The 56,268-nt window shown below is 56.0% G+C and carries 56 protein-coding genes (1 of these 56 only partly in view); 32 read left to right on the forward strand and 24 right to left on the reverse strand.

All coding sequences use genetic code 11. The annotated features are described in order from the left end of the window. Positions 1–14: 14 nt before the first annotated feature. On the reverse strand, positions 15–866 hold the full coding sequence (locus ACE38U_RS07855) for a hypothetical protein (RefSeq protein WP_176983068.1): 852 nt from the start codon (positions 864–866) through the stop codon (positions 15–17). 471 nt (positions 867–1,337) lie between these two features. Between ACE38U_RS07855 and ACE38U_RS07860 the strand changes: the two genes are divergently transcribed. Then, positions 1,338–2,027: a class I SAM-dependent methyltransferase gene (locus ACE38U_RS07860; protein WP_375529444.1), complete on the forward strand. Its 690-nt coding sequence runs from the start codon at positions 1,338–1,340 to the stop codon at positions 2,025–2,027. A 41-nt stretch (positions 2,028–2,068) separates the two neighbouring features. On the opposite strand, the gene tynA is transcribed toward ACE38U_RS07860, so the two are convergent. Both tynA and paaZ read right to left on the reverse strand, forming a co-directional pair. Beyond that, positions 2,069–4,342, reverse strand: a complete 2,274-nt coding sequence (gene tynA / locus ACE38U_RS07865; protein WP_375529445.1) for a primary-amine oxidase — start codon at positions 4,340–4,342, stop codon at positions 2,069–2,071. Positions 4,343–4,667: 325 nt separating this feature from the next. After that, positions 4,668–6,713, reverse strand: coding sequence for a phenylacetic acid degradation bifunctional protein PaaZ (gene paaZ, locus ACE38U_RS07870; protein ID WP_375529446.1), 2,046 nt, complete (start codon positions 6,711–6,713; stop codon positions 4,668–4,670). A 284-nt stretch (positions 6,714–6,997) separates the two neighbouring features. On the opposite strand from paaZ, the gene paaA reads away from it, so the two are divergent. From paaA to paaK, 11 genes are read left to right on the forward strand one after another with little or no spacing between them, the layout of a single operon-like run. After that, entirely contained in the window at positions 6,998–7,927 is a 930-nt protein-coding gene (paaA, locus tag ACE38U_RS07875; RefSeq protein WP_375529447.1) for a 1,2-phenylacetyl-CoA epoxidase subunit PaaA, read from the forward strand. An 11-nt stretch (positions 7,928–7,938) separates the two neighbouring features. Further along, positions 7,939–8,226: a 1,2-phenylacetyl-CoA epoxidase subunit PaaB gene (paaB, locus tag ACE38U_RS07880; RefSeq protein WP_008461407.1), complete on the forward strand. Its 288-nt coding sequence runs from the start codon at positions 7,939–7,941 to the stop codon at positions 8,224–8,226. A gap of 8 nt (positions 8,227–8,234) precedes the next feature. Continuing rightward, complete coding sequence (gene paaC / locus ACE38U_RS07885) at positions 8,235–8,990, forward strand: 1,2-phenylacetyl-CoA epoxidase subunit PaaC (RefSeq protein WP_038472101.1); 756 nt, start codon at positions 8,235–8,237, stop codon at positions 8,988–8,990. A 10-nt stretch (positions 8,991–9,000) separates the two neighbouring features. Next, positions 9,001–9,495, forward strand: a complete 495-nt coding sequence (paaD, locus tag ACE38U_RS07890; RefSeq protein ID WP_375529448.1) for a 1,2-phenylacetyl-CoA epoxidase subunit PaaD — start codon at positions 9,001–9,003, stop codon at positions 9,493–9,495. 7 nt (positions 9,496–9,502) lie between these two features. Then, the gene (gene paaE / locus ACE38U_RS07895; protein WP_375529449.1) at positions 9,503–10,570 is read left to right on the forward strand and encodes a 1,2-phenylacetyl-CoA epoxidase subunit PaaE; all 1,068 of its coding nucleotides are present in this window, start codon (positions 9,503–9,505) and stop codon (positions 10,568–10,570) included. Continuing rightward, positions 10,570–11,337, forward strand: a complete 768-nt coding sequence (gene paaF / locus ACE38U_RS07900) for a 2,3-dehydroadipyl-CoA hydratase PaaF (RefSeq protein WP_375529450.1) — start codon at positions 10,570–10,572, stop codon at positions 11,335–11,337. The genes paaE and paaF overlap by 1 nt, the downstream gene beginning before the upstream one ends. Further along, positions 11,337–12,125, forward strand: coding sequence for a 2-(1,2-epoxy-1,2-dihydrophenyl)acetyl-CoA isomerase PaaG (gene paaG, locus ACE38U_RS07905; RefSeq protein ID WP_176983312.1), 789 nt, complete (start codon positions 11,337–11,339; stop codon positions 12,123–12,125). Before paaF ends, paaG begins: the two co-directional genes overlap by 1 nt. A gap of 2 nt (positions 12,126–12,127) precedes the next feature. Continuing rightward, positions 12,128–13,552 carry a 3-hydroxyacyl-CoA dehydrogenase gene (locus ACE38U_RS07910; protein WP_176983278.1) on the forward strand — a complete coding sequence of 475 codons (1,425 nt, stop codon included), beginning with the start codon at positions 12,128–12,130 and terminating at the stop codon, positions 13,550–13,552. Then, positions 13,542–13,967, forward strand: a complete 426-nt coding sequence (gene paaI, locus ACE38U_RS07915; protein WP_375529451.1) for a hydroxyphenylacetyl-CoA thioesterase PaaI — start codon at positions 13,542–13,544, stop codon at positions 13,965–13,967. Before ACE38U_RS07910 ends, paaI begins: the two co-directional genes overlap by 11 nt. Continuing rightward, positions 13,964–15,172 (forward strand): 3-oxoadipyl-CoA thiolase, encoded by a 1,209-nt coding sequence (pcaF, locus tag ACE38U_RS07920; RefSeq protein WP_375529452.1) that lies wholly within the window; start codon positions 13,964–13,966, stop codon positions 15,170–15,172. The genes paaI and pcaF overlap by 4 nt, the downstream gene beginning before the upstream one ends. 23 nt (positions 15,173–15,195) lie before the next feature. Next, complete coding sequence (paaK, locus tag ACE38U_RS07925; protein ID WP_038472117.1) at positions 15,196–16,512, forward strand: phenylacetate--CoA ligase PaaK; 1,317 nt, start codon at positions 15,196–15,198, stop codon at positions 16,510–16,512. A gap of 385 nt (positions 16,513–16,897) precedes the next feature. On the opposite strand, the gene ACE38U_RS07930 is transcribed toward paaK, so the two are convergent. The 9 genes from ACE38U_RS07930 to ACE38U_RS07970 form a co-directional block, all read right to left on the reverse strand. Then, on the reverse strand, positions 16,898–17,992 hold the full coding sequence (locus ACE38U_RS07930) for an alkylhydroperoxidase domain protein (protein ID WP_375529642.1): 1,095 nt from the start codon (positions 17,990–17,992) through the stop codon (positions 16,898–16,900). Then, positions 17,986–19,032, reverse strand: a complete 1,047-nt coding sequence (locus tag ACE38U_RS07935) for a putative FMN-dependent luciferase-like monooxygenase (protein WP_375529453.1) — start codon at positions 19,030–19,032, stop codon at positions 17,986–17,988. Before ACE38U_RS07935 ends, ACE38U_RS07930 begins: the two co-directional genes overlap by 7 nt. Beyond that, on the reverse strand, positions 19,029–20,648 hold the full coding sequence (locus ACE38U_RS07940) for a dipeptide ABC transporter ATP-binding protein (protein WP_038472123.1): 1,620 nt from the start codon (positions 20,646–20,648) through the stop codon (positions 19,029–19,031). The genes ACE38U_RS07935 and ACE38U_RS07940 overlap by 4 nt, the downstream gene beginning before the upstream one ends. Then, the gene (locus tag ACE38U_RS07945; RefSeq protein WP_375529454.1) at positions 20,645–21,505 is read right to left on the reverse strand and encodes an ABC transporter permease; all 861 of its coding nucleotides are present in this window, start codon (positions 21,503–21,505) and stop codon (positions 20,645–20,647) included. The genes ACE38U_RS07940 and ACE38U_RS07945 overlap by 4 nt, the downstream gene beginning before the upstream one ends. Beyond that, positions 21,502–22,446, reverse strand: a complete 945-nt coding sequence (locus ACE38U_RS07950) for an ABC transporter permease (RefSeq protein ID WP_038472127.1) — start codon at positions 22,444–22,446, stop codon at positions 21,502–21,504. The genes ACE38U_RS07945 and ACE38U_RS07950 overlap by 4 nt, the downstream gene beginning before the upstream one ends. Positions 22,447–22,455: 9 nt before the next feature. Next, positions 22,456–24,081, reverse strand: a complete 1,626-nt coding sequence (locus tag ACE38U_RS07955) for a TIGR04028 family ABC transporter substrate-binding protein (protein ID WP_176983284.1) — start codon at positions 24,079–24,081, stop codon at positions 22,456–22,458. Positions 24,082–24,199: 118 nt separating this feature from the next. After that, positions 24,200–24,439, reverse strand: a complete 240-nt coding sequence (locus ACE38U_RS07960) for a DUF2554 family protein (RefSeq protein ID WP_038472131.1) — start codon at positions 24,437–24,439, stop codon at positions 24,200–24,202. Between the two features lie 196 nt (positions 24,440–24,635). Then, the gene (locus ACE38U_RS07965; protein WP_176983285.1) at positions 24,636–24,959 is read right to left on the reverse strand and encodes a branched-chain amino acid transport AzlD family protein; all 324 of its coding nucleotides are present in this window, start codon (positions 24,957–24,959) and stop codon (positions 24,636–24,638) included. After that, positions 24,959–25,618, reverse strand: coding sequence for an AzlC family ABC transporter permease (locus ACE38U_RS07970; RefSeq protein ID WP_038482572.1), 660 nt, complete (start codon positions 25,616–25,618; stop codon positions 24,959–24,961). Before ACE38U_RS07970 ends, ACE38U_RS07965 begins: the two co-directional genes overlap by 1 nt. A 105-nt stretch (positions 25,619–25,723) precedes the next feature. On the opposite strand from ACE38U_RS07970, the gene ACE38U_RS07975 reads away from it, so the two are divergent. After that, the gene (locus ACE38U_RS07975) at positions 25,724–26,272 is read left to right on the forward strand and encodes a helix-turn-helix domain-containing protein (RefSeq protein WP_038472135.1); all 549 of its coding nucleotides are present in this window, start codon (positions 25,724–25,726) and stop codon (positions 26,270–26,272) included. Positions 26,273–26,312: 40 nt separating this feature from the next. On the opposite strand, the gene ACE38U_RS07980 is transcribed toward ACE38U_RS07975, so the two are convergent. Continuing rightward, the gene (locus tag ACE38U_RS07980) at positions 26,313–26,642 is read right to left on the reverse strand and encodes an SMR family transporter (protein WP_176983286.1); all 330 of its coding nucleotides are present in this window, start codon (positions 26,640–26,642) and stop codon (positions 26,313–26,315) included. A 312-nt stretch (positions 26,643–26,954) separates the two neighbouring features. Here ACE38U_RS07980 and ACE38U_RS07985 point away from each other — a divergent pair, with 312 nt between their 5' ends. Both ACE38U_RS07985 and ACE38U_RS07990 read left to right on the forward strand, forming a co-directional pair. After that, entirely contained in the window at positions 26,955–29,183 is a 2,229-nt protein-coding gene (locus ACE38U_RS07985; RefSeq protein ID WP_375529455.1) for a glycosyl transferase family protein, read from the forward strand. After that, positions 29,180–30,097 (forward strand): tetratricopeptide repeat protein, encoded by a 918-nt coding sequence (locus tag ACE38U_RS07990; RefSeq protein WP_375529456.1) that lies wholly within the window; start codon positions 29,180–29,182, stop codon positions 30,095–30,097. Before ACE38U_RS07985 ends, ACE38U_RS07990 begins: the two co-directional genes overlap by 4 nt. Before the next feature lie 44 nt (positions 30,098–30,141). Here ACE38U_RS07990 and ACE38U_RS07995 read toward each other — a convergent pair whose 3' ends face one another. The 5 genes from ACE38U_RS07995 to ACE38U_RS08015 form a co-directional block, all read right to left on the reverse strand. Beyond that, positions 30,142–30,429, reverse strand: coding sequence for a hypothetical protein (locus tag ACE38U_RS07995; protein WP_038472141.1), 288 nt, complete (start codon positions 30,427–30,429; stop codon positions 30,142–30,144). Between the two features lie 169 nt (positions 30,430–30,598). Continuing rightward, entirely contained in the window at positions 30,599–30,721 is a 123-nt protein-coding gene (locus tag ACE38U_RS08000; protein WP_071842911.1) for a DUF2474 domain-containing protein, read from the reverse strand. Beyond that, the gene (cydB, locus tag ACE38U_RS08005; RefSeq protein WP_375529457.1) at positions 30,721–31,734 is read right to left on the reverse strand and encodes a cytochrome d ubiquinol oxidase subunit II; all 1,014 of its coding nucleotides are present in this window, start codon (positions 31,732–31,734) and stop codon (positions 30,721–30,723) included. The genes ACE38U_RS08000 and cydB overlap by 1 nt, the downstream gene beginning before the upstream one ends. Continuing rightward, positions 31,734–33,128, reverse strand: coding sequence for a cytochrome ubiquinol oxidase subunit I (locus tag ACE38U_RS08010; protein ID WP_176983290.1), 1,395 nt, complete (start codon positions 33,126–33,128; stop codon positions 31,734–31,736). The genes cydB and ACE38U_RS08010 overlap by 1 nt, the downstream gene beginning before the upstream one ends. Positions 33,129–33,235: 107 nt before the next feature. Then, positions 33,236–33,838: an LbetaH domain-containing protein gene (locus tag ACE38U_RS08015; protein WP_375529458.1), complete on the reverse strand. Its 603-nt coding sequence runs from the start codon at positions 33,836–33,838 to the stop codon at positions 33,236–33,238. Positions 33,839–34,104: 266 nt separating this feature from the next. On the opposite strand from ACE38U_RS08015, the gene ACE38U_RS08020 reads away from it, so the two are divergent. Beyond that, positions 34,105–34,887, forward strand: a complete 783-nt coding sequence (locus ACE38U_RS08020; RefSeq protein WP_038472147.1) for a chitosanase — start codon at positions 34,105–34,107, stop codon at positions 34,885–34,887. Between the two features lie 40 nt (positions 34,888–34,927). Here ACE38U_RS08020 and ACE38U_RS08025 read toward each other — a convergent pair whose 3' ends face one another. Genes ACE38U_RS08025 through ACE38U_RS08035 form a run of 3 tightly spaced genes read right to left on the reverse strand, consistent with a single transcriptional unit; the run spans position 34,928 to position 37,485 of the window. Then, entirely contained in the window at positions 34,928–35,689 is a 762-nt protein-coding gene (locus ACE38U_RS08025) for an inositol monophosphatase family protein (protein WP_038472149.1), read from the reverse strand. A gap of 9 nt (positions 35,690–35,698) precedes the next feature. Next, a complete protein-coding gene (locus tag ACE38U_RS08030; protein ID WP_038472151.1) occupies positions 35,699–36,706 on the reverse strand; it encodes a LacI family DNA-binding transcriptional regulator in 1,008 nt (335 codons plus the stop codon). Between the two features lie 8 nt (positions 36,707–36,714). After that, complete coding sequence (locus tag ACE38U_RS08035) at positions 36,715–37,485, reverse strand: MBL fold metallo-hydrolase (protein WP_038472153.1); 771 nt, start codon at positions 37,483–37,485, stop codon at positions 36,715–36,717. 161 nt (positions 37,486–37,646) lie between these two features. On the opposite strand from ACE38U_RS08035, the gene ACE38U_RS08040 reads away from it, so the two are divergent. From ACE38U_RS08040 to ACE38U_RS08055, 4 genes are read left to right on the forward strand one after another with little or no spacing between them, the layout of a single operon-like run. Beyond that, positions 37,647–38,672, forward strand: coding sequence for an ABC transporter ATP-binding protein (locus ACE38U_RS08040; RefSeq protein WP_375529459.1), 1,026 nt, complete (start codon positions 37,647–37,649; stop codon positions 38,670–38,672). A 27-nt stretch (positions 38,673–38,699) separates the two neighbouring features. After that, on the forward strand, positions 38,700–39,839 hold the full coding sequence (locus tag ACE38U_RS08045) for an ABC transporter substrate-binding protein (RefSeq protein WP_038472157.1): 1,140 nt from the start codon (positions 38,700–38,702) through the stop codon (positions 39,837–39,839). Between the two features lie 56 nt (positions 39,840–39,895). Next, positions 39,896–40,729, forward strand: a complete 834-nt coding sequence (locus ACE38U_RS08050) for an ABC transporter permease (protein ID WP_375529460.1) — start codon at positions 39,896–39,898, stop codon at positions 40,727–40,729. Then, positions 40,726–41,541 carry an ABC transporter permease gene (locus ACE38U_RS08055; RefSeq protein WP_176983294.1) on the forward strand — a complete coding sequence of 272 codons (816 nt, stop codon included), beginning with the start codon at positions 40,726–40,728 and terminating at the stop codon, positions 41,539–41,541. Before ACE38U_RS08050 ends, ACE38U_RS08055 begins: the two co-directional genes overlap by 4 nt. Before the next feature lie 43 nt (positions 41,542–41,584). On the opposite strand, the gene ACE38U_RS08060 is transcribed toward ACE38U_RS08055, so the two are convergent. After that, the gene (locus ACE38U_RS08060) at positions 41,585–42,334 is read right to left on the reverse strand and encodes a GntR family transcriptional regulator (RefSeq protein WP_375529461.1); all 750 of its coding nucleotides are present in this window, start codon (positions 42,332–42,334) and stop codon (positions 41,585–41,587) included. A gap of 218 nt (positions 42,335–42,552) precedes the next feature. On the opposite strand from ACE38U_RS08060, the gene ACE38U_RS08065 reads away from it, so the two are divergent. The 10 genes from ACE38U_RS08065 to ACE38U_RS08110 all read left to right on the forward strand — a co-directional run bounded on the left by ACE38U_RS08065 (position 42,553) and on the right by ACE38U_RS08110 (position 53,322). Beyond that, positions 42,553–43,482 (forward strand): DUF7916 family protein, encoded by a 930-nt coding sequence (locus ACE38U_RS08065; protein ID WP_375529462.1) that lies wholly within the window; start codon positions 42,553–42,555, stop codon positions 43,480–43,482. A 25-nt stretch (positions 43,483–43,507) separates the two neighbouring features. Next, positions 43,508–45,418 (forward strand): hypothetical protein, encoded by a 1,911-nt coding sequence (locus tag ACE38U_RS08070; RefSeq protein WP_375529463.1) that lies wholly within the window; start codon positions 43,508–43,510, stop codon positions 45,416–45,418. Positions 45,419–45,776: 358 nt separating this feature from the next. Beyond that, positions 45,777–46,079 carry a hypothetical protein gene (locus ACE38U_RS08075; protein WP_038472164.1) on the forward strand — a complete coding sequence of 101 codons (303 nt, stop codon included), beginning with the start codon at positions 45,777–45,779 and terminating at the stop codon, positions 46,077–46,079. Positions 46,080–46,260: 181 nt separating this feature from the next. Continuing rightward, a complete protein-coding gene (locus tag ACE38U_RS08080) occupies positions 46,261–47,136 on the forward strand; it encodes a carbohydrate ABC transporter permease (protein WP_176983296.1) in 876 nt (291 codons plus the stop codon). Next, positions 47,126–48,013, forward strand: a complete 888-nt coding sequence (locus ACE38U_RS08085; protein ID WP_038472168.1) for a carbohydrate ABC transporter permease — start codon at positions 47,126–47,128, stop codon at positions 48,011–48,013. Before ACE38U_RS08080 ends, ACE38U_RS08085 begins: the two co-directional genes overlap by 11 nt. Positions 48,014–48,024: 11 nt before the next feature. Then, on the forward strand, positions 48,025–48,849 hold the full coding sequence (gene gpdQ, locus ACE38U_RS08090) for a glycerophosphodiester phosphodiesterase GpdQ (protein WP_176983297.1): 825 nt from the start codon (positions 48,025–48,027) through the stop codon (positions 48,847–48,849). 5 nt (positions 48,850–48,854) lie between these two features. After that, the gene (locus ACE38U_RS08095) at positions 48,855–49,928 is read left to right on the forward strand and encodes an ABC transporter ATP-binding protein (protein ID WP_375529464.1); all 1,074 of its coding nucleotides are present in this window, start codon (positions 48,855–48,857) and stop codon (positions 49,926–49,928) included. Between the two features lie 7 nt (positions 49,929–49,935). Further along, positions 49,936–51,243: an ABC transporter substrate-binding protein gene (locus tag ACE38U_RS08100; RefSeq protein WP_176983313.1), complete on the forward strand. Its 1,308-nt coding sequence runs from the start codon at positions 49,936–49,938 to the stop codon at positions 51,241–51,243. Between the two features lie 131 nt (positions 51,244–51,374). Continuing rightward, complete coding sequence (locus tag ACE38U_RS08105; RefSeq protein ID WP_375529465.1) at positions 51,375–52,805, forward strand: aminotransferase-like domain-containing protein; 1,431 nt, start codon at positions 51,375–51,377, stop codon at positions 52,803–52,805. Next, a complete protein-coding gene (locus ACE38U_RS08110) occupies positions 52,792–53,322 on the forward strand; it encodes a GNAT family N-acetyltransferase (RefSeq protein WP_176983299.1) in 531 nt (176 codons plus the stop codon). The genes ACE38U_RS08105 and ACE38U_RS08110 overlap by 14 nt, the downstream gene beginning before the upstream one ends. A 27-nt stretch (positions 53,323–53,349) precedes the next feature. On the opposite strand, the gene ACE38U_RS08115 is transcribed toward ACE38U_RS08110, so the two are convergent. Continuing rightward, entirely contained in the window at positions 53,350–54,222 is an 873-nt protein-coding gene (locus tag ACE38U_RS08115; RefSeq protein ID WP_375529466.1) for an MBL fold metallo-hydrolase, read from the reverse strand. 144 nt (positions 54,223–54,366) lie between these two features. Between ACE38U_RS08115 and ACE38U_RS08120 the strand changes: the two genes are divergently transcribed. Further along, complete coding sequence (locus tag ACE38U_RS08120) at positions 54,367–55,158, forward strand: polysaccharide lyase family 7 protein (RefSeq protein WP_375529467.1); 792 nt, start codon at positions 54,367–54,369, stop codon at positions 55,156–55,158. A 45-nt stretch (positions 55,159–55,203) separates the two neighbouring features. On the opposite strand, the gene ACE38U_RS08125 is transcribed toward ACE38U_RS08120, so the two are convergent. After that, positions 55,204–55,353, reverse strand: coding sequence for a TOBE domain-containing protein (locus ACE38U_RS08125; protein ID WP_375529468.1), 150 nt, complete (start codon positions 55,351–55,353; stop codon positions 55,204–55,206). A 283-nt stretch (positions 55,354–55,636) separates the two neighbouring features. On the opposite strand from ACE38U_RS08125, the gene patD reads away from it, so the two are divergent. After that, positions 55,637–56,268, forward strand: the 5' portion of a protein-coding gene (gene patD, locus ACE38U_RS08130) for an aminobutyraldehyde dehydrogenase (RefSeq protein WP_375529469.1). Its footprint extends 793 nt past the window's final position; the window shows 632 of its 1,425 coding nt (coding positions 1–632); it begins with the start codon at positions 55,637–55,639; its stop codon lies off the right edge, out of view.

The raw sequence follows: 56,268 nt of genomic DNA on the forward strand, positions 1-56,268 counted from the left end.
GAAAGCCGGCATTTTTATACGTTGGTTGGGTCGATATTAAGCCCGTACAGAATAAACGAGAAATAAAAGCCAAAGTAGGACTCAGCCATTTCCATAAAGCCGTTGTGTATTTCTAATACGCCTGCGCTATCTTCGCTAAATAATCCCGCCATGATACCGCAATTAACGATGCGTCTCAGGTGCATTCTCGACACTGACAGATCTTTCGCCGTTTTGTTGTAATTGGGACGTAGCCACCATTTGCCATCTTCACTCTGTGCAGCCATCAGGTATATTCTGAGGATAATAATATGTCCGGCGTCTTTATCGACAAACATCGCGCTATTAGGCACCAGTCTACTCAATATGACCTCATCAAATAACAGGTTGGCGCTGCGGCGAAAAAAATTTTCAAAGGTGTTGTTATCGTCAAGAGCGTGAATAGAAAGCACGCTCTCCGGCAGCAGCATTTTCAGTGAAGGAATAGAAATCTGCATATAGCTGCGGGTTTCATTGAGGCCTTTCACGCTGGGGTTATACAGCAGCACCCGGCGGTCATCCTCGCTTTTTTCCAGCGACATTCTGCCGGTAATGCGCAGCAGCGTGACCAGAGAATTCACCGTGTTGAGGCTGGTTAGCTCCATTTTTACGCAGAACTCTTTGATATCCGCCAGCACGGCCTTGCGATCGCCGTAGTGAAAGCACAGCAACGCCAGCACCACATGAAAGCGGGAGCTTTGCAGAATTGTTTTATAAAAGAGCGGCTGTTTTTTATAGGTTACCAGCAGGGAGTCATAATGATGTCGAATGGCCTCGCGAAAGCAGGGATGCTTTTTTAATTGCTGACTGTAGCGGGCGATGGTGTCCTGGAGTTGGTGTTGCGTCATATTATTTTCTCGGTATTCAGCTACGGGGTTATTTCCCGTAAAATGAGTGTCTGAGGCCAGTGATAAAAGGCAGGTGACACGTTATTTTATTTATTTGAATGCAGAGTAAGTCCGCTGCCAATTATATCATTGTTCACATATAATGAAATGGGATCCTCGGAACTTTATCGATCTTTACTTTTTTCGTAACGAAAGATGCTTGTTGTTACCTGATGTCATGTTTTGTTTCATTTACGGGAAGTAAGACTTCCTTTATTGGAAGATTTATTTCCTGTATATCGTTTCGAACAAAAATGTCATCAGGAAAATAATTTAAGATTACTTATAAATATAATTCGACTCAACAAGATGTGAAGAGTACGAAAAGGAAACAATTGTTAAAGTTTCATTTCATGTGTTATCGTAAGTTACATGAGTTTATTGGGTGTTTATTGCCCAGTTTTCCACCGAAAATCCATCAGAGGCGATGTGATGCACGATACAAATGACATTTTCAACGCGGCGTTTTCCCGCCAGTACGACGCCAGTAGCGAACGCCTGAAAGACATTGCAAACAATCTGCATTCGTTGATAGCGCTGTTGTTAAGGGGCCTTGCGGAGAACGCGCAGGTGCTCTGCGTCGGCGTAGGCACCGGGACGGAAATCGTCAGGCTGGCACATCAGCATCCTGGATGGCGGTTTACCGGCGTGGATCCTTCTCCCGATATGCTTGCCGTTTGTGCAGAAAAGCTTGAGCGAGAAGGGCTGAGCGACCGCTGCACGCTGATTGAAGGCCACGTTATCGACGTTGCAGAACGGGAAAAATACGACGCCGCTTTGTGTTTGCTGGTGGCGCACTTTATTCAGCACCCGCAGCGCGGTGGTATTTACCAGCACATTGCCGACAGGCTAAAACCGACAGGGCTGCTGATTGCCGCTGAAATAGCGGGAGACATGGCGGATCCCGATTTTGACGGGCAATTAAAAAATTGGGTTGCGCTGCAGCAGGCTTATACCCAACGCGAGCGCGACATTTCTGAGGTGAAAGCTGAGCTTAGCCAGCGTTTGCTTTTGCTACCGCCTCGTCAAACCGAAGCGTTACTTCTTGACGCGGGATTTACCAGCGCACAGCCGTTCTTCCAGTCGCTGCTCATTCACGGCTGGCAGGCTATTAAGCCCTGAATTAAAAAGGCGGCGCGCTGAAATAGCGCGCCGCAAACCGATTATTTACTGGTAATGTCCTCTGACTTTACCAGCGTTGGCGTTTCGTTAAAGAAGTTCCACGGCTTCAGCAGGGCATGTACCCACTCGGTCGGCATAATGGGCCACTCTTCTGCGCGGGCAATATGCGTGGTGCCGGTGGTTAACCAGACGACGTTGTCCGTGTTTTCCAGCGACTGATTATCTTTGCTGTATGCTCCCAGACCGGTGTCGTGCGCGGAGCGGTTCGGGTATTTCCCTTCGGAATAGCGTTCATCCGGGTTATAGCGAGTCACCCACAGCTGCTTATCCATAAAGCTCAGGCGGTGGTAAATCCACTCGTCCGGGGCAAACTTAGCGCCGGTTGCGACGGGGTGAGTCCCTCCTGCGTAAGGGATCAGCTGGTAGGAAACCGGGTTGCCCATGCGGTTTTCTTTGTTCGGATTGCTGAGTAAACGGACGGTGCCCGGATCAAATTTCTGCGCCGCGTCCTGCTCGTTTTTAATCGCATATTCATTGGTTTGCATCGTACTTGTGCGCGGCCCGCCGCTGGTGTTCGGCTTCACTACCGGGTCGATAGCGGTCAGGCTGTTGTTTTCGCCGTCGACGTCCAGATCCAGGCGGAAGTTATAAATATGCTGATGGGTTGTGCCAACAATATTGTGGTCGATAAGCGTGCCGTAGCGGGTATCTTCTTTCGCGGTGGCGTCGTGCATGGTTTTGGCCTTCACGCCTTTTACCGCTTCGATGCCGGTCGCGCCTGCGTCAATACCGATGGTGCCGTTCTGGTGGAAGACCCAGTCAAAAATGTAGTCGTAGTTGCCGACGGTGCTTATCCAGCGGATCACCAGCTCGCGGCGTTCGCTGCTGACGTTCGGCTGGCCCATCTCCTGGTGCTTATACTCCGGCCCGGCGTAGCGTTCGAAAACTGCAATGGCGCGCGGAATAGTGGTTGGCTTGCCGGTGTAATCGGCCAGAGTTTCGTCCAGCAGGACGGCATTGCCCGGCGCGTCTTTACCGCGCACGATAGGGGAAGTCAGCGTGCCCATGCCGTAATCACCGGCATCCAGATAGGCCTTAAAATACCAGCCGATATCCGGGTCGCCATACGGCACGATCATCCCGCCGAGCGACCCCTCATACATGATCTTTCGTTTGGTGCCGTTGTCGTTCCAGGTCACGGTGGAGATGATTGGGCCCACGCGTGAGTCCAGCCGCAGGTGCAAATCCCAGTTTTGCCAACGGATCGTGTCGCCGGTAATGGTGTAATTTTTCCCTTCTGGCTCAATGATATTCAGCGGTTTCAGGTTGGCAGCCTGCCGGTCACGGCCATCATAAGGGCGCGGGGTCATCGGCACGGGAATGACCGGACCTTCCTCAATCTTGATGATTTTTTTCTGCTCGAGATCGACCACCGCCACCAGGTTTTCAATCGGGTGCGCCCAATAGTTACCGTCGCCGACGTCAAGATAACTCACCACTTTTAGCAGGCGCTGATCCTGCTTCAGGCCGTCTTTGCCGTCGAAATAGCCGACGGTAAGCGGGGTAGTGACCACTTTTGACGGATCGCTGATGCCGCGTTTTTTCACCGCTTCGGCGAACTCTTTGCTGTTGTTGATTATCGACTGTACGCTGGCAAAATCGTCCAGCAGCACCATGCCCTGAGCGCCTTCAATCGGTTTCCAGCTTTTCACCTTTCCGGCGGCCAAATCTACCGTGGCTTCAATAATATGCCGGCCGTCAAGCATGATGACGTCCGCCTCACGCGGCTGGCTGACGCTGGTGCCGTCCATCACAAACTTCCAGACTTGCTCCTTCGGCGGCTCGCGCAGAGAAATCTCGGTAAAGCGAATATTCGGCTTGTAGCCCGCCGCGGCTTTGATTATCTCCACCGTTTGATTAATTTCGTCGGCGCTCAGGGAGTTCAGCGGGTGCGGTTTTTTCTCGACCGCAAAGGTTTGATCCAGCCCGGACTGGAACACTTCATTGATAAACCCTTCGGAGATAAACGCCGTTTTGTCTTTAAAGGTAACCGGGACTTCAAGCTTGAGCGTTTTGCCATTCACGATGGCGGAGGTGGCGTTGGGCTTCACCTTCACGTAGGCACCGTCTTTGACGATGGTAAACATCTGCGCGTAATCGTCCCACTGGACGTCGGCGCCAAAATCCGCGAGCGTTTTTTGCATTGGCACCATATGTGCCTCGCCGCCGTGGGCAAAAGCAGGGGCGTTAATCCCCGCCGAGGTCAGGAGCGCAATAGCCAGCGCCAGCGTTTTTTTTCCAGTTTTCATTGTCATCGCTTTCTCACCTTAAAAGTGCGTTGTGTTGTTATGTGCGTGCTGGATAAAGTCTGTCGGATTCAACATAACAACTTCCGCCGGGGCTTCCCTTGTATTCCCTGCCAAGCGTTTTGCTGTGGTTGCCAGAATGTGGGATTGGGGAGATTTATTCCTCTGGGTAAATGAGCGTCGGGTTAAATTCAGCCCTCACCCCGGCCCTCTCCCAGAGGGAGAGGGGGAAAACAACCTATGGGGGGATTTGTTTGTTCCCTCTCCCTTTTAGGGAGAGGGTTAGGGTGAGGGTAAACCAGAGGCGATGACTTGCCTGTCTGGCATTTAAGACTCAAGCGGTAAAATCACCGTTCAGGCGGGCAACGAGGGTGAGGATCGAGTAGCGGGCAACGGTCTGCTGATGCTGGTTGGTGATATCCACCGCCCATTCCACCACGCCAACCGGCTTATCTTCCGCCGTTTTCTGCGGTTTGGCGGTTTTACGTTTGCAGGTCAGGCGCACCTGAATCGTATCGTCGATTTTTACCGGTTCGATAAAGCGCAGGTTTTCCATGCCATAGTTGGCAATCACCGGCCCGACGCCGGGGTCAACAAACAGTCCGGCGGCGGCGGACACCACAAAGTAGCCGTGCGCCACGCGTTCGCCAAAGAAAGATTCTGCTGCGCCAATTTTATCGGTATGGGCATAGAAACGGTCGCCGCTCAGGTTGGCAAAGTTAGCGATGTCGGCTTCCGTCACGGTACGGCGGGCGGTGAGAATGCTTTCCCCGATACGCAGCTCCTCAAAATGTTTGCGGAACGGATGCACGGCATCTTCGTGAACTTTAGCGCCGTAGTTCCATTGTCCGCTAACGGCGGCAAGCATCGTCGGGCTGCCCTGAATGGCGGTGCGCTGCATATAGTGTTTCACCGCACGCAGGCCGCCCAGCTCTTCGCCGCCGCCCGCACGGCCTGGGCCGCCGTGAACCAGCATTGGGAGCGGCGATCCGTGCCCGGTGGACTCCACCGAGGACTCCTCGTTCAGCACCTGAATACGTCCATGAGCGCGAGCCGCACCGAGAATAAATTCACGTGCAGTTTGCTCATCGGCGGTGACCAGCGTCCCGGCAAGGCTGCCCTGGCCGGCGCGAGCCAGCGCCATAGCGTGTTCAGCATCCCGGTACGGCATCACGGTGGCAACCGGGCCGAAGGCCTCAAGCTCGTGCACCGCAGGCGTTTCATCCGGCTGCTGGCAAAGCAAAAGAGTCGGCGGGAAGAACGCGCCCGGCTGAGCGAGATCTGCTTTACCGCCAAGCACGGCTTCGCATCCGGCGGCAATCAATTGGTCAACTTTACGCTGCACGTCATCCCGCTGTTCAAGGCTGACCAGCGCCCCCATGCGCACGCCTTCCACCGCCGGGTCGCCTGGTTGAATTTTCCCCAGTTTTGCCTTCAGCGCCTCGATCACCGAACCTAGTCGGTTTTGCGGCACAATAATCCGGCGAATCGCGGTACATTTTTGCCCGGCCTTGGCGGTCATTTCACGCACGACTTCGCGCACAAACAGCGCAAATTCAGGCTGCTCAGGCGTCACATCTTCTGCCAGCACGCAGCAGTTCAGTGAATCCGCTTCCATGGTAAATGGAATAGAACGGGCAACGATATTTGAGTGACAACGTAACTTTTGTCCGGTGATGGCCGAGCCGGTAAACGTCACCACATCCTGCTCATCTAAATGCTCGAACAGGTCACCCACGCCGCCGCAAATCAGGCCGATCGCCCCATCCGGCACCAGGCCGGATTCAACTATCGCTTTGACCATCGCCTGGGTTAACTGCGCGCTGGCCGTGCCGGGTTTAACGATCGCGGGCATACCGGCCAGCCAGGTCGGGGCCAGCTTCTCGAGCATCCCCCAGCAGGGGAAGTTAAACGCGTTGATGTGCAGCGCCACGCCGGACTTCGAGGTGAGCACGTGGCGGGCGGCGAATCCGCCCTGTCTGGAGAGCGGAATCAACTCGTCTTCCGGCCACAGCGTGTCATCCGGCAGCTCGCGGTTGCCCATTCCGGCGTAGGCAAACAGCGTACCGATCCCGCCTTCAATGTCTACCCAGCTATCGGCGCGGGTCGCCCCGGTTTGGTACGAAACCTCGTAGAACGCCTCTTTTTGCGCCAGCAGATGCTTAGCCACGGCTTTTAACATTGCGGCGCGCTGGATAAACGTCATCGCCTGCAGTGCCTTGCCGCCTTGTTCAATAGCGAAGCGTTTTGCCGCCGCCATGTCCGCGCCTTCGCTGGTTACCTGCCACAGCGGTTCGCCGCTAACGGCATGAAAAATGGTTCTTTCTTTACCCTGGCCGCTAAACCACGTCCCGGACAGATAGCTGGTTAACTTTTGCATCTCACTCTCCATTACATGCTGCATTTAATGCTTACAGTGTTTGTTTTGTGAATCATAAAAATCAAGCTGTAATTTAATAAATTATTAACAACGTGATGGGGTGTTATTTTTGTTATTGATTTATATCAATGATAAATATGGTTTTAGCGAAATTTTACGTGATAAGCCTCACAAACATGCGGTGTAATCTTTGCGATCTTCGTTAACTTATCTGTAACTTTTAATCATGATGTGATTCGCAATATCGCAATGTGTTGGCTTAAATTGAATCATAAGGTGATGCCGTGACAGAACAAGAACGCTTTGACGAGCGCATCCAGCAGGAAACCGCCATAGAGCCGCAGGACTGGATGCCGGAGGCTTACCGCAAAACGCTGATCCGCCAGATAGGCCAGCATGCGCACTCGGAAATTGTCGGCATGCTGCCGGAAGGCAACTGGATAACGCGTGCGCCCAGCCTGCGCCGCAAGGCCATTCTGCTGGCCAAAGTGCAGGATGAAGCCGGGCACGGCCTGTATCTCTACAGCGCCGCCGAAACCCTGGGCTGCGCCCGGGAAGATATCTACCAGAAGATGCTCGACGGCAAGATGAAGTACTCCTCCATCTTTAACTACCCGACGCTCAACTGGGCCGACATTGGGGTTATTGGCTGGCTGGTTGACGGAGCCGCTATCGTCAACCAGGTCGCGCTGTGCCGGACTTCTTACGGCCCTTACGCCCGTGCGATGGTGAAAATCTGTAAAGAAGAAAGCTTCCACCAGCGTCAGGGGTTTGAAGCCTGCAACGTGCTGGCGAAGGGCAGCCCGGAACAGCGCCAGATGCTGCAGGACGCCATTAACCGCTTCTGGTGGCCGGCGCTGATGATGTTCGGGCCCAACGACGACAACTCGCCGAACAGCGCCCAAAGCCTCGCCTGGAAAATCAAACGCTTCGGTAACGACGAGCTGCGCCATCGCTTTGTCGACAACACGGTGCCGCAGGTAGAGCTGCTGGGCATGACCGTGCCGGATCCCGATCTGCATCTGGATGAGGCTACCGGCCACTACCGCTTTGGCGACATTGACTGGCAGGAATTTAACGAAGTAGTGGCCGGGCGCGGCTTATGCAACGAAGAGCGCCTTGCCGCCAAGCGTAAAGCCTGGGAAGAGGGGGCATGGGTGCGCGAAGCCGCCCTTGCGTATGCCGAAAAACAACAGGCCCGCACCGCCGCCTGAAGGAGTAAGAGATGAGCAAAATTTACTGGCCGCTGTACGAAGTGTTTATCCGTAATAAAAAGGGGCTGTCCCACCGCCATGTCGGCAGCCTGCACGCGGCCGACGACCAGATGGCGCTAGAAAACGCCCGCGACGCCTACACCCGTCGCAGCGAAGGCTGCTCCATCTGGGTGGTGAAAGCGAGCGAAATCGTGGCCTCGCAGCCGGAAGAACGCCCGGAATTTTTCGACCCGGCAGACAGCAAAGTCTACCGCCACCCGACGTTTTACACGCTGCCTGACGGCATCGAGCACATGTGAGGCCGCCAATGACACTCGATCCTGTAGCGACCTACAGCCTGCGCCTCGGCGACACCTGCCTTGTCCTCGCCCAGCGCCTGAGCGCCTGGTGCGGTCATGCGCCGGAGCTGGAAATTGACCTCGCGCTGGCCAACATTGGCCTCGACCTGCTCGGCCAGGCACGCAACTTCCTGACCTATGCCGCCGGGCGGGAAGGTGAGCACCTCGATGAAGACAGGCTGGCCTTTGGGCGTGATGAACGTGAATACCGCAACCTGCTGCTGGCGGAACAGCCCAACGGTGATTTTGCCGAAACGCTGGTGCGACAGTATCTGCTGGATGCGTGGCACGTCTCGCTTTTCAGCCGCCTGGTAGAAAGCAAAGATCCGCAGCTGGCGGCCATCGCAGCTAAAGCGATTAAAGAAGTGCGCTATCACCTGCGTTTCAGCCGCGGCTGGCTGGTTCGCTTGGGCAACGGCACCGAGCTTTCGCAGGCAAAAGCGCAAAGCGCTGTGAACAAACTGTGGCGCTTCAGCGGCGAAATGTTCGTCGCCGATGAGCTGGAAACGACGCTGGCAGAGCAGGGAATCGCGGTCGATCCGCGTGGCCTCAAAGCTGAATGGTTGCAAGAAGTGACCGCCGGACTGAGCGATGCCTCGCTGCAGGCCCCGGCAGAACAGCCATACCGCACCGGCGGTAAGCAAGGCTTACACACCGAACACCTCGGCCCGCTGCTGGCTGAAATGCAGTACCTGCAGCGCGCTTACCCGAACCAGCAGTGGTAAGGAGAAGAGAATGCAAACCGCCACGCTTCAGCCCGCCGCCGTCCGCGACGTCTGGCGTCTGCTGAGTCAAATCAGTGACCCGGAAATCCCGGTGCTGACCATCACCGACCTTGGCATGGTACGCAGCGTAGAACACGGCGAGGACGGCTGGCATATCGGCTTCACGCCGACGTATTCAGGTTGCCCGGCGACCGAGTTCTTGCTCGCCGCCATCCGGGAAGCGATGGAGGGTGCAGCCCTAAGCCCGGTGCATATCAAGCTGGTTTTGCATCCCGCCTGGACGACGGACTGGATGTCGTCGGAGGCCAAAACCAGGCTGCGCGAATACGGCATCAGCCCACCGCAGGGGCATGCCTGCCACGCGACTGTCGCCGCCCAGGTGACCTGCCCGCGCTGCGGGAGCGAACACACTTCGCTCATCAGTGAATTCGGCTCCACGGCCTGCAAAGCGCTTTATCGCTGCGACAGCTGCCGGGAACCCTTTGATTACTTTAAATGTATTTGAGGATGCTATGCCTTTATTTCATTCCCTGAAAGTGGCACGTATCGAACCAGAAACCGCAGAGGCGGTGGCGATCACGTTTGCGGTGCCGGACGCGCTGCGTGGGCAATATCGCTTTCGCCCCGGCCAGCATTTGACGCTGAAAGCCCGCCTGGGCGATGAAGAGCTGCGCCGCTGCTATTCCATCTGTCGCTCGGACAATCCGGGTGAGATCTGCGTCGCGGTCAAAGCCATTGAAGGCGGCCGTTTCTCGCAGTACGCGGTCAGTGATTTAGCCGCCGGCATGTCGCTGGAAGTGATGGTGCCGCAGGGGACGTTTGGCTATCAGCCGGAAGCGGAAACTCGCGGGAACTATCTGGCGCTGGCGGTGGGCTCAGGCATTACGCCAATGCTGGCGATTATCGGCGCCACGCTTGCCACGGAGCCGCAAAGCAGCGTGACGCTGGTCTACGGCAACCGCAGCAGCGCCAGCATGATGTTCCGCCAGGCGCTGGCCGACCTGAAAGACCGTTACCCGCAGCGTCTGCAGCTGATTTACCTGTTCAGCCAGGAAAAATCGGACAGCGAATTGCTCAGTGGCCGCCTGGACGGCGCGAAGCTAAAACAGCTCGGCGACCATCTGCTGGACGTCAAAGGCTTTGACCGCACCTTTATCTGTGGCCCGCAAAGCATGATGCAGGCTGCCGAAGCCACGCTGAAAGAGATGGGCGTGGCGCAGCAGGATATTTATCTCGAGCACTTCAACACGCCTGGCGTGACGCCGGGCGCTCGTTCACGTGCTCAGGCTGCGGGTAAAACCGTGATCCTGCGCCAGGACGGCGTGGATCGCCAGATTACCCTGACCGCCGGGGACGAAAGCATTCTCGACGCGGCGCTGCGCCAGGGCGCGGATCTGCCGTATGCCTGCAAAGGCGGCGTCTGCGCCACCTGCCGCTGCAAGGTACTGCGCGGCGAAGTGAAAATGGGCGTCAACTACAGCCTCGAGCCGGATCAGCTGGCCGCAGGCTACGTGCTGAGCTGCCAGGCGCTGCCGAAGGGCGACGACGTGGTGCTCGATTTTGACGCGCAGGGGCTGTGATGAGCGAACTTCTAAGCCAACAGAGCGGCCGGGTGCTGACCCTGACGCTGAACCGCCCGCAGGCTCGCAATGCGCTCAACAACGCCCTGCTGACGCAGATCGCCGAAGCGCTGGAAGCCGCGCAGCAGGACGAATCCATCGGTGCCGTCGTTATCACCGGCAATGAGCGCTTTTTTGCCGCCGGAGCGGACTTAAAAGAGATGGCGAGCCGGGATATGCCCGCCACGCTGAACGATCCCCGGCCCCAGCTTTGGGCGCGCATTGAACGCTTTCCCAAACCGCTGATGACCGCCGTTAACGGCTATGCGTTCGGCGCAGGCTGCGAGCTGGCGCTGCTGAGCGACATTATCGTTGCCGGGGATAACGCACGCTTCGGCCTGCCGGAAATCACGCTGGGGATTATGCCCGGCGCGGGCGGCACCCAGCGGCTTATCCGCAGCGTAGGCAAGGCGCTGGCTTACCGCATGGTGCTGAGCGGTGAAGCTATCGACGCACCGCAGGCTTTACGTGCCGGGCTGGTTGCCGAAGTACATCCTGCCGCGCTGACGCTTGAATACGCGCAGAAACTTGCCGCAAGCATCGCTCGTCATGCACCCCTTGCGCTGCAGGCCGCGAAAAACGCGCTTCAACAGGCGCAGAACACGGGCCTGAGCCAGGGCCTGCTGCAGGAACGCCAGCTGTTTACGCTGCTCGCCGCCACCGAAGATCGTCAGGAAGGCATCGCCGCTTTTCTGGAAAAACGACCTGCTGAATTCAAAGGACGTTAATCATGAGTTTTATTGTTAGCGATGTGCAAAACGGGGTGATGACCCTGACCCTGAACCGCCCGGAGCGGCTGAACAGCTTTAACGACGAGATGCATCGCCAGCTGGCGGAAATCCTGACCCAGGCCGAAAGGGATGAAACCATCCGCTGCCTGCTGATCACCGGGGCGGGGCGTGGCTTCTGCGCCGGGCAGGATCTCAACGACCGTAACGTTGACCCAGGCGGCGACGCGCCGGATCTCGGTTATTCGGTTGAAACCTTTTACAACCCGCTGCTGCGCCGCCTGGCGAAGTTGCCGAAGCCGGTGATTGCAGCGGTCAACGGCGTCGCGGCTGGTGCCGGAGCCACGCTGGCGCTGGGCTGCGACATGGTTATCGCCGCGCGTTCGGCAAAATTCATTATGTCTTTCAGCAAGCTGGGGCTGGTGCCCGACTGCGGCGGCACCTGGTTCTTACCCCGCCTGACCGGGCGGGCACGCGCTATGGGGCTGGCATTACTTGGCGACACGCTGAGCGCGGAACAGGCGCACGAGTGGGGCATGATCTGGCAGGTGGTGGATGACGAACAGCTAGGCGATACCGCCCGCCAGCTGGCTCAACACTTTGCTACCCAGCCGACCTTTGGCCTGGGCCTTATCAAAAAAGCGCTTTACGCCTCGGAAACCAACACTCTGGATGCCCAGCTAGACCTGGAGCGCGATTATCAGCGCCTGGCCGGCCGCAGCGAAGACTATCGCGAAGGGGTTTCTGCTTTTCTGGCGAAGCGCCCGGCGACCTTTAAGGGGAAATGAGCATGCTGACACCTGATGCTGTTATAGCGGTGATAGGCAGCGGCACCATGGGCGCAGGTATTGCGCAGGTGGCCGCCAGCGCGGGCCATGCCGTCTGGCTGTATGACATTCAGCCCGGTGCGGCAAAGCGCGCAATTGACGGCATTGACACCGCGCTAAGCGCCCGCGTTGCCAAAGGTAAGCTGGATGATGCCAGCCGTCAGTCAACGCTTGCCCGGCTGCATCCGGCAGAAACGCTGGCAGATTTGGCTCAGGCTGAGCTGGTGATTGAGGCGGCGGCCGAACAAATTGACATCAAGCAGGCGATCTTCCGCGATTTAGCGGCGGTGTGCGGCGCTGATACCGTCTTTGCCAGCAATACCTCCTCCATTTCCATCACCGCTATTGCCAGCGGAATCAGCCACCCGGCACGCGTGGTCGGGCTGCATTTCTTTAATCCTGCGCCGGTGATGAAGCTGGTGGAGGTGGTCAGCGGCCTGGAAACCTCACCGGAAATTGCCGAGCGGCTTTGTGAACTGGCGCTGCGCTGGGGAAAACAGCCGGTACGTTGCCATTCCACGCCCGGCTTTATCGTTAACCGCGTGGCGCGGCCGTTTTATGCCGAAGCCTGGCGTGCGCTGGAGGAGCAGGTGGCTCCGGCTGCGGCCATCGATGCGGCTTTACGCGACGGTGCGGGCTTCCCGATGGGGCCGCTGGCGTTAACCGATCTGATTGGCCAGGACGTCAACTTCGCCGTGACCTGCTCGGTGTTTAACGCTTTCTGGCAGGAGCGCCGCTTCCTGCCTTCCTTAACCCAGCAGGAGCTGGTGCTGGGCAAACGCCTGGGCAAGAAAACCGGGCAGGGCGTTTACCGCTGGCCGCTTGAGGCGAAGCCGGAGTACCAGCCCCAGATGTCCGAAGAATTTGCCGCAAAACAGGTTACGCAGTCCGGCAAAACGCTTGAGCTTGACGGCATTGTGGTCGCCATTACCAGCGGTATGACCGCCACTGCCATGTCAGCCGAACTGAAACGTCCGGTGGTGCTGCGGGACAGGCTGGCCGAGTCCGCTCTGGAAGTGCTGGCGCCTTCGGCTTCAGTGACGCCGCAGCAGTTGGCAAAGGTGACCCATTACTTCCAGCGGCAGGGCAAGCAGGTGCTGGTGATTAACGACTACCCAGGCATGCTGGCCTGGCGCACGGTGGCGATGCTGGCCAACGAGGCGCTGGACGCGCTGCAGAAAGGCGTGGCCGGAGAAGCGGATATCGATACCGCCATGCAGCTCGGCGTTAACTATCCGCAGGGGCCACTGGCCTGGGGAGCGCGGCTGGGCTGGCAAAATGTCTTAACGCTGCTGGAAAACCTCCAGCGCCACTACGGCGAAGAGCGCTACCGCCCGACGTCTTTACTGCGCCAGCGCGCGCTGCTGGAGAACCAACATGAGCACTAATGCCTGGGATAACGCTCGCCTGATGTACGCGCGCGACAACTGCGCCAAACAAATGGGGATTGAAGTTATTGAGATGGGCGACGGTTTTGCGCTGCTCACTATGACCATCACCGAAGCGATGCTCAACGGGCACCAGACCTGCCACGGCGGGCAGCTGTTTACCCTGGCCGATACCGCCTTTGCCTACGCCTGCAACAGCCAGGGGCTGGCGGCCGTAGCATCCGGTTGCAGCATTGAATTTCTGCGCCCCGGCAAGGCGGGCGAGCGGCTAAAAGCGGTGGCGCATGTTCGTCAGCAGGGACGTCAGACCGGCGTCTACGACATCGAAATTATTAATCAGGATGAGAAGACGCTGGCGCTGTTCCGCGGCCGCGCCCATCGCATCGGTACGACGCTTTCAGGAGAAAAATTATGAGTCAGGCTTTTATTTGCGATGGCGTGCGTACTCCGATTGGCCGCTACGGCGGGGCGCTTTCGGGCGTGCGGGCGGATGACCTGGCCGCGTTGCCGTTAAAAGCGCTGCGGGCACGTTACCCAAATCTGGACTGGAGCGCCGTGGACGACGTGATCTTCGGCTGCGCGAACCAGGCCGGGGAAGATAACCGCGACGTGGCGCGCATGGCAACGCTGCTGGCGGGTATACCTGTCGACGTTCCGGGCACAACCATTAACCGCCTGTGCGGTTCCGGGCTGGATGCCGTGGGCTTTGCCGCTCGCGCCATTAAAGCCGGTGATGCGCAGCTGATGCTGGCGGGCGGCGTGGAATCCATGTCCCGTGCGCCGTTTGTGATGGGCAAAGCCAGCTCGCCGTTCCAGCGTCAGGCGGAGATGTTTGACACCACCATCGGCTGGCGTTTTGTGAACCCGCTCATGGCCGCGCAATTTGGTACTGACAGCATGCCGGAAACGGCAGAGAATGTAGCGGAATTGTTAAAAATAAGCCGCGAAGACCAGGACCGATTTGCCTTTCGCAGCCAGCAGCGTACCGCCCGCGCGCAGCAAAAGGGCATTCTGGCCGAAGAGATCGTGCCGGTCACGCTCAGCGGGCGCAAAGGGGCTGTGACCGAAATGCGTGATGACGAGCATCCGCGCGCAGAAACCACGCTTGAGCAGCTGGCGGCGCTAAAAACGCCGTTCCGCGCCAACGGCGTAGTGACGGCGGGCAATGCTTCCGGCGTGAACGACGGGGCGGCGGCGCTGATTATCGCAAGCGAAGCCGCCGCGCTGCGGCACGGGCTGACGCCCAGGACGCGTATTGTCGCCATGGCGACGGCGGGCGTAGAGCCGCGTTTGATGGGGCTGGGGCCGGTTCCGGCGGTGCGAAAAGTGCTGGAAATTGCCGGGCTAAGCATCCACGACATGGACTTAATTGAACTAAACGAAGCCTTCGCCGCGCAGGCGCTCGGCGTGCTTCGCCAACTGGGGCTCCCGGATGATGCCCCGCATGTGAATCCTAACGGCGGCGCGATTGCGTTAGGACACCCGCTGGGGATGAGCGGAGCCAGACTGACGTTAACGGCCAGCCTGGAGCTGCACCGGCGCGGCGGGCGGTATGCCCTTTGCACCATGTGTATCGGTGTGGGTCAGGGCATTGCCCTGATCCTTGAGCGTGTGAGCTAGTCAAACCTGCGAGTACCCTAATAATGATAACCTCTGAAACCAAGCTGGAACCGATTGAAACCGCGTCGCTGGATGAGCTGCAGGCCCTGCAAACGCAGCGCCTGAAATGGACGCTTAACCACGCTTATAACAACGTCCCGATGTATAAGCGCAAATTTGACGCCGTGGGCGTGCACCCTGACGATTTTAAAGAGCTGAAAGACATTCGCCTGTTCCCTTGCACCACCAAGCAGGATCTGCGCGATAACTATCCTTTTGATACTTTCGCCGTGCCGATGGAGCAGGTCGTTCGTATTCACGCTTCTTCCGGGACGACGGGCAAACCTACGGTTGTGGGTTACACCCAAAACGACATTGATAACTGGGCTAACCTGGTGGCGCGTTCGCTGCGAGCCGCAGGCGGTACGCCAAAAGATAAAATTCACGTTTCCTACGGCTACGGCCTGTTTACCGGCGGGCTGGGCGCGCACTACGGCGCAGAGCGCCTTGGGGCGACCGTTATCCCGATGTCCGGGGGCCAGACTGAAAAACAGGCGCAGCTGATCCGCGATTTTCAGCCGGACATGATCATGGTCACGCCGTCCTGGTGCCTGAACCTGATTGAAGAGCTGGAACGCCAGATGGGCGGTGACGCCAGCGGCTGCTCGCTGCGCGTGGGCGTTTTTGGCGCGGAGCCGTGGACCAAAGCCATGCGGGCAGAAATTGAACGCCGCTTGGGCATCACCGCGCTGGATATTTACGGCCTGTCAGAAGTGATGGGGCCGGGCGTGGCGATGGAGTGCCTGGAGTCGCGTGATGGCCCGACGATCTGGGAAGACCATTTCTACCCGGAAATCGTAGATCCGCAGGGCGGCGTGCCGCTGGAAGACGGCGAGCACGGCGAGCTGCTGTTCACCACGTTAACCAAGGAAGCGCTGCCGGTTATCCGCTACCGCACCCGCGACTTAACTCGCCTGCTGCCCGGCAGCTCACGTACCATGCGCCGTATGGACCAGATTACCGGCCGTTCCGACGACATGCTGATCATTCGCGGCGTGAACGTATTCCCGTCCCAGCTGGAAGAAGAGATCCTGAAATTCCAGCACCTGGCGCCGCATTACCAGCTGGAGGTGCATCGTCGTGGGCATCTTGACACTCTGGCGATCAAGGTAGAGCTGAAGGAGAGCAGCCTGTATCTCAGTCACGAACAGCGCTGTGGGGTTTGCCACGAGCTGCGGCATCGCATTAAGTCTATGGTAGGGATTTCAACGGATATCACCATCGTGAACTGCGGCAGCCTGCCTCGTTCTGAAGGCAAAGCAATCCGGGTTTGCGACCTGCGTCAGGCGGCTAATCATTAACTATACGTGACTTTGTCACTAATGACGGGCCGATGGATAACCTTCCACGGCCCGTATTTCTTCCCGGCCGCAGTAATTGCAAATCTTTTTGTCTTCTTACATGAGATCGGAAAGCCTTTGTACCGGTGCAAAGGCTTTCACCGTTGGGCAGGAACTGGTGACGCACACAGATTGATTTAACTTATTGTTTTTAATAATGTATTTATCGACTAAAGTTATTCCGTTCACCTATAGTTCGATTTTCCCTGCACGTTCAGAGCACGGTGAACGTGTCCGGGGGACAAATCTTCCCCTCACCCCAGCCCTCTCCCCAAAGGGGCGAGGGAGAAAAAAAGCTATGGGAAACATTGTTTATCACCTCTCCCCAAAGGGGCGAGGGAGAAAGTTAGTTAAACGGCTCGCCCAGCGTCAGCATCAGACGGTTTGCCCAGGCGAAAAAGGCCGTGGACTGCACCAAATCCAGCAGCTCAAGCTCGCTTAATCCCAGTTCTCTCAGGGCTTGTATCTGTTGAGCATTGGCGCTCGCTGGGGTGGAGGATAACGCCGCAGAAAAGTTAATTTCGGCCTGCCAGCGAGGGGACTGTCCATCGCTCAGCGTCCCGCCCGGTTCGATGGCGAGCAAACGTTCGATGGCTTCGTTATGTTTTGAAAGCTGGCTGGCCTTGCGGGCGTGAACCGACGCGCAGTAAATGCAGCCGTTTACCTTGCTGGCCACCGTGGCGGCAAGCTCGCGTTCGGCACGGGGCAAACCGCCCGGCGTGTAGAAAATCCCTTTGTCGGTAAGGGTACGCTGCTCCAGCACCGGCAGGTTGCGTCCCAGCAGACGGAAATAATCCGAGTCCTGGTGCCCGAAGCGCTTGAGCGTTTCCTGCTGCTCCGGGCCGTATTCCGCATAAGGCAGGGCGGCTATCCACGGTTCCCAGTTAAGCTCGGCCTGGGTAAACGCCACCGGGGCGGATTTGCCGCTGGCGGTGAGCGGCTGTCGGTGCCACTCTCCGGCAGCCGGAATGCGCACCTGTTCGCCGTCTACCGGCTGGCCGCCAATCAGGCGCAGCCCGCGTAACAGGCGGCTCTGAAAGGCCACGAAGCCAATAATTTGTGACAGTGTCACCACTTCTTCTTCGCTAAAACCCGCCTGAGTCAGGGCGTTGACGTCCTGCGAGCCAGCCTGTACCGGCTGAAAACTTAGCCGCTCAGCATGATCGAGCAGCGTGCTAAAGCGTTCGCTGGCGGGTTTGCCTGCCAGACGCCGGGTGTAATGGTCCGCGAGCCGGGCATCGTCGTGCCATTCCGCCACTCGCCTGGCGAGATGAAGCCTTTCCACTAATGTCAGGCCACTTGCGCTGGTCTCGCCGAAAAGCGCCTCATAACTGCCCTGCGCGTGGCTTGTTGCGGCTTCGCGAATTTCCCGAGCCTCAGCAAGCGAGGTGCCGGGGATAATGTCTGCCAGCTGATTAAGCAGATCCGTATGACTCATAATGACTCCTTAGACAGTGAAGATGTAGCGGTTGGGCGGGCGCTGCTGCGAACCCAGCCGAGCGCCGGGGCAACCTGCTGCGCGAGCAGTTCGATGGAACGCAAAATGTAGGCGTGCGGCGGATCGATGGAATGCACCTGGAACGAAAGATCGGTCACGCGCTGGAGCGTGCTGTCGCGGAGCAGTGAGGCAATAACCTGCTGCGGCGTGCCCAGGTGAACGTCAAACGCGGCAATATGGCTATCCAGCGTGTCGCCCAAAACCGGGTGTCCCTGCGCCCGGTGCTGTTCTGCCTGCTGGCGCAGTCCTCTTGCCGCGAGCTGCCTCGCCAGTTCGGCGTCGTCAGTGACAAAACCGGTTCTTGAGCCCAGGATGCGCGGCTCAACACCTTCGGGCAAGGCGTCCAGATAGGCATCAATGATTGGGTTTTGAATCTCATCCAGCGGGGTATCCAGCGCGTCGACCGGACGAGGTTGGGTGCGGGAAAGCATCAGCCCGTCACCCGCTTTTCCCGCTCGCGCACCGCCATCGACGGAAAACGTCGCCTGCCAGATACGGCTTTTTAGCTGCGGTGAGGCCGGGTAAAGGTGGTTATCCGTGCCCACAAGCGGCTCATCGTTCAGGGCCGAGCGCAGTATTGCGAGATTGTCGGCGTAAATTTTTCCCCTTTCCGCGCTCTGTAGTCCAAACGCCGGGAAAGAACCCGGCGTGCCGCCTGAACCGACGCCAAGCTCAAAGCGCCCGCCGCTGAGCAGATCCAGCACGACCGCGTCTTCCGCCACGCGTAGCGCAGACTCCATTGGCAGGGTAATAATGCCCGTGCCAAGCCGTATGCGCCGGGTGTGAGCCGCCACGTGGCTCAGAAAAACCAGCGGGGCAGGCAGGCCACCCTCGGCTTCGTGAAAGTGGTGCTGTGCTACCCAGGCGGCGTCGAAACCGTGCCATTCGGCGTGAATAATTTGCTCCGTTGCCAGGCGATAGCGTTCGGCGGCCGGGGCGTGGTCAAGCAGGCGAGTAAAAAAGCCCAGTCGTTTAATGGTCATGCAACGTCCTTATGGCCGGAGCCAATATCGGGAATAGCGTTAAGCAGCTGCCAGGTATAATCGCTGGCCGGGGCGTTAAATACGTCGGCAATCGGGCCGTTATCCACCAGCTCACCGGCGCGCAGAACAGAAACGCTGTGCGCCAGCTGGCGGACGGTGGCGAGGTCGTGAGAAATAAACAGGTAAGTCAGGCCGAGCTGCCGCTGTAAGTCGTCGAGCAGGCGTAAAATTTGCGCCTGCACCGTCACATCCAGCGCAGAGGTGGCCTCATCCAGCACCAGAATTTGTGGCTCCAGAATCAGCGCGCGAGCAATGGCCACGCGCTGGCGCTGCCCGCCAGAAAGCTCGCGAGGTTTACGGGTTAATGCCTCAAGCGGGAGCGCAACGCGTTCGGTGATGGCTTCAACTTTGGCGCGCCGCTCGGCCTTCGACAGCTTGCCGAAGTTAAGCAGCGGCTCTTCAATGATGCGAAATAGCGTCTGGCTCGGATCCAGCGAGGCAAAAGGGTTCTGATAAACCAGCTGAATTTTTTGCCGGAGCTGACGGCGGGCCTCCGGGCTGAGATCGGTGGTGTCGATGCCGTCAATCAGCACTTTCCCTGCGTCCGGCTTCTGGAAGCCAAGCAGAATACGCGCCAGCGTCGATTTACCGGAACCGGACTCGCCGACCAGCGCGTGAGTGGTGCCTTTGGCCACGGTAAATGAAACGTCGTCCAGCGCCCGCAGCGTCTGGGCGCTGTCTTTGCCAAGCGAAAAATGCTGACTCAGATTACGGATCTCAATTGCGGCGGTTTGCGGGGCGCGTAGCGGCCAGGGGCGTAGCGTGCGCGACAGGCCAGGCGCATCGGCAAACAGCTGGCGGGTATAAGGATTTTTAGGGTACTTCACCACTTCAGCGGTCGGGCCGGACTCCTGGATTCGCCCGTCACGGAACACCAGAATACGGTCGGAACGCTGGGCGGCCAGCGCCAGGTCGTGCGTCACGAACAGCACCGCCGTGCCGGATTCACGGCGCAGAGTATCCAGCAAATCAAGAATGCGCTTCTGCACCGTAACGTCCAGCGCGCTGGTCGGCTCATCGGCAATAATCAGCGCGGGTTTAAGCGCGATAGCCATGGCGATCAGCACCCGCTGTTTCATGCCGCCGGAAAGCTGATGTGGGTATTGGTTGGCCCGCTGCGCAGGGTGGCTGAGCCCCACTTTTTCGAGCAGCGCAACCACCTGGCTTTCCCGCTCGGCTTTAGGCTGGCGGGTATGAAGCTTCAGCACCTCGGCCACCTGCTGGCCGATGGTTTTTACCGGGTTTAACGAACTGCCCGGATCCTGCGGGATCAGGCTGATGCTGGCCCCGCGCAGGGCGTCGAGCTGACGCTCTGACCAGCGGCTGACTGGCTCTCCGTTGAGCTGGATTTCGCCAGATTCGATAATGCCGTTTTCACCCAGCAGCCCAATAATCGACTGGGCAAGGGTCGTTTTCCCTGAGCCAGATTCGCCGACTATCGCCAGCACTTCTCCGGCGTGCAGGCTAAAAGAAGCGTTGTGCACCACGCGCCTGCTGCCACCACGTTGACGCCAGGCGATGCTCAGATTAGTAATTTTTAACAGCGGCGTATTCATGACGACCTCCGGGCAAAATGGTGGCTAATGCGGTTGACGGCCAACACCACGGCTACGACTACAACGCCTGGGAACGTGGAGAGCCACCAGGCCGTCGCCAGATAGTTCCGGCCTTCGGCAATCAGTAAACCCCATTCCGGCGTCGGCGGCGGGGTGCCGTAACCCAGAAAACTCAGCGTAGAGAGCGCCAGAATAGCGGAGCCAAACTGCAGCGCGGCAAAGGCGAACACCGAGGTCAGCGCATTCGGCAAAATATGGCGCCAAAGCACCTGCAGGAATGTGCCGCCGCTGCCGACGGCAGCCTCGACGTAATCGCTGTGACGAATACGAACCACTTCCGCACGGGCCAGGCGGGTAAAGTTGGCAATCGACGTAATCCCAACGGCGATGGCCGCATTCACCGTGCCGAAACCAAGCAGAATAATAACGCTGAGCGAAAGCAGCAGGCCGGGGATCGCCAGCAGCACGTCGACGCCGCGCATTAGCGCGTGTTCAGTCTTGCCTCCGGTTGCCCCGGCCAGGACGCCAAGTGCGGTCCCGACCACCAGGCCAAGCGCCACGGCCACCAGCGCGCCGGAAAGCGAGTGAGAAGCCCCCCAGACGATTCGCGCGTAGAGATCGCGCCCAAGCTGGTCGGTGCCCAGCCAGTGCCCGGCCTGGGGGGCAAGGCGCTGCGCACCCGGCACGCCTTCGGTAGGGCTCCACTGAGTAAACAGCGACGGGAACAGCGCCCAAAGTGCGACAATAATCAGCGTTAACCAGGCCAGCCAAAGGCCGGGCTGAATGCTGGCGCGGAAGCCGGAGAACCGGCGCTCCGTCCGGCGCGGCAGCGGGGTATTGATATCAACGGTCGTCATGCGGTTACTCCCCGAATAGACTTCAGGCGCGGATCGAGCAGGGGATAAATCACATCCACCAGCAGGTTAATGACCACGAAGCTCAGGGCGGAAATCATCACCACCGCCTGCAGCACGGCGACGTCCTGATTATTCACCGCCCGCTGCGTCAGCTGTCCCAGGCCGTTAAGGCCAAAAACGGTTTCGGTGATAAGCGCCCCGGCAATCAGTTCACCCAGCAGCAAACCGGCCACGGTCAGCACCGGCAGCAGAGCGTTACGGGCAACGTGTCGCCACAGGACACCCGCGCGGCTGCCGCCTTTTGCGCGGGCAACGGCCACATAAGGCTGAGTCAGCACCTGGTCGATATTCCTCATCAGCAACTGGGCAAGCGGGGCGCTGATTGGCACCGCGAGCGTGGCGACCGGCAAAATGAGCCCCTGCCAGAAGCCGGGATTGATTACCGGAATCAGCCGCCAGTGGAAGGAAAACAGCTGGATTAACGCAATGCCGAGCCAGAAGGTCGGCACGGCGATAAACAGGGCCGGAAGGTTGGCAAACAACGTTCGAAGCCAGCGAAGCGGTGCGAGCGTGGAGGCCGCTGAAATACCGACGGCGAGAATAATCGCGGCGGCAAAACCCAGCCCGGCTAAGCGCAGCGTCGAAGGCAGATTGGCGGTAATCAGTTGGCTGACCGAAACGCCAGCCTCGATGGAATAGCCAAAATCACCGCGCAGCATATGGCCAAGCGTTGTCAGATACTGCTGCCACAGCGGGGTGCTTTCGCCGTAGATAACGCGCATCTCCTGAATCTGTTCCGCGCTAAGCCCAAGGTCAGGGTTCTGGAATTTGATCAGGATGGCGTCTCCTGGCAATAGCTGCAGAAGAATGAACGACACGCTATAGGCCGCCCACAGTACCAGCAACGCCTGGGCAGTGCGCCCGGCCAGATAACGTGTCATGGCTACCCCTTAGTGTTTTTCAAGCCAGGCGGCGTAGAACGAAGGGCGGCCCACGGCTTCAAAGGCAACGCCCTTCAGCCACGGCGCACCGGCAAAGACCTGTGGCTCTTCAAAAATCGGGATCACGTAGGCCTGGTCAATCAGATAACGCTGGGCGTCACCTGCCAGCGCGAGACGCTTTTGCGGATCGACTTCGGACGAAATCCCGACGAGCAGGGCGTTCAGCTTGTCATCGCTAAACTGCGAGGTAGCGCTGAGCCCGCCTTTTTGCAGCAGGGCATCGCGGTTGGCCGGATGGAACTGACTTTTAATCACGTCCGGATCGGCACGGCCCACTTCGATAACGTTAACCCCGGTTTTCTGCGGATTGTTGGTATCCAGCACCCGGCTACCGGCATCCCCGGCGCGCACGCTAAGACCAACGCCGATTTGCTTCCACTGCTGGGCAACCAGCTGTAAAACCTCTTTATTCTGCGGCTGCGGTAGGGATTCATAGATGGTCAGCGCCAGCGGTTTACCGTCTTTCTCGCGAATACCGTTGCTGCCTTTTTTCCAGCCGGCGTCATCAAGCAGCTTATTCGCCAGCGTCGGGTCATATTTCAGCTTATCGCGCAGGTCAACGTACCCGGCGGCGGTGCTGGCAATCACCGAGGTGGCCACCGGATAGTTAGCTGAGAACAGGGTGTCAACAACCTGCTGAGCGTTGGTGCCGTGCAGCAGCGCCTGGCGGACTTTGACGTCGGCTACCAGCGGGTTATCCGGGCGCAGCGCAATGCCGTCGTTCACGCCCCGGGTGGGTGCCGCGTAGACAGGGAACTTCTGGTCGGTGGCCTGCTTCTCATCGTAGGCCTGTACCTGACGAATAAAGTCGGCCTGGCCCGCCAGCAGCGCGCCAATGCGCACGCTGTCTTCAGGCGTGACCAGGATCTTGATGCCGTCGAGGTTGGCTGGCCCCTGCTGCGGACTGTTTTTCGGCCCCCACTGGTAGTCTTTGCGGGCAACTAAATCCACTTCGCGGCCCAGGGTTTCGTTTTGCACCACGAACGGCCCGGAGCCGATGATATTGCGGGCATCGCCCAGTTCATCAAAGTTACGTGCCAGCGTTTTCAGCGAAACCAGGCCTGAGCCGATGGTCGCGGTGCCCTGTAAAAAGCCCGGAGACGGCTTTTTAAAGAAGAACTTCACCGTCAGAGGGTCGATAACTTCGCTGTGGTCATAGTTGTTGATGACTTCGGAAACCGGCAGGCGCAGGGCTTTATTGCCGAGGCCGTAGGTATCAAAGTTTTTGGCTACCGCGTTGGCGTCCAGCGGGGTACCGTCGGAGAACGTTACGCCCGGCCGCAGTTTGAAGGTGTATTCGGTTTTATCCGCGTTGCTGGTCCACGATTCGGCAATCCACGGCTCAACTTCCAGCGTTTTAGGGTTCTGCCAGGTCAATTTGTCGGTGACCTGGTTCAGGATCCCGCCGTTGGGGTAGAAGCCTCCGGCCGGAGGGTAAAGGTTGGTGTGAGCCTGTTGTTCCAGGTAGACCAATTCGCCGCCTTTGATCGGGGCGGCGCTGGTGCTGAAAGCAGCAAAGGCTGCTGCTAATGCCAGCCCGCGAGCGATAGCGGTCTGGCGAGGCGATGATGGCATGGTGTTATCCTTTATTGTCTGATTGTTAGTAGCGCACGCAGCGCCTTGAAACTCATAACAACTCAGGCAATAAAGGATGAGAACGAAGAAAATCTACTAACGATTGTTGAAAATCGACTTAACGCAAATAGGTGGCTGGCCGTCTGTGGGTGACCGCATGATGGTGTTCCCGGAAATCATCAGCGGAATCTTCTGCCGCCTGGCGCAGTTCATCGCTGTCTGCCTGGTGGCTAAGCTGAATATCGATATCTTTCACCACGAAGTATTCGTGCCCGTGACGCTCGGCCAGGGTCTGTCCGGAGAAAAGTGCGGTCACAATTAATAACAGGATAATGCTCAGCTGATTTTTTAGTGCCATCTTGTCGCGCCTCGTGTGTGTTTTTCCTTGTACGGAACGTGGCTACTCTAGCGATAATCCCGTCGCGGAACTATTCGACTTATCAAAAGTGAGTTAAAGGTTTGTCAGCAAGGTAAAAGCGGGAAAGGAAGTTGTTTTGTTGCGCTGCGGTTAACCTGAGGTGTGCAGGGAGGCCGCCGTAAAGGCGGCAGCCCGATCAGTGAATACCCGCCAGACGCAGGAGCGCCGTCACCAGCGCGGCGGCAATAATCACGAAGATCAGCGGTACCTTGCGCCAGGCGAGGAACACCGCCACGGCCACGCCTGCAAACCTGGCGTACCCTGCGAAATGAGAGCCTTCAAAAAACGTGGTCGCCAGGGCGACGGAAAACAGCAGGGTGGTCGCCCCGTCGTTAAGCAGCTTTTGTGCACGGTCGGACAGCGCCATCTTGTTGCCAAGCTTCGCGCCGGTAAAACGCATCAGCCACGTTCCCGCAGACAGCACGGCCAGCCCGGCAAGCACGGTAAGGGTATTGGTCATTATTTTTTCCTCGCCAGCAGGCCTAACATGGAAAGCAGCACCGGCAGCCCAACGGGAGCAAAAGGCGTGGCGGCCAGTGAAATAGCTGCCCCGGTTGAGGCGCGAACCAGCGTGGTACGGCTTTTAAAGGCCGGAATAACCAGCGCCAGCAGAATAGCCGGGAAAACCGCGTCCAGCCCGATAACTTCCGGCGAAGGAAGCAGGCTGCCTACCGCCGCGCCGAGCAGGGTTCCCGCAGGCCAGAAAAGTGCGACACCCGCGCCGCAGAGCCAGTAGGCGGCTTTGCGTTTTTCAGGCGTGGCCTGAGACAGGCCGAAAACGACGCTCTCGTCGTTCATGATATGGCAGCCCAGGAGGCTTAGCAGGCGTGTGCCCACCAGTTCCCGTACGGCGACGCCAAACGGAATATGCCTGGCGTTAACCAGCAGGCCAGCCATCGCGGCCGCAAAAGGATTACCGCCGCTGGCGATAATGCCGATAAACATAAATTCGGATGCCCCCGCCAGCACGACAAAAGAGGCCAGCACCGGCAGCCAGAGCGGGAAGCCGTAGGCCATCGCGAGTGAGCCGTAAGAAACGCCCACGACGCCGACGGCGAGGCAGACGAGGAAAATGGCTTTTTTGGTGTCTCCGGGCAGGGTGCGGAGGTGGGCGCGCATCATGTAATGGTTTCCATATCGAACGAAATCGTCATTATAATGACCGCAATCTGCTACCATATCAAGCGAACGAATCGTTCATTTTATCGAACAGTGGGGAGTTTAATGACTCAGCCAATAGACACTATAGCCAGAAGCCTGGCACGGGAGCGCGGGCGCGCAGGGCTGTCGCTGGCGGAAGTGGCCCGCAGGGCCGGTATTGCAAAATCCACGCTCTCGCAGCTGGAAGCGGGAAACGGTAATCCTAGCCTGGAGACGCTATGGGCGCTGTGCGTGGCGCTGAATATTCCCTTTGCCACGCTGCTGGAGCCACAAAGCGCCAGAACGCAGATTATTCGCCGGGGAGAAGGCAGCCGCATTTCCGCCGAGCAGGCCAACTATGTGGCTATTTTACTGGCAAGCTGCCCGCCGGGCGTGCGTCGGGATATCTATCTGGTTGAAGCGCAGCCGGGCACACCGAGGCTTTCGGAGCCGCATCCGCCGGGCTCGGTGGAGCATATGATTGTGACGCAGGGGCGGGCGCTGGTCGGCCTGACCGAGTCGGCAGAAGAGCTGGCGGTTGGCGACTATATTTGTTACCCGGCGGACCAGCCGCATATTTTTCGCGCGCTGGAGCCGGACACGATGGCCATCATGGTGGCGGAGCAGAATTAACGTCGGACGCGGGCTGCCTCTTTAGGACAGCCCGTTTTCATTAATGGGCCACGGATTTGGAGAAGAGGTTAATCACCAGCACGCCAAGAATAATCAGCGCCATGCCCGCCAGCGCAGGCCAGTCGAGCTTTTGCCCGAGGAAAAGCCAGCCAATCATGCCGATTAACACGATCCCCGCGCCGGACCAGATGGCGTAAATGATCCCGGTTGGGATAGTGCGCATGGTTATCGACAGCGCATAAAAAGCGACCGCATAGAACAGGACGGTGACGACGCTGGGCCACAGTCGGCTGAAACCATCGGAAAGTTTTAAAGCGGTGGTAGCAATCACTTCGGCAACGATTGCGAGAATAAGCCAGCTGTAGGTCATGTTCGGTTGTATCCAGTGGTGAACGGCGGTTGCGGAGCGCTATTTTGACCTGGCGCCGATTTTTTCGAAAGACAGGAAAACGAAAAGGTTTATAGATACTCCCGCTGTGTTTATGGGCTGTTTAATTTGTTAAATGTCGAGTGTTATGCTGGTTAAAAGGTTAAGTGCCAGTTTATTTATGGTTTAAATCATAAATAAATAAAATATTACGCTTTATAGGAATATTCTGTTCGCCTATGATACCGGTAACATCGACGGTAGCGGCGGAAAGTGAGCGGCGCCATGAATGATAATTAACCCCTGGGGTGAGGCATGGATTGGTGGGTAGATTACTTCTCAGGCTATCTGTATGGCGTAAAAGTAATCGCGATTGGGTTGGCTATTTTGATGTTTATCAGTGGAATAGACGATCTGTTTATTGATGCTGTGTACTGGTTTCGTCGCGTCTGGCGCGCCTGTACCGTGTACCGCCGTCACCCACATTTAGGTTACAAGGCGCTTTATCAGCCTGCGGAAAAGCCGCTTGCAATAATGGTGCCGGCCTGGAATGAAAACGGCGTAATAGGCAAAATGGTGAGTCTTGCGGCCGCCTCGATCGATTACGAAAACTATCATATTTTTATTGGCACCTATCCAAACGACCCGAATACCCAGCGCGACGTGGATGAGGTGTGTGCGCGTTATCCCAACGTGCATAAGGTGGTTTGCGCGCGCCCAGGCCCAACCAGCAAAGCTGACTGTCTGAATAACATCCTCGATGCTATTTTGCAGTTTGAACGCAGCGCCCGTTTTTCCTTCTCAGGCTTTATTCTGCACGATGCCGAAGACGTTATTTCACCGCTGGAGCTTCGGCTTTTCAACTATCTGGTTGGCCGTAAAGATCTGATTCAACTTCCTGTCTACCCGCTTGAGCGCGGCTGGACACACTTTACCAGCTTGAGCTATCTGGACGAGTTCTCCGAGCTGCACGGTAAAGATGTGCCGGTTCGTGAGGCGCTGGCGGGCCAGGTCCCCAGCGCAGGCGTGGGAACCTGTTTCAGCCGCAGGGCCGTGCTCGCGCTGCTGGCAGACGGGGACGGCATAGCCTTTGACGTGCAAAGCCTGACCGAGGAATACGACATCGGTTTTCGCCTGCGTCAAAAGGGCATGACCGAGATTTTCTGTCGCTTTCCGGTAGTGGACGGTGCAGAACTGTCCGGCAAACCGTTCGGCCAGCGTCGACGTACCTCTACCGTGCTTTCCGTGCGCAAATATTTTCCGGATACCTTTGGCGCGGCGGTACGGCAGAAGTCACGCTGGATAATCGGCATTGTTTTTCAGGGTTTCAAAACGCAACGCTGGAGTACGAGTCGGACGCTGAACTATTTCCTGTGGCGCGACAGAAAGGGCGGCATTGCCAACTTTCTTGCTTTTGGCGCCATGCTGGTAGCGATGCAACTCGGGTCGCTGTGGGTTTATCAGCATACCGTGGATGACGCCTGGCAGTTTATGTCGATATTCTGCTGCGACGAGTGGTTCACCGTGCTGCTGTGGGCCAACGTCTGCCTGTTAGCTAATCGCGTTGTGCAGAGGATTATTTTTGTCAGCGGGTATTACGGGCTGTGGCAGGGACTGATGTGCGTGCCGCGCCTGTTCTGGGGTTGTCTTATCAATTTTGCGGCTAACTGCCGGGCCATTCGGTTGGTGATTCAGCACGGCGATCCGCGCCGCGTGGCGTGGGATAAAACAACCCATGACTTCCCTCGCGTGGTCACCCGGAATGCAGCCCTGCGTCCGCTGGGCGAGATTCTGGTGGCGCGGGGAATGATTAGCCAGACGCAGCTTGATGAAGCCATCCAGCAGCGCATCCCAGGGCTAAAGCTCGGCGGCAGCCTGGTGAAGAGTGGCGTCATCAATACCCTGCAGCTTGCCGAGGCGCTGGCCGAACAGGCGGGAGTGCCGATGGTGCGCATGGACAGCCGTTGCCTCGATAAGCGACTTATTGCCGGGCTGCCTTCTGGGGTAGCCCGACACTACGCCGTGCTGCCGCTGCGCGAAGAGCCTGACAGGCTGGTGCTTGCTAGTGAGAGCCCTCTGGATCCCGTTTCACTGGCGGCGCTGGCGCGTAAGGCTGGACGGCCGGTGCGCTACGTTATCGTCCCGCGAGGTGAGGTTGTGGTTGGGCTCCGGCACTGGTACGGCGACCCGCAAAACAACGAGCAGTTTGCTTTGCTTTCCCGCGCGGCGGCGGCAGGAATGTTGACCCCGCAGCGGGCCGAAGCGCTGTGGCATGAATATGTTTCCGGGCAAATTCTGTTTGCTGAAGTGCTGATAACCGAAAGTTATCTGGATGACGCGGTGCTGAAAGCGGTGCTGCTGCGCCATGAGCGCAGTGAGATGCAGTTTGGAGAATTCCTGGTGCAGGAAGGCGTGGTCAGCCAGCGGGTGGTCGATCATGCACTGAAACAGCAAAAAAAGCTGCAGCCTTCGCTGAACAGGCTGATGCACAACGCCGGGCTGAGCAGTCTGCAGATCTCCAGCCTTATTGGAGAATTAACGTGAAGCTTCGCCTAAAAACGCTGTGCTTAGCCTTTAGCCTGCTTATCGTTGGCTATGCACAGGCCGTAACCGAAGGGTCAAGACAAGATCTCGGGTTAAGCGATTACCGCTACTTTAAGGTTTATCCGCACATCACGCGGGCGCAAAAAGCGCTTTCCTCCAATAATGAACAGCGGGCTATTCACAGTTTTCAGCATGCCCACGAGCTGGCTCCGGAGAGCATCCGCCTGACGCTCTGGCTTGCCGGGGCCTATCGACATTTTCGACACGACGACAAAGCGATTGCGCTGCTGAGCCAGCAGCTTCGTCAAACGCCGGGCAATGTGCCGATTCGTCAGGCGCTCGACGCTATCCCACGGCCGGCTAAAAAAATAACCAGCCGAAAGGAGCTTGTTGCGCTTCATGAGGAATGCGGCGCTTCCCCGTCGGTCGTCTGCCGGGCTGAAGTAGGAGAGTATGCCGTCAGGCTGGGGGAGCTGGATATCGCGCTGATGCAGCTGAATGACGAAGCGTTTCGCGTATCGGCCGAAGGGCAGATGTTGATCAATGATTTGACCCAGAGCGCTATCGCTTTGCAGAAGTGGCACATGGCCGATCGCGGCTTTGCCCTCCACGATCGGCTGGTAACGTTGGGCGAGGAGCAGTACCAGCAGTGGTTCGCTATTTTGCTACACCTTGAGCGCGACCGTCGCATTCTTGATCTGCAGCAGCAGGGCGTGATGAATACGCCAGGTATGCAGCTGGCCTACGCCCAGTCTCTGGCTGAAAGAAAAAAATATCCCGCACTGAAGGCTTATCTGGCCAGCCATCATCCTCAGTTCACCGCCGACAGTGAAAAGCATAACTGGCGATATTTAATGGTCACCTGGGGTGGTATGAAAGCGGCAGAGCATTATTCTGGAGGGTGGCAGAAGTAACCAGCATAATAAAAATGGCCCTTTATTAAGGGCCGTCTGGTTATTTATTTCTTGAAGACTTCAATATTGACATTTTTATGATTAGATTCGTCACCCGTGGCGGCGACAATCACATAAAAGCAGTCGGCAGGCTTCACGTTGGACTCTTCGCATTTTTGATTTACCTCTTTAGATAAATCCTTATGCCCGACGGTCGGCGTGCCGTCCTGAGTCAGGGAAAGATCGCCAATTTTGGTATAACCAGGTGATTGTTCATGAGTAATTTGTTTTGCCGCAAAAACAGGTGACGAAACTAACAGCGTTAAAGCCAGGGCAGGTAGCAGATATTTCATCTTGGTCATCCTCTGAATGTTTCATTGAAATAGTTAACTGTTTTTCCTCATTAACGCATTAAAGAATTAGCACAGTTTTAAGGAAAATCAACTTCGTCACCTTTTACGGATCAATCAAAACTGGAGAGGGTAAGCCTGTTTTATCCTCTCCGCTTATTGGCTCAGTAAATTAAGATTTAAATCCTGCGGCGGTCATCAGCAGGCGGAACCCCATGCCTACGGCCGCCAGGGCTAATACGCTGGCGCTCCATAAAATAACCAACCACATCACTCTTTTAGCCGCCTGTTTCATCAATGGTAGCCCTCGCCATGCTGCACCTTCCCGCGAAACACGTAGTAGCTCCAGAAGGTGTAAACCAGGATTATCGGAATAATAAACAGCGCCCCAACCAGCATAAAGCCCTGGCTTTGCGGCGGCGCGGCGGCCTGCCACAGCGTGATGCCGGGCGGGATAATGTTTGGCCAGATGCTGATGCCCAGCCCGCTAAAGCCCAGGAAAATCAGCCCCAGCGTCAGCACAAACGGCGTGGCGTGAAGGCTGTTCGCCGTGCGGACGCTGCGCCAAAGCCACAGGCTGCACAGCACTACCAGCAGCGGTACGGGCAACAGGAACAGCAGGTTTGGCAGGCTGAACCAGCGTTCGGCAATGTTCGGATGGCGCAGCGGCGTCCAGACGCTAATCACCGCTATCACCACCAAAAGTGCCAGCAGCAACGCTGGGGTGAGAGTCCGCATCCTTTTCTGCAGCGGAGCTTCGCTTTTCATCACCAGCCAGGTAGCGCCCAGCAGGGCGTAGGCAATCACCAGCCCCAGGCCGCAGAACAGGTTGAACGGCGTGAGCCAGTCGAGTTGGCTGCCGGAAAACTGGCGACCGGTCACTGAGAAACCAGAAATGACCGCGCCAACGGCAATGCCCTGGCAGAACGTGGCCAGAATCGAGCCGCCCAGAAAAGCTTTATCCCAGAAGGGACGATGCGCGGGCGTGGCTTTGAAGCGGAATTCAAATGCCACGCCGCGAAAAATCAGCCCGATCAGCATCAGCGTCAGGGGGATCGTGAGCGCGTCGACGATCACCGCGTAAGCCAGCGGGAAAGCGCCAAACAGCCCGGCACCGCCCAGTACCAGCCAGGTTTCGTTCCCGTCCCAGACCGGGGCTACGCTGTTGACCATCACGTCGCGGTCCTCCCCGCTGCGGATAAACGGAAACAGGATGCCAATGCCCAGATCAAAACCGTCCATCACGATATACATCAGGGTGGCGAAGACGATAATCACAAACCAAATAACGGATAAATCGATGCCCATTAGCGCGGCTCCTCAAGCGATTCGGTGACCGCAGAAAGCGGGCGGGACGGGGTTCCTTCGGCGGGATGGTCGTCAAACGGCTGCGGGCCTTTTTTGATAAGCCTGACCATGTAGCCGTAGCCGACGCCGAACACCGACATATACACCACGAAAAAGGCGGCAAGGCTGATGCTCATTTGCAGCGTGCCGTGCGCAGAAACGGCGTCTTTGGTGCGCAGCAGGCCGTAGACCACCCACGGCTGGCGGCCCACCTCCGTCGTTATCCATCCGGCGAGAATGGCAATCAGCCCCGACGGCCCCATCCACAGCGCAAAATGCAGGAACGGGCGGCTGTCGAACAGTCGATCACGGTAGCGCAGCCACAGGCTGGCGACGCCGAGCAGGATCATTAGCATCCCTAATCCAGCCATCACGCGGAACGACCAAAAAACAATCGGCGAATTAGGGCGGTCCTCTTTCGGAAACTCTTTTAGCGCAGGGACCTGTTTATCCAGGCTGTGGGTGAGGATAAGGCTGCCCAACGCCGGGATTTCCAGGCCAAAGCGGGTGCGTTCCTGCTCCATGTCCGGCAGGCCAAACAGCAGCAGCGGCGTCGGCTCACCGGGGCGATTTTCCCAGTGCCCTTCAATGGCGGCAATTTTGGCCGGCTGATGCTTCAGCGTGTTCAGGCCGTGCATGTCGCCGATCATCGCCTGGATTGGGGCGACGATAACCGCCATCCACAGCGCCATTGAAAACATGGTGCGAATGGCCGGCGTACCGTTGCCACGAAGCAGATGCCAGGCGGCAGATGCCCCGACGAAGAAGGCGCTGCTGAGAAACGCCGCGACCGACATATGCAGCAGGCGATAGGGGAAGGAAGGATTAAACACCACCGCCAGCCAGTCCACCGGCACCACCTGGCCGTTGTGGATCTCAAAGCCCTGCGGGGTTTGCATCCAGCTGTTGGAGGCGAGGATCCAGAAGGTGGAAATAATAGTGCCCAGCGCCACCATGCAGGTGGCAAAAAAGTGCAGGCCTGGGCCAACACGGCTCCAGCCGAACAGCATCACGCCAAGGAAACCGGCCTCAAGGAAGAAGGCCGTCAGCACTTCGTAGGTCAGCAGCGGGCCGGTGATGCTGCCGGCAAACTGGGAAAACCCACTCCAGTTGGTGCCGAACTGGTAGGCCATGACCAGCCCGGAGACCACGCCCATGCCAAAGTTGACGGCAAAAATCTTCGACCAGAAGTGATATAGCGAGCGGTAAACCGGGTTTTTGGACTTTAACCAGAGCCCCTCAAGTACCGCGAGGTAGCTGGCAAGCCCGATAGTGATGGCGGGAAAAATAATGTGGAAGGAGACAGTGAAAGCAAACTGAATCCTCGCCAGGTGAAAAGCGTCTAAACCGAACATGCAGAACTCCGCATAGCAAATTATTCGGCTCGATTGTAGGCCGCGCCACGTCTGGGGTGTAGAAACAGACTGGCAGGAAAAAGGGATAACAGTTGGCCTGAGGGGCTTTATGCGTCTGGCATAGCGCAGCTAAGAGTGGGGCTATTTCTATTTTGTAGGACTATGGGCAGCACTTTACAAACGTAGGTTGAGTTGTCCGGGATGTCAGTCAGTACCAGGGACATCGCGCCAATGTTGACATGATGACCAATTTTAACCCCACCAAGAATGCAAACGCCTGCACCTATAACAGCATGGTGGCCAATGTTTGCCACGGCTTTAGATAGGCCATCTTTTACACCAATGGTCACATTTTGGTGAATTACCGCATGGTCGCCAATGACCGCCCGTCCAGAAATGACTACGCCAGTTAGATGCATGAAGGTCGGTTTAATACCAATACTGGCAGTCAGCCCAATGTCCGAGGCGTATTTCATCTGCAGTGCCCAGCCTATTTTTTTCGCCGTTTTCCTTTGGCGTTTGCTGCCAACCAGCGTCATCTGGTTGGCTAAGCGCCACCACAGGAGAAAGTGCCTGTCGCGGCATTTGTGGGCGATGTGCAGGCGAAAAGGGTTAATTCTACCGTTGGAGGAGATTTCCGCCCGCCAGAATGCTTTCAGTTGACCGCTCTTTTTTGAAAGAAGAAAAAAAATGATATGTAAGAGTTTCACTAAATAATTACGGCATGTTGTAAGAACATAATATGGCTATGGTAATTGATTTTATGCGTGGAATTCATGTGTTTTATGAGTAACAGGTGAGTTCTGTCACTAAATGCGCCAGCGAAGAAATCAACGCTATCGCTGAGATAACGATGATCTAACACTATGAATTGACGAAAAACATAAGCCAGCACTTTGAAAAGATAACCGTTTTCCCGAGAACCAACCTTAAACGCACGGGTCTATATCGTGAGCGTTCTTTTCCGGAGAAAACGATGTTGTCACCCAGGTTTAGCGTATTTTTACTGGTCGGCCTTAGCCTGGCGTCTCAGGCATCCGCCGAGGATCTGCTTTCTCCCGCAAAAAGAGAGATTGCTATGCAGCTCGTTTCCAGCGCGGAAAACTCCTCGCTCGACTGGCGAAAACAGTATGCCTATATAGAGGATATCGACGACGATCGCGGTTATACCGCCGGACTTATCGGGTTTACCTCCGCTAACGGAGATATGCTGGACGTTGTGGCACGCTATACGTCGATGCGGGCGGGAAACCCGCTCTCTGATTATCTGCCCGCACTGAAAGCACTCGCGGCAGAAGGCGATAGCGCCCATACCGGGCTTGACCCTGATTTTGTGGATGCCTGGAAACAGGCTGCACAAGATCCCGCGTTTAGAGCGTCGCAGGATCAGATCCTCACTGAACAGTATTTGAAGCCTGCGGTTGAGCAAGCGAAAAAAGATGGGCTGAGCACGCTGGGGCAATTTATTTACTACGATGCGCTGGTCATGCATGGGCCGGGTAGCCAGCGAGTGACGTTTGGCGGCATTCGTGCGGCGGCCAATGCAGTCGCCAAAACGCCCGCACAGGGCGGCAGTGAGAAAGCCTGGCTGAATGCGTTTTTAGATGCGCGAGTGAAGATCATGCGGGAAGAAAAGGCTCACGAAGAGACGTCGCGGGTTGAGCTTGAGCAGCGCCGTTTTCTCAAGGAAGGTCACTACAGCCTGTCGCCACCTCTGCGCTGGCGAACCAATGATGAAGATTTTGTCATCGAGCGCTAACGGTAGAAAACCCGCAGCTTCAGGCTACGGGTCTTACGGTTTAAGCTTCCAGCAGCACCATTAACCTTTCCTGCACGCTGGTGCAGCCTGCCAGTACCAGATTACCTTTCAACAGGCCGCCGTCGGCGAGAAATGCGTTGCTGGTGCCGCCGGCTTCGGTTATCAGCAGCAGCCCGGCCAGCGCATCCCAGCTGTTCATATGTTCTTCGTAGTAGGCGTGAACCTGGCCCGCGGCAACGTGCGCCAGCATCAATGCGCCCGCGCCGAAACGGCGGTACTCCATGCCGTCATTGAGCACATCTTCGATGGTGCGGGCATAAAGAGGAACCGGCGCACGGCTTGAGCGGCCCAGGCCAATGACCACGCTTTCCGGAGACGGATCGTGAAGCTTTAACGGCCTGTTATTAAGAAAGGCTCCCGCACCGTGCCGGGCAAAAAAGAACTCATCGCGGTCGGGCGCATAAATAATCCCCAGCTCAATCACGCTTTGCCTGACGTAAGCGAGGGAAATGCACCAATAGTCCATGCCAAGAATAAAGTTAGTGGTGCCGTCAACCGGGTCAAGCACCCAGACGCCGCGCTCACCCTCAACAAGGCCGCTTTCTTCACCGAGGAAACCGTCCTGCGGGCAATGGACCTTCAGCCAGCTTTTAATCTCTTGTTCAACCAGAACGTCCGCCTGTGAGACGAAATCCTGACGACCTTTTTTCTCAACTTTCAAACCTGCATCGCGCAGCGCCTGGGCGCGGGCGCCGGCTTCGCGGATTAACGTGCATAACGCCTGCTGCTGTTGTTCTGTCATGTTTTGCTCTTAGGTAAGGGAAAGCGACGTGTGCCGATGGATCAAATCAACCTTCACCCAACTAGTGCGTGAAGGTTGCGAAGGGGTGCGAGCGCGCTCCAGCAGATGCATCAGCGCCAGGCGTGAGATCTCTGCCACGTCCTGATTAAGGGTGGTGAGGCGGTAGCTGTACTGCGCCGTCTGCGGCGTATTGTCGAAGCCAATAAGCTGGAAATCCTGCGGGGCGTTTTTGCCGCGCTGGCGCATGCCGTCGAGAAAGCCACAGGCCAGCTGGGCATTGGCGCAGAAAATGCCCTGTGGGATCTGTTCGAGTTCAGCCGCTGCCTGCCAGCCACCTTCGTAACCTTCTTCAGAGGAAAGCAGCGTCACGAGGCTTTTATCGACGTCTACACCGCGTTCGCTCAGGGCGAGAAGGAAAGCCTCGCCGCGCATTCTACCGGCCCAGGTCGACTGGTTATTGTTGAGCCAGCCAAAGCGCCGGCAGCCGCTGTTGACCAGCTGTTCGGCGGCGAGCACCGCGCCCGCGGCGTTATCGGAGCAAACATAATCCACGCCGGGAATATCCGGCTGGCGGTTGATGCCGACCACCGGGATCTGCTGCTGGACGCATTCGTTCACCAGCGATTCGGGCGGTTTGCCTGAGGTGACAATCACGCCGGAGACGCGAAACTGGGTGAAATGGCGCAGCGTTTTCGCCAGCTCCTGCTCCGAGCGGATTTCGGTCACCAGCGCCTGGAAACCGTTACGCTGAATTTCGCCGAGCAGGCCGTCGAGCAGGCTGCTGCGAAACGGATCGTGGATGCGCGAGACGATAACGCCAATCAGATGGCTGCGTCGGCGGTTAAGCCCCTGAGCAAGAAAATTGACCTGATAGCCAAGCTCTTCGGCTACCTGTAGCACCCGCTCGCGGGTAGCCGGAGAGATGCTGCCGTTATTACTTAGCGCTCGGGAAACCACAGCGCGAGACACGCCCGCACGCCGGGCAACGTCTTCGGCGGTGACGCTCTGTTTATGCATCGGCGAACTCAAGGCAAAAAATCCTCAGTGTAAAAACGCTGCTGATGGAAGTCATACTGCAGGCCGTCATGGCTGACGAACAGTCCGGCATAGGGACGGCAGGCCAGCTTCAGCGCGGGTAAAATCGCATCGTTGCAGTGATACAACCCCAGAGACGGCAGCGCCAGTGATTTAAACAGCTTCAGGCAGCCGGGAAAATCACCGTGGGAGGCATCATCGGCAAGTTCAGACAGCGAGGCGCACTCCTGAAAAGCCAGATCGGCTCCGGCCATCAGCGCGATTGAGCTTTCGGTGGGCCTGCCGTCGCCGCTGTAGAACAGGCCGTGTTCACGGATATCAATGCGCACGGCAAGATTGGCCATTTCATGGCGGGTTGGGGCGGTGCGAATGTGCCAGTTCTGCCAGCGGAAATCTGCTTCGCTGTCTCGCCATTCTATCGGGAAACAGAGCGTTGCATCAGGCCAGTTGGCGAGCAGCGCCAGCTGCATCAGCACCTGTCGCTGTTCCGGCTGGCTGTAAATCACCAGCGGCTTTTGCCGGGCAAAACTTTTCCAGTGATTAAGCAGGGCGGTTAAGCCGGTGCAGTGGTCCGGGTGCACATGGGTAAAAAACAGCACGTCGATATCATTGATGTTGCCGCCGCGCTGCCATAGTGCGCGAGGCACGGTTGGGCCACAGTCGATAAGCCACTGCCGGTTCTCGTCGTCAATCACCCGCAGTGCGGAAGTATTTTGCCAGCGGGAGAAGGCGCTGCCGCAGCCAAGCACGTCGATTTTCATTATCCCTCGCTAAAAATTTTTCGCGGTTAATTAAAGTGTCACAAAGACAGGCCACAGTAGGCGCACATCATCTCTGACTAGCGTTTCATTTTTTTTACAGCGAAATGAACACGTGTTCATTCAGGGCAAAAAAGACGTAAACAGACATTTCGGATACCGTTATGAGCTACCTGCAAATGGCGCACCTTAAAATTAATTATGGCGATAAGGTGGTGCTAAAAGATATTAATCTGGACGTGAACAAAGGCGAGATGATTGCTTTACTTGGCCCGTCCGGCTGTGGAAAGACGACATTATTAAACGCTTTGTGTGGGTTTATTCCCGTCAAAGAGGGCCGCATTGTAGTTGCCGGAAATGAAATAACCCAAAGCCCACCGGAACAGCGCAATATCACCATGGTTTTTCAAAGCTATGCGCTGTGGCCGCATTTAACGGTAGAGCAAAATATTGGCTACGGCTTAAAGCTGCGTAAGTGGCGACGAGACGCTATTCAGGCCAGGGTGCTCGAGCTATTGCAGATGGTGAATCTTAACGGCCTTGCCACAGCGAAAATCACCGAGCTTTCCGGCGGGCAGCGGCAGCGTGTGGCGCTGGCACGGGCGTTAGCGATTGAGCCGGACGTGCTGGTGCTGGATGAGCCGCTGTCTAACCTTGATGCAAAGGTGCGGTTAAATGTCCGCCATGAAATCAAGCAGCTACAGAAAAAGCTCGGCTTTACCTCGGTGATTGTGACCCACGACCAGCAGGAAGCATTGGTCATGGCTGACCGCATCGTGGTGCTGAATAACGGGCAAATAGAACAAACGGGGACCCCGGAAGAAATTTATCAGCAGCCCGCCACGCCTTTTGTCGCCGACTTTATGGGCGCCGATAACCATATTACGGCAGAAGAAATGACAGTCCTGGGGTTATCTTCGTTAAAAAATGATAACCAACAGGTTATTTATTTCAGAAGTTCAGACGCTGCACTCTCATCTTTAAATAAAGACGCGCCAGAAAGTGGATTAACGCTGGAAGGCGTAGTTGAGCAACATGCCTTTATTGGCCACAACTACCGTTACGCAATTCGCTGCCGGGAGCGCCTTTTCCATGCTGATTGTACCGATAATTTACCGCTGAATTCTGCGGTCAGGCTGCACGTGCCCGAGTCCGCTCTACATATTTTTAATTCGTCCCATACGGCTTGAACCATTCTATTTCTCTGAGGGGTAATTATGTTTGCTAAAACCAGACTTGCCGCCGTCACGGCGCTGTTTTTAAGTTATGGCGCACAGGCGGAAACTGTTTTAAACGTGGCCACCGCGGGTGACCAAAATATGGTGGATTACGTTAAAACCTGGCTGGGGCCGAAGTTTGAGGCCGCGCATCCGGGCGTAAAAGTGCGCGTGGTCGGCACCGGGCCGGGGGACGCAGGCTCGAATAAAATCATCGAAAAACTGAGCGCACAGCAGCAGAGCGGGGCGAAAACCTGGGATATCGACGTGGCCGTGGTGCACCAGAAGGCGGGCGGTGAACTGGTGGAAAAAGGGCTACTGGAGAAATACCGTCAGCAGATCAAAACGGGCAGCATGGTCACGGCGGACAACGCCAAAAACGCGCTGGGCGTGAACGTCGACGGCTATGTAATGCCGATGTTCCTGAGCCAGACGGCCATCGCCTGGAACAGCGAAACCATGAAAGCGCCGCCGGCCTCTTACGACGAGCTGGTGGCGTGGGCGGCGAAGCACCCGCAGGCGTTCGGCTACAACGGCATTAAAAACGGCATGTCCGGCGTCAGCTTTGTCGTCGGCTGGATTTACGCCTACGGCACCGATGCCCGGCGTTTATCCGCCTTGCCGTATGACAAGAGCGTAGAGAAAAACTGGTCGCAGGCGTTTGAGAAGCTGAAAGCGTTTAATAAAAACGTGACCTTTACGCCGGGTAACGCCGGGACGCTGGACATGCTGACGCGCGGTGAGATCGCTATGGGGCCGGTCTGGGTGGATATGTTCTACACCTGGAAAGATCAGGGCAAGCTGCCGCCGTCCATCAAGCTGGCATTGCTTTCGCCGGGAATGCCGGGGCAGCCGATGTACTACGTTACGCCAGCTAAAGCAGCGCAGCCCGAACTGGCGCGTGAGTTTATCGCGCTGGCAACCAGCCCGGAAGTGCAGGCCGACGGGATCGTGAAGCAGTTTAACTGGTATCCGGGCATCGACGCGCAGTACGTCAAGCCGAAGCTGGACGATGCCACCTGGAGCAAGCTATTCGCCGAGATCTCCCCGAAAGCGCTCGCCGATTACGGCAAGAGCTTCCCGATAGCCCCTTACTTTGACGACATCAAAGAAGGGTACGAAAGCCAGGTTTCTAACTAATCTTTATCCGGTGCCCGGCTCCGGCTGGGCACCGCGCTTAAGTGCTAAGGTTTGTTATGCGCGTTTCGCTAAACTATCTGCTGCTGGTGAGTCCCGCCGCGCTGATGATTGTGGTGCTGTTTCTCTATCCGCTTGGGTTTTCACTGGTTGCCGCTTTTACCTCGGACGCCGGAGCGCTGACCCTGCAGCACTTTGCCAAAGTGCTGTCGCTTTACTCGAACGATATTCTGTTTACGGTTTTCATCGTGCTGGTGTCGGTTGCGCTGCTGGCTGTGCTGTCGATTACGATTTCGGCGGTGATTACGCTGTCTTCATGCCGCCTGATTATCCGGCTGCTGGGCGTGCTATACCGGCTGCCGCTGTTTATTCCGTTTATCGTTGCCGCGCAGATGATGCGCACGTTTCTCGCCAAAAACGGCCTGATGAATAACATGCTGGTTGCCAGCGATCTGGTGCAGCCGCTGGACACGATTTCCTGGCTCGGCTGGAAGGGGATCATCATTACCTTTGTCTGGAAGCAGCTGGCGTTTGCGACCTTGCTTATTTGCGGGGCGATGGCGGCGCTGGAGCCTTCGCAGGTGCTGGCGGCCAGAAATTTAGGGGCTTCGCGCATGCGCATTCTGTTCGACATTATTTTGCCCCAGGTGCTGCCGGCCATTGGCGTCGCGCTGGTGCTTTCTACGGTGGTGATGATGTCCGTTCTGTCCGTGCCGCTGATGATTGGCACCGGGACGCCAACGATGTTGACCGTGGACATGGCGTTCCGCGTCAACTCCTACAGTGACTACGCGGTGGCTAACGCGCTGGGCGTGATTTCGTTAGTGATTTGCGGCGCGCTGTCCTGGTTTTATCTGCGCCACAGCCTGCGCCAGAAAGGAGGTGAGGCATGAGACTACTGAAAGGGCGGCTCGGTCTGCCGCTGCAGGCGCTGCTGCTGGCCTTTATGCTGTTTGCGATGTTCGGCCCGCTGCTGAACCTGCTGATTTGGACGGTGGCGGAAAGCTGGTTTTACCCGCATACCCTGCCGAGCCAGTGGGGATTAAAGTACTGGTATCAGGTTTTTAGCCCGTACAGCGATGTGTCCGGCTCGCTGTTGACCAGCGTGTTTATTGCCGTGCTGTCGGTGCTGGTTTGCCTGCTGATTTCTATTCCCGCAGGCTATGCGCTGTCCCGCCGGGCAATGCCGCTGCGGGTGATGTTCATGCTGCTGTTTTTGATTCCGCAGGCATTTCCAAACCTGACGGTATATATGAACATCGCCCGGCTTTTCTATCAGTGGGGGCTGAACGGCACCGTGGCGGGCGTGGTGCTCGTGCACAGCGTGCATGGCCTGATGTATTCGATATGGATCTGCGTGGCCGCGTTTTCGGCTATCGATCCGCTGCAGGCTCGGGCCTCCCGCAATCTCGGTGCCGGGCCGCTGTTTACCTTCTGGCATATCGTGCTGCCGCAGGCGTCTGCGGGGATCATGGCCGCCGGGATCTTCGTGTTCCTCGAGTCGCTGGATGAATTTACCGGCACCTTCTTCGTCGGCGCCCCGGACATCACCACGTTGCCGCTGCTGCTGTATAACGCCAGCATGTCAGGAAACTACCAGGTGTCGTCCATTACCGCATTGATTTTACTGGTGCCTTCGCTGCTGTTTATGCTGGTCATCCATAAGTTTATGCGGCCGGAAATGCTGTCGAAGATGGGCAAGTGAACTTCCGCTCATATTGGCATTTACCCAGTATGGGCGGGAGCATTTATGGATTTTTACGATGTAACTCAATCGTAAAATCGCAGTAATCGCTAAGGCACCAGGTTTGGGTATATTCAACGGGCCGATCGTTATGAGTAAAACCTGTTCTCGTAACCAGTAAAACGGGCTCATGCTCATTTGTATTCAGGTAGTGAGCCAGTTTACTGTCCGTCACAGCTGCGCTGAATTGCTGGGTTGCCCGTAATATCGGCGCTCCCTTACTTTCCAGATGCCAGTACAAAGACTCACTAAGCTCACTGATGTTGTTCAAAAATTGAGCTGGTAAAGTTGCAATCTGAAGGGAAACAGTAATACCGTTGATCTTCCTGATTCTGGTCAGCTCCACGACTTCGCCACTATCCTGTTTCATTTGCAAGATTCTATGTTCATCCGGTGTGCATGGTCGCCGCAGGTATCCCACCAGTTCACTTTGCGCCAGGCCTCCGCTGGCCGTAGCCATCTCACTAAAGCTCTCTAGCAGCGGTAATGACTGGCGTATATGTGGCGCAATAAATGTACCCACTCCTTGATTGCGCACAAGAACACCTTCTTTAAGCAGCTGTAGTAAGGCTTTACGAACCGTTCCACGCGCAATGTCCATCATTTCTGCCAGTTCTCGTTCCGGTGGCAGAACATCACCTGCATGTAAACGCGCCTCAGTAATTGCAGATTTTATAGAATTAACTAGCTGCAAATAGAGCGGCAGCCTACTGGATTTATCAAGGTGAAATTCCGGTACTGGAGATGTCTTCATCAGACTTAGTGGATTTCCTGTCTGGTTTATGATGAGTGAACCAATTGTGATCCAGCAGGCTGCAATTGTCATCCTTAAAAATGACGGAACAATACTTTTAAATAAACTCAGATCACAAAATAACCAAATGGAGCTGCGGGGTACAGGTAATTTTAATGTAAGGTCCTTTATAGGTTCACCATTGGTATAATTAAAGGTTCTATAAGGGAAATATCGTTATGATCAAAAAACGTTTACTGGATTGCAGTGCTTCCGATTTTTCATCAATGGATAAGAATGAATTCTTGTATGCCATTCGCGCCAGCGAAGGCCGGGTTATGGTCAGTGAAACCATCGCCGTTACTCAGCCATTACTGAACAATGTTACAAATGCAGAACTTGCGGCATCACAGGGGGCAGACATCTTACTGCTTAACATGTTCGACAGTGAAAATCCCATGATTCAGGGAATGCCGACAGACATCGCACCTATGGATATGCTTCATGAGTTGCAGCGTCTGACAGGCCGTGTCATTGGTGTGAATCTTGAAGCCGTTGACCCTGAGTTTTCAGTCGCTCATGACGATATCTGGACAATGAAACCTGGACGCGCAGCAACCGCGGAAAATGCCCGTAAGTTGGTCGATATGGGGGCAAAAATTCTTGTATTGACAGGAAATCCTAATAATGGCGTCAGTAATCGCGCTCTGGGAGTGGCTGTCAGAGACATTCGTGATGCAATTAAAGACGAAGCTGTGATTATCACCGGTAAAATGCACGGTGCGGGAGTTGTGCAAGAAAGCGGTAGTAGCATTGTCAGCGAAGAGGATGTTATCTGGTTCGCCTCACAGGGAGCCGATATAGTTTTAATTCCTGCGCCGGGAACGGTATCAGGAATGAGTCAGCAGCGCGTAGCATCGCTGGTTGATACTGCTCATGCTAATGGAGTACTGGCAATGACCGCGATAGGCACCTCTCAAGAAGGTTCTGACGTCCAAACAATCCGCCAGATAGCACTGATGAGTAAAATGACCGGTGCCGATTTACATCATGTAGGTGATACGGGTTACATGGGAATAGCATTACCGGAGAATATTCTTGCCTACAGTATAGTGATTCGAGGGGTAAGGCATACCTATGCCAGAATTGCACGGTCAATTAATAGGTGATGTTCCTTAAGCAAGGACGATAAAAATGATTAATGAGTGTTGTTCGAACAGAATATCTTCATTGCCGCAACAAAGCACAGTCGATAACAACAGGGTGGAAATTAAAAATGATCTACTCAATAATATTGAAAGAGTGAGCAATGACGGTAGTAAAATATTAATTGCAGGCTACTCACCTACTGGTGGAGGGCATACGGCAAGAACATTGAATATAATTGAACATGCATTGAAGGAGAGGACTTTATCAGCAGGTAGTCAGGTATATTTACATGTTCCCCCTCACTGGGAAGGAGCACAAAGACCCTCTCTGTTAGAAAACTTAGCCAATAAACTCGTAGATACGGGGATTCAAGTCAGGATTGCTGAATCGGATAAACCTGTTTATGGGTATCTTGATGCAAAAACAGGCTCCTCTAACGATCCTGAAATTCTGAAGAGGATTGCATTGCATCCCTTGCGTGATAAAAAAAGAACAGCAAAAAATGATTTTCTTAATCGATATTTTCCGCAGGGGATGTTGCAACAACAAAAAGAAATTAAAGATTATATTCCGGGTGATGGAGTTGATGATTTACCTAGAATATCTGCGTCGTCTCTAATTGAGAAAATCATCAGCACTAATGAGCATAATAAAGATAATATACTAGTGTTATCGGATATGGATCCTGGGTTGCAAAAAGCTGCATATAAACATGGCATTCCTAATGAGCACAGAGTCGATCAACAAAATCATGCTATTTTGCTGAAAGAGGCAGATGAAGACTCAAATTTAGTACTGGCTAATGCTGTTCTGGCAAAGGTTCTGGATGCCCGTGGAGCCAGCATATCACACATAGCACTTGGCGGAAAAAACACCCTAATTGAAGCATGGAAAACTGCAATGGAACTGGGCATTGATTCAGCGTCCACTCTAAATGATAGGAGGTCAATAATTAATGACGTTGTCTTCCCGTTTGCTAAGTCAGCTGACAACTCTCCTCATGATGTGGCCAATGGCTGTGTGTTAAAAGGTCATAATGTAAATTCACCTGAGGATATAGAGAAGGTGATTTACATCTATGCCCATAAAAAAACAAATATTATAGCAAAGCATATACTGAATCAGTTGGAGATAAAAAATCCGGATTACATTAATAAGTTATTTATTTTTTGTGGGAAAAATTCTATTCCCGGCTATAATGCAATGCATTTAGCTTATCTGGTCGATGCTGACGGGATCACGACTGCCGGAGCAGGCACCAGTGGAGAATTTGTATACCTGCACAGAGAAGCAGATGCTAAATCTAATCTTTTAATTTTACCTATTGAAAATCATAATGAACAGGAGGCTATTGCAGATATTCTTTATCTTGAATTTTCTGATTACGTATTACGCATGAATCCAGGTGAGCGACTTGAGAGTGGCAGAAAGATTGATGAGCTGATCAAACGAAATAGCGTAACTCATAATGGTACCGATACTAATTCAGAACAATTAATGAAAGCTATTAGCGCTTCCGGAAGTTATGTTGAACAGGCTCATGATATTTTGTTTTCCAAGTTAAATATGGATGAGAAAATGATAAGGTTCCGAAGTATCGAGAGGGGAATGTACACTGATCAGGATATGAAAGCTACCAGACATTTTCTTAAGTTATATTTTCAACTTGTTTCTCATATATCTATGGAAGAAGTGTATTTTCCTGTAGAGATATATTTCAAAAATTCTTCATCTCCTGCAATAGTGTTTAATAATGCTAATGAGATTAATGAACTTTTTCGTGATAATGCCGAAATGATGAATCTCCTTCGCATGTCATCTGAGGAGAAGGTTGAACAGTTACCATTATTTAGAGAAGTTAAATGGCTTATGACTAAAAATATATTTCCTCCATCTTATGAAGATATAAATGCTTTAAATGAAAAAATTGGTCACTATATGACCACTGGTTTTTAGGCTGATTTATGTTTGAGAGGTAACAGAATGGTTATAGCCAGATCGAATGCCCATTTCAATGTTTTTTAATAAAAGCAAGCTTGAAATCGAGTAAAGGATCTTCCATAGATCCTTTTGTTTTGGCATTTCCCTGAAACAGCTCACTTTTAAAACATCACATTTTGTAGCTTCACTTCTGACGAGAAGTCGCTTTTTTTGTTCGAAAAATAGACTTGACGTGAGATGTTTTTCGTTTTCGAGGCAGACCACTAGTGAACCTAAGCGTTAACAACAATACAGATAATTCCGGACTGATATTGCTATAGATTATCAGCCTGATGACGCTGATATGTACGTATTCCTTTGTTTCGAGGTCACTATGAAAAAGCGATTTATACTCGCGGCAATTCCTGTCTTACTCACCACCTTTAGCAGCCTGGCTTCTTCGGAGGCAGCCTGGCAGCAGTTGGACAAAGACGTGCAAAAAAGCTGCCTTGCCATCAGCGCGCTGCAGGAGAAAAAGATTGCAGGGAAGCGCACCGATTTTGGCGACGACGTTGGCTATTCGGCGGTGGTAATTTCAGGCAACTACAAGTTTAAGAACAGCAACCCGGTGCCGGGCAAAGAGCTGTGCCTTTATAACCGCAAGAGCAAAAAAGCCAGCCTGGCGCAAATGCAGTAGCGTTTTCCTTGCCTGAAGAATATATCCCTGTAAAGACAATCTCTTTGAGCGACAGGCAGTTATCTCCCCACCGGAGCGCTGCCTGTTTTCTATACCGCCAAACTGCCATTTCCCGGTAACGTTTCTGCCATAAATCCCTCCCATACTGTCTGACTTCTGACCCCCGACAGGTTTTCGGACAATGGCAAAACGACCCTGGCTTCCCTGGCTGATTCTCACGCCGTCTTTACTCTTTTTACTGCTATTCACCTGGTTTCCGCTGGTGCGCTCCGTGTACGACAGCCTGTTTGATACGCGTATGGCGGGCGACGCTGGCGCTTACGTGGGCATAGGTAATTATGTGCGCCTGTTCGCCGACGCGGTGTTCTGGAAATCGCTGGTGAATAACCTGTTTTATATCGTGCTGACCGTCATTCCGGGCGTTGTCCTGGCGCTGCTGTTGGCGGTCGCGCTGTGGGAAAACCACCGCATTAACCGCTGGCTGCGCACGGCCTTCTTTTTCCCGATGATTATCCCGATGGTCAGCGCGGCGGCGCTGTGGCTGTTTATCTTTATGCCGGGCATGGGCATGCTGGATTACTACCTGGCGAAGCTGTTTGGGCCGATGAACAACAACTGGCTCGGGCGCAGCAACAGTGCGCTGTACGCGCTGGCGCTGATTGGCGTGTGGAAGTTTGCCGGTTATTACATGCTGTTTTTCCTCGCAGGGTTACAAAGCCTGCCCGCCTCGGCGCGTGAAGCGGCGATCATGGAAGGCGCGACCTCATCGCAGGTGTTCTTTAAGGTCACGCTGCCGCTGCTGCGCCCGACGTTGAGCTTTGTCATTACCACCGCGCTTATCTATTCGATCACGCAAATCGACCACGTGGCGGTAATGACGCGCGGCGGGCCGGATAACGCCACGACCGTGCTGCTGTATTACATCCAGAGTCTCGCCTGGGACACGCATGATTTGGGCAAAGCCTCCGCCGCCACTTTCCTGACGCTGGCCGGCCTGTTTGTCTTCTCGTTCGTTAACCTCAAGCTGCTGGAAAGGGGCGCCCACCATGAGCGTTGAGTTTTCTGGGCCCGTTGTCAACGCGCGTAGCGTGCCGCAGCCGCTGTGGTTGCGCCTGCGTAAATCAAAGGGCATCACCCTCACAGTGCTGATGTGCTGCCTGGCGTTGCTGTGGGTGAGTCCGTTTCTCTGGATGCTGTCCTCGGCCTTTAGCGCCAGCACCTTTAGCGAAGGCATGGCTTCCGTGCTGCCGCGTTTCCCGCTGACGCTGGATAACTTTCGTGATGCCTGGCAGAGCGCCGACTGGCTGAGCCTGTACGCCAACACGCTGATTTTTAGCTTCGGCACTTTCTTCGTGCAGCTCGTCACCATTACCACCGCCGGATACGTTTTCGCCTGCCATGAATTCCGCGGCAAACAGACGCTGTTTCTGCTGTTCCTGGTGCAGCTGATGATCATGCCGGTGGTGATGATGGTGCCGAACATGATGACGCTCAAAGCGCTGGGGCTGCTCAACACGCTGACCGGGGTGATGATGCCTTATTTCACCTCTGCGTTTGGCGTGTTCCTGATGCGTCAGGCGTTTCTCGCCATCCCGAAAGAGCTGGAGGAGGCCGCGCTGATGGAGGGTTGCCGCTGGTGGCAGGTGCTGTACCGCGTGCTGTTGCCGATGTGCTGGCCGTCGGTGCTGGCGTTCGCCACCGTGAGCATTACCTACCACTGGAACGAATATCTGTGGCCGCTGATGATGCTCAACGACCCGGACAAACAGGTGCTGACTGTTGGCCTGGTTTCGTTTGCTATGGGCGCCGAGTCCGGCGGCCAGTGGGGCACCATCAGCGCGGGCACCATTATGGTCTGCCTGCCGCTGATGCTCGCCTTTATCGCCTTCCAGAAGCAGTTTCTGCGAAGTTTTGGTTTTTCAGGCATCAAGTAAGGAGTTGAGTGATGTTATTGGCCCATATTTCCGACACCCATTTCCGCAGTCAGAACCAGAAGCTGTACGGCTTTATCGATATTAACGGCGGCAATGCCGACGTGGCCTCGCAGCTGAATGCGCTACGCGAACGCCCGGACGCGGTGATCGTCAGCGGGGATATCGTCAACTGCGGCCGCCCGGATGAGTACCAGGTCGCTCGCCAGGTGCTCGGCACCATCAAGTCGCCGCTTTATCTGATCCCCGGCAACCACGACGACAAAGCGCATTTCCTGGAGTACCTGCGCCCGCTTTGCCCGCAGCTGGGGCACGATCCGCAAAACATTCATTATGCGGTGGACGATTTCGCTACCCGGCTGCTGTTTATCGACTCAAGCCTGGCGGGGCACTCCAAAGGGTGGCTGACGGACAACACCGTAGCCTGGCTTGAGGCGCAGCTTACGGCGGGCGGCGACAGGCCAACGGCTGTGTTTATGCACCATCCTCCGCTGCCGCTGGGGAATGCGCAAATGGACAAAATCGCCTGCGAAAACGGCCATCTGCTGCTGGAATTGGTGGCGCGTTTCCCGTCGCTGGTGCGTATTTTCTGCGGCCATAACCACTGCCTGACAATCACGCAATATCGGCAGGCGACCATCGCCACCATTCCTGGCACGGTGCACCAGGTGCCATACCACTTTGAAGACAGCCGCCCGTATTACGATCTGTCGCCGCCGTCCTGCCTGATGCACCGCCAGGTGGGCGAGCAGTGGGTGAGCTACCAGCATTCGCTGGCGCACTATGCAGGCCCGTGGCTGTATGACGCGGCGATCAGCTGCCCGACGGATGAGCGCTAACGGCCATGTTAAGACTGAATCACGTAAGCAAGCAGTTCGAAGGCAAAGCGGCGCTGAATGCGCTGTCGCTCAGCATCGAAGAAGGTGAATTTGTGGTGCTGGTGGGGCCCTCCGGCTGCGGTAAGAGTACGCTGTTGCGGATGCTGGCTGGGCTGGAAGAGGCCAGCAGCGGTGAGATTTGGTTCCACGGTGAGAACATCACGGCAATGTCGCCGCGCGAGCGCAACTTCGCGATGATTTTCCAGAACTATGCGCTGTTTCCGCACCTGACCGTGCGCGACAACATCACGTTTGGCATGAAGATCCGCAAAGAAGACAAGGCCAGCTGGCAGCCTCGTCTCGAGCAGGTGGCCGCGATGCTACAGCTCGGCGAACTGCTTGACCGCAAACCGGCCAAACTCTCCGGCGGGCAGCGTCAACGCGTGGCGATGGCGAGAGCGATTGTGCGAAATCCACGCCTGTTCCTGATGGATGAGCCGCTCTCAAACCTGGATGCTCGCCTGCGTACCGAGGTGCGCGACAGCATCATGGCGCTGCATCATCAGCTTAAAACCAGCACCATTTACGTCACCCATGACCAGACGGAAGCCATGTCGATGGCGGACCGTATTGTGGTGATGAACGGGGGCGTGGTGCAGCAGGTGGGCAAGCCGGAGCATCTCTATGCCCGGCCCGCCAACCTGTTTGTTGCCGGTTTTATCGGCTCGCCCGCAATGAATTTGGTTTCTCTGCCCTGTGAAGACGGCCGCATCCTGCCCGAGACGCTGAACCTGCCTTTGCCGTCCCCGGCGAGCGCGGAAAAGAGCGTCTGGCTCGGCATTCGTCCTGAGCATCTTACCGACAGGCCAGAGGAAGGGCACCTGACGCTGAGCGCGACGGTGCTGCAACGAGAACTGATGGGCGCAGATTACCTGCTCCATGTCAGCACACCCCTGGGGACGTTACGCTACACCCGCCGCCATCGCGGGGCGGTACCAGAAAAAGGCGATACGCTCACCCTCGGTTTTTCCTCATCGGATATTCACCTTTTCCACACAGACCTTCACCACAACTTAGACCAGGAGATTGACCATGTTTAACCCCCTGATGCATAAATGGCGGGCGCTTGCCGTTTGCTGTTCGCTGGCCGTGAGCGGCGCGGCATTGGCAAAAGAGAAAATTGATTTTATGTTCCCGGCGCCGGTCGACGGCAAGCTGACGATGGAGATGACGCGCGTCATCAAAGCGTTTAACGACTCGCAGCAGGACGTTGAGGTGCGCGGGATTTTTACCGGCAGCTACGACACCACCAAAATTAAAGCTGAATCCGCACAGAAGGCCGGGCAGCCGCCGGCGTTGGTGATCATGTCGGCCAACTTCACCACCGACCTGGCGCTGAAGGACGAGATCCTGCCGATGGACGAGCTGTTTAAATACGGCCCCCGCAAGGCGGGTGATTTCCTGATGAACGACTTCTGGCCGGCGATGCATAAAAATGCCCAGGTTATGGGCGTCACCTACGCGATCCCGTTTCATAACTCCACGCCAATTCTTTATTACAACAAAACGATGTTTGACCAGGCGGGCATCAAGCAGCCTCCGCAGACCTGGGCCGAAATGCTGGCCGATGCGAAGAAGCTGACCGACGCCAGCAAAGGGCAGTGGGGCATTATGCTGCCGTCCACCAACGACGACTACGGCGGCTGGATCTTCTCCTCGCTGGTTCGCGCCAACGGCGGCAACTACTTCAACGAAAACTATCCGGGTGAAGTGTATTACGATTCACCGACCACCATCGGCGCGCTGCGCTTCTGGCAGAATATGGTTTACCGCGACAAAGTGATGCCGTCTGGCGTGCTGAACTCCAAACAAATCAGCGCCGCCTTCTTTAGCGGCAAGCTGGGCATGGCGATGCTGAGCACCGGCGCGCTGGGCTTTATGCGCGAAAACAGCAAAGACTTTGATATGGAAGTGGCGATGATGCCCGCCCAGGAACAGCGCGCGGTGCCTATCGGCGGCGCGAGCCTGGTGAGCTTCAAAGGTATTTCCGATGCGCAGAAAAAAGCGGCTTACCAGTTCCTGACTTATCTGGTTAGCCCGCAGGTTAACGGCGCGTGGAGCCGCTTCACCGGCTACTTCTCGCCGCTGAAAGCCTCTTATGACACGCCGGAAATGAAAGAGTACCTGCAGAAAGATCCTCGGGCACAAATCGCGCTGGATCAGCTGCAATATGCCCATCCGTGGTACTCGACCTATGAAACGGTTGCCGTGCGCCAGGCGATGGAAAACCAGCTGGCGGCGGTGGTGAATGACCAGAAAGTGACGCCGGAAGCCGCAGCGAAATCTGCGCAGCAAACGGCAGATAGCCTGATGAAGCCTTACGTTGAGAAAACAGCGCTGGCCGACGTGAAGTAAAATCCTTTAGTTCTCATCCCCACGGGCGGTTATTCCGCCCGTTACCCTCATGTTAAAAAATCACTTTCTGACTATAACAGTTGTTCAAAACAGCGTATTTTTAGCGCTGTGATATAGACAGGGAGCAGCGCATGAAAAAGTACCAGCAGCTGGCACAGCAGATCCTCGATCAGATTGCCCTTGGCGTCTGGCAGCCGGGCGACCGTTTGCCGTCGCTGCGCGAGCAGGTTGGCCACAGCGGGATGAGCTTTATGACCGTCGGCCACGCCTACCAGATGCTTGAAAGCCAGGGAGCCATTGTTGCCAGGCCTCAGTCTGGCTACTACGTTGCGCCCCGGCACGTGGCACGCACCACGCCGCCGGCGGTGCAGGTGACTCGCGCCGAAACCGTCGATATCAACACCTATATTTTTGATGTCCTGCAGGCGAGCACGGATGCCTCGGTGGTGCCGTTTGGCTCCGCGTTTCCGGATCCGCGTCTTTTCCCGCTCCAGCAGCTCAACCGCTCGATGTCCGCGGTCAGCAAAACTGCCACCGCCATCAGCGTGATTGAAAGCCTGCCGCCCGGTAACGAAGCCCTACGTCACGCCATCGCCCAGCGCTATGCCCAGCAGGGAATGCAGGTTTCCCCGGATGAGATTGTGATAACCGCAGGGGCGCTTGAGGCGCTCAATCTCAGCCTGCAGGCCGTCACCGAGCCGGGCGACTGGGTGATTGTCGAAAACCCTTGTTTCTACGGCGCGCTGCAGGCGCTGGAACGCCTGCGGCTTAAAGCGTTGTCGGTTGCAACCGACCCGGTGAGTGGAATCGATCTCGACGCGCTGGCCCAGGCTCTGGCGGAATATCCGGTCAAGGCCTGTTGGCTAATGACCAACAGCCAGAACCCGCTGGGGGTGACGCTGCCGCCGGAGAAAAAAGCGCAGCTGGTGAAACTGCTGCAGGCGCATAACGTCACGCTGATTGAGGACGACGTCTACAGCGAGCTTTATTATGGCCGGGAAAGGCCGCTGCCTGCGCGGGCATACGATAATCAGGGCATGACCCTGCATTGTTCTTCGTTTTCGAAATGCCTGGTGGCCGGGTTTCGCATCGGCTGGGTGGCAGCCGGAAAACACGCCCGCCGCATTCAGCAATTGCAGCTGATGAGCACCTTATCGACGAGTTCGCCGATGCAGCTGGCGTTGGTCGATTTCCTCGCGACCCGCCGCTATGACACGCATTTGCGAAAACTGCGCAGGATGCTGGCCGAGCGGAAACAGCAGGCGTGGCAGACGCTGAACGATCTCTTCCCGCCGGAGGTAAAAATCCACCGCAGCGAAAGCGGCTATTTCCTGTGGATCGAGTTGCCGGAAGGGCTGGACGCCAGCCTGCTTAACGAGCGGGCGCTGGCGCACAAGATAAGCATCGCGCCGGGCAAAATGTTCACCACCGGCCGCGCGTGGGACAACTACTTCCGCTTCAATGCCTCGTGGGCGTGGGGCGACAGAGAACATCAGGCGGCAGTGACGTTGTCACGTTTAATTAAGACCTTAATTAAGGAGTTTCAAGGTGTACCAGACTGAAAGATTGCTGCTGCGGCCGTGGCGCGATGACGATGCAGCGCCGTTTGCTGAGATGAATGCTGATCCCGAAGTCATGCGCTATTTTTTGCAGCCATTAACGCCGGAAGAAAGCCGTAACTATCTGGAGGCATTTCGCGAGCGTATGGCGCAAAACGGCTTTGGTTTTTGGGCGGTGGAAGAACGGCACAGCGGCGAGCTGGCGGGATTTGTGGGCTTAAATCGCCCGATGTACGAGCTGCCGTTTTCCCCGTGCGTTGAGGTCGGCTGGCGGCTTCGTAGCGCGTTCTGGGGAAAAGGCTATGCCCCAGAAGCTGCGAGAGAGGCGCTGCGCGTGGGTTTTGAAGAGTACGGCCTCGAAAGCATTGTCGCTTTTACCGCGTTACCGAACCTGCCGTCACAGCGGGTGATGGAAAAATCAGGCATGCGCCGATGCGGTGAGTTTGACCATCCGATGGTGCCGGCGGAGCATCCGCTGCGGCGGCATGTCTGGTATCAGATTCACCGGCAGGAGGTTTAAAAGCCGGCGAACCGGCCTGTAGCACGGCTACTCTGTCGGCTGGAAGACGTAATGGTCGCCTTTGGCCACGATGTGACCGACGCCAGGGAACGGGAAGTGCGGGGCAAAAATCAGCTCGCGATCGGCGGCCAGCTTCGCCAGCAGCGCTTTGCGGTTGGCTATTCCTTCCTGGCGGTCGTTATCATAGGCAATCGCCCATTCCGGCTTCGTCAGCGACACAATCGAGCTGTGCGCCGAGTCGCCAATATCTAACAGACGCTGCTTGCCGGAGACAATCTGATAGCCAACGTGCCCCGGCGTATGCCCCGGCAGCGGTACAGAGGTAATCCCCGGCAGCACCTGGTCGCCAGGCTTAAAGGTTTTCACCTGCGGCTGGATAGCTTCCGCCAGCGCCTTCATCTTCGGCAACGTTTGCAGCCAGGCCCAGTCCGGAGCGGAGATTTGCACCGTGGCGTGGGGGAACGCCGGTTTGCCGCCCGCCGTCAGCAGCCCACCAACATGGTCGCCGTGAACGTGGGTGATCAGCACATCGGTAATCTGTTCTGGCTTATAGCCCGCCTTTGCGAGGCTCGAAATCAGCTGCCCCTGAGCGTTGGGGCCAAGCCCGGTATCCAGCAAAATGACTTTGCTGCCGTCTTTGACCAGCAGTGCATCGACGCTGAGCTTAATATTGTCCGTCGGGGCGCCCGCCGCAGACAGCACTTCGGCCACTGCTTTTTCTCCCACGTCGACGCCCATCACTTTGCCATCGTTAGGCAGGGCGTTGTTTTTATCGTGCAGGGCGGTTAACTCAAGCTTGCCGAGCGGAAAAGTTTTAAACGCTGCACCCGCGTTATCCGCCAGCGCGAAGGCGGAGTAGCTGGCTGCAAACAGCGCCGAAACGAGCAGTTTTTTGATCATCAATATTCCCTTTATGCATCAGGTTAAGAACCGGAAACCCATTGTTACCACTGAAATGCCACAGCAACAGATTTTAAGTAAAGCATCTACGCTGATTAATGGTTAGCTGAGCGGGCGGGTTTACATTTTGCGTTGGGGTAAAAGATGAAGGGTAAAACAGTAGGTTACGCAGTGCCGGTAGGCCTGCTTTTGGTGACGTTGAGCGCCAGCGCATGGGCTGAAAACGGGCAGAATTTGCCGGGGGAAAATTTTCCGGTGCTGACAAAGGGCTATTTGCTGCAATCCTTTGACGGCAGTGAAAAACCTAACGAGGTGAAGATAACGCCGGAGCTGCATAACCGGTATTTCTACAGCAACTGCGGTGGTTCAAAAGGCTGTGATTCTGCTATTCCGGCGGGGGCAATGATGTTTAAGGCGCCGTCAGGTTTTGGCTCTACGCCGCACAGTGAGTTTCCCCGGGTTGAGCTGCGGGCGACCCACAATTTTGTCAACGGCAGCGATTTTGAGAATCAGCAAAGTGGCTCGGTGTTTGTTGTGAAGAACCCGGCCACCCGGTCGATCATTTTTGCGCAAATCCACGGCGACAAACCCGGCGGCTCTGAAATGCTGAAGCTGCGCTGGGAGGACGGCGCGATAGTCGCGGGCGTGAAAGAGAATTACGGCGACGCGGAGAAACGCACCACGCTGCTTTCGGGCGTCGGGCTTAAGGAAAAAATCGACTACAACATTAAAGCCAAAGGCACTGAGAGCGGGATGAAAGTAACGGTTGAAGCCAACGCCGGAGGAAAAACGGTCAGCAAAACCTTCAGTTACCCGAAACAGAGTTGGGTAGACATCCAGCTTTACTTCAAGGCGGGGAACTACAACCAGGACAAAAACAAGGACGGTTCAGAAGCGGTGGTGGCCTACAGTAAGCTTGACGTGCGCTATCGGTAAGCTTGTCAAACCCGGTAGCCTGAGGGGTTGCCGGAAGCGTAATTTTTACTTCTTCAACGCAATCAGCACCGAAGAGGCTTTCACCAGCGCCAGCTTGCCGCCGCCGTTCAGGCTTAATTCGATTTCGTCGTTGACGGCGCCGGCCGTGACGTTGCTGATGGTGCCGGTTAACTGATTACGGGCAGAAATGGTCATAGTGCCTCCCGGCGATTAATTAATAAAAGGGCTGACTAAAGCATAGGGCGCGCTGCTTTCTTTTCATATTAATTTTCAATAGATACCTAATTTTCTATCCCGCCTGTTATACCAAAGAGAGCGAAGCCGTTTCACCGACTTACTGCGCAGTGCATCACAACCTGGTGAAAATCCCTACGCTGTGTCGCAGGCGACGTACCGGCGGAACTATGCTTTTTACTCAGTCCTTTTACGCTAATGCGCCGCTGCAGGCCTTATTATCAGAACGAGAAAGGAGATCGGGATGCAAAGCCAGTTATTGATTAACGGCCAGCTTGTGGATGGCCTCGGGGAAAAACAACCGGTCTACAATCCGGCAACCGGTCAGCTGCTGCTGGAGGTGGCAGAAGCCACTGTTCAGCAGGTCAACGATGCCGTGCTGGCGGCAGATAAAGCGTTTGCCGAATGGGGGCAGACGACGCCGAAGGAGCGGGCGGAGCATCTTCTGGCGCTGGCCGATGCCATAGAGCAACACGGTGAAGCCTTTGCGCGCCTTGAATCACAAAACTGCGGCAAACCTTTCCACTGCGTGCTGAATGATGAGATCCCGGCCGTTGTCGACGTTTTCCGCTTTTTTGCCGGGGCAAGCCGCTGCCTGAGCGGCCTGGCCGCCGGGGAATATCTGAGCGGGCACACCTCGATGATCCGCCGCGATCCTGTAGGGGTGGTGGCTTCTATTGCGCCCTGGAACTATCCGCTGATGATGGCCGCCTGGAAGCTGGCGCCGGCGCTGGCCGCCGGGAACTGCGTGGTTATCAAACCTTCCGAAATTACGCCTCTTACCGCGTTTAAGCTCGCCGAGCTGGCAAAAGATATTTTCCCTGCGGGCGTGATTAACGTGCTGTTCGGGCGCGGCCCTACCGTGGGTGATGCGCT

Origin of the sequence: Cedecea selenatireducens (genome assembly GCF_042138895.1) — a bacterium.
Taxonomy (GTDB): domain Bacteria; phylum Pseudomonadota; class Gammaproteobacteria; order Enterobacterales; family Enterobacteriaceae; genus Cedecea; species Cedecea selenatireducens.

Coding starts and splice junctions, on each gene's coding strand:
- ACE38U_RS08040 (WP_375529459.1), top strand. CDS start 37,647: ATGAGCTACCTGCAAATGGCGCACCTTAAAATTAATTATGGCGATAAG.
- ACE38U_RS07860 (WP_375529444.1), top strand. CDS start 1,338: ATGCACGATACAAATGACATTTTCAACGCGGCGTTTTCCCGCCAGTAC.
- ACE38U_RS07975 (WP_038472135.1), top strand. CDS start 25,724: ATGACTCAGCCAATAGACACTATAGCCAGAAGCCTGGCACGGGAGCGC.
- ACE38U_RS08020 (WP_038472147.1), top strand. CDS start 34,105: ATGTTGTCACCCAGGTTTAGCGTATTTTTACTGGTCGGCCTTAGCCTG.
- ACE38U_RS08050 (WP_375529460.1), top strand. CDS start 39,896: ATGCGCGTTTCGCTAAACTATCTGCTGCTGGTGAGTCCCGCCGCGCTG.
- ACE38U_RS07980 (WP_176983286.1), bottom strand. CDS start 26,642: ATGACCTACAGCTGGCTTATTCTCGCAATCGTTGCCGAAGTGATTGCT.
- paaI (WP_375529451.1), top strand. CDS start 13,542: ATGAGCACTAATGCCTGGGATAACGCTCGCCTGATGTACGCGCGCGAC.
- ACE38U_RS08085 (WP_038472168.1), top strand. CDS start 47,126: ATGAGCGTTGAGTTTTCTGGGCCCGTTGTCAACGCGCGTAGCGTGCCG.
- ACE38U_RS08010 (WP_176983290.1), bottom strand. CDS start 33,128: ATGTTCGGTTTAGACGCTTTTCACCTGGCGAGGATTCAGTTTGCTTTC.
- ACE38U_RS08115 (WP_375529466.1), bottom strand. CDS start 54,222: ATGATCAAAAAACTGCTCGTTTCGGCGCTGTTTGCAGCCAGCTACTCC.
- ACE38U_RS07945 (WP_375529454.1), bottom strand. CDS start 21,505: ATGACGACCGTTGATATCAATACCCCGCTGCCGCGCCGGACGGAGCGC.
- paaZ (WP_375529446.1), bottom strand. CDS start 6,713: ATGCAAAAGTTAACCAGCTATCTGTCCGGGACGTGGTTTAGCGGCCAG.
- ACE38U_RS08055 (WP_176983294.1), top strand. CDS start 40,726: ATGAGACTACTGAAAGGGCGGCTCGGTCTGCCGCTGCAGGCGCTGCTG.
- pcaF (WP_375529452.1), top strand. CDS start 13,964: ATGAGTCAGGCTTTTATTTGCGATGGCGTGCGTACTCCGATTGGCCGC.
- tynA (WP_375529445.1), bottom strand. CDS start 4,342: ATGACAATGAAAACTGGAAAAAAAACGCTGGCGCTGGCTATTGCGCTC.
- paaC (WP_038472101.1), top strand. CDS start 8,235: ATGACACTCGATCCTGTAGCGACCTACAGCCTGCGCCTCGGCGACACC.
- ACE38U_RS08125 (WP_375529468.1), bottom strand. CDS start 55,353: ATGACCATTTCTGCCCGTAATCAGTTAACCGGCACCATCAGCAACGTC.
- ACE38U_RS08065 (WP_375529462.1), top strand. CDS start 42,553: ATGATCAAAAAACGTTTACTGGATTGCAGTGCTTCCGATTTTTCATCA.
- paaB (WP_008461407.1), top strand. CDS start 7,939: ATGAGCAAAATTTACTGGCCGCTGTACGAAGTGTTTATCCGTAATAAA.
- ACE38U_RS07985 (WP_375529455.1), top strand. CDS start 26,955: ATGGATTGGTGGGTAGATTACTTCTCAGGCTATCTGTATGGCGTAAAA.
- ACE38U_RS07935 (WP_375529453.1), bottom strand. CDS start 19,032: ATGACCATTAAACGACTGGGCTTTTTTACTCGCCTGCTTGACCACGCC.
- ACE38U_RS08100 (WP_176983313.1), top strand. CDS start 49,936: ATGCATAAATGGCGGGCGCTTGCCGTTTGCTGTTCGCTGGCCGTGAGC.
- ACE38U_RS08075 (WP_038472164.1), top strand. CDS start 45,777: ATGAAAAAGCGATTTATACTCGCGGCAATTCCTGTCTTACTCACCACC.
- ACE38U_RS08120 (WP_375529467.1), top strand. CDS start 54,367: ATGAAGGGTAAAACAGTAGGTTACGCAGTGCCGGTAGGCCTGCTTTTG.
- ACE38U_RS07950 (WP_038472127.1), bottom strand. CDS start 22,446: ATGACACGTTATCTGGCCGGGCGCACTGCCCAGGCGTTGCTGGTACTG.
- ACE38U_RS08060 (WP_375529461.1), bottom strand. CDS start 42,334: ATGAAGACATCTCCAGTACCGGAATTTCACCTTGATAAATCCAGTAGG.
- ACE38U_RS08045 (WP_038472157.1), top strand. CDS start 38,700: ATGTTTGCTAAAACCAGACTTGCCGCCGTCACGGCGCTGTTTTTAAGT.
- paaD (WP_375529448.1), top strand. CDS start 9,001: ATGCAAACCGCCACGCTTCAGCCCGCCGCCGTCCGCGACGTCTGGCGT.
- ACE38U_RS07970 (WP_038482572.1), bottom strand. CDS start 25,618: ATGCGCGCCCACCTCCGCACCCTGCCCGGAGACACCAAAAAAGCCATT.
- ACE38U_RS08095 (WP_375529464.1), top strand. CDS start 48,855: ATGTTAAGACTGAATCACGTAAGCAAGCAGTTCGAAGGCAAAGCGGCG.
- ACE38U_RS07955 (WP_176983284.1), bottom strand. CDS start 24,081: ATGCCATCATCGCCTCGCCAGACCGCTATCGCTCGCGGGCTGGCATTA.
- ACE38U_RS08070 (WP_375529463.1), top strand. CDS start 43,508: ATGATTAATGAGTGTTGTTCGAACAGAATATCTTCATTGCCGCAACAA.
- cydB (WP_375529457.1), bottom strand. CDS start 31,734: ATGGGCATCGATTTATCCGTTATTTGGTTTGTGATTATCGTCTTCGCC.
- ACE38U_RS07940 (WP_038472123.1), bottom strand. CDS start 20,648: ATGAATACGCCGCTGTTAAAAATTACTAATCTGAGCATCGCCTGGCGT.
- gpdQ (WP_176983297.1), top strand. CDS start 48,025: ATGTTATTGGCCCATATTTCCGACACCCATTTCCGCAGTCAGAACCAG.
- ACE38U_RS08080 (WP_176983296.1), top strand. CDS start 46,261: ATGGCAAAACGACCCTGGCTTCCCTGGCTGATTCTCACGCCGTCTTTA.
- ACE38U_RS08025 (WP_038472149.1), bottom strand. CDS start 35,689: ATGACAGAACAACAGCAGCAGGCGTTATGCACGTTAATCCGCGAAGCC.
- ACE38U_RS08105 (WP_375529465.1), top strand. CDS start 51,375: ATGAAAAAGTACCAGCAGCTGGCACAGCAGATCCTCGATCAGATTGCC.
- ACE38U_RS08030 (WP_038472151.1), bottom strand. CDS start 36,706: ATGCATAAACAGAGCGTCACCGCCGAAGACGTTGCCCGGCGTGCGGGC.
- ACE38U_RS07855 (WP_176983068.1), bottom strand. CDS start 866: ATGACGCAACACCAACTCCAGGACACCATCGCCCGCTACAGTCAGCAA.
- ACE38U_RS07960 (WP_038472131.1), bottom strand. CDS start 24,439: ATGGCACTAAAAAATCAGCTGAGCATTATCCTGTTATTAATTGTGACC.
- ACE38U_RS08035 (WP_038472153.1), bottom strand. CDS start 37,485: ATGAAAATCGACGTGCTTGGCTGCGGCAGCGCCTTCTCCCGCTGGCAA.
- paaK (WP_038472117.1), top strand. CDS start 15,196: ATGATAACCTCTGAAACCAAGCTGGAACCGATTGAAACCGCGTCGCTG.
- paaF (WP_375529450.1), top strand. CDS start 10,570: ATGAGCGAACTTCTAAGCCAACAGAGCGGCCGGGTGCTGACCCTGACG.
- ACE38U_RS08000 (WP_071842911.1), bottom strand. CDS start 30,721: ATGAAACAGGCGGCTAAAAGAGTGATGTGGTTGGTTATTTTATGGAGC.
- ACE38U_RS07965 (WP_176983285.1), bottom strand. CDS start 24,959: ATGACCAATACCCTTACCGTGCTTGCCGGGCTGGCCGTGCTGTCTGCG.
- paaE (WP_375529449.1), top strand. CDS start 9,503: ATGCCTTTATTTCATTCCCTGAAAGTGGCACGTATCGAACCAGAAACC.
- ACE38U_RS07995 (WP_038472141.1), bottom strand. CDS start 30,429: ATGAAATATCTGCTACCTGCCCTGGCTTTAACGCTGTTAGTTTCGTCA.
- ACE38U_RS07910 (WP_176983278.1), top strand. CDS start 12,128: ATGCTGACACCTGATGCTGTTATAGCGGTGATAGGCAGCGGCACCATG.